Consider the following 57671-nt stretch of genomic DNA (forward strand, 5'->3'; position numbering starts at 1 on the left):
CTGCTGAAATCCTGCCAATATTGAATGGTTTCGCTGGTATCGGCCTGCTGACCAGGGCCATTTTCAATGGCATAGCGCACCGCATCTAACCGAAAACCGGCCACACCTTTATCCAGCCAGAATTTGGCCATTTTTTTCATTTCGTCAATAACATCAGGATGTTGCAGATTCAGATCAGGCTGCGAGGCACCAAAAGCGGCGTAATAATATTGTTTGCGCTCTGGGTGATAATGCCACACCACTTTAGGGTCTACTTTGCTGCTGTCCCAGGCGGGCCCCCAGCCATCGGCCGGTAAATCATTGCGCCAGATAAAATAATCTTTATATGGCGCTTCACCTTTGGCAGAACGCACAAACCAGTCATGCCGGTCGGAAATATGGTTGATCACTAAATCCAGAATAATACGGATATTGCGGCTTTTGGCGTCGGCCAGCATGGCTTCAAACTGTGCCATAGTGCCGTAATCCTGCTCAACCTGATAAAACTCGGTAAAGTCGTAACCATGATAAGAAGGGGCTTCAAACACCGGTGTTAACCAAATGGCATCAACACCAAGCTCTTGTAAATAAGGCAGTTTTGATTGAATACCGGCAAAGTCACCATGGCCGTCATTATTGCTGTCGGCAAAACTGCGTGGCCAGATCTGATAAACCACTGCATCTTGCCACCAGCTTCTACCACTGCTGTTTTGCGAAGCTTGTGCTGCCTGCTCTGCCACAGCAGGGGCGGCCGGCACTGGCGTGGTTTCGCTGGCTGGCTGACAAGCCGACACAGCGGCGACACAACACAACAACCAATTTGTTCTTAAATTCAATCGCATATCCTGGCCCTGTTATTTTTTAAGCTACAGCTTAGACCAAATAAAGCAGCCAGGAATAGCGGTTGCATACGATTGCAGCAAAGAACCGGCAAACAGCACTGATTCAGCCGTTATTGGCCGCTCAGCCTTTTGCCAAAAGAAATGGCATAAGCACCGGAGCGCATTTGTAAAATGGGATCTGCGCTGGGGCTGATGCCACTAGCCAGCACATTAGGGTCGAAGTTAATGTTTTTGCAGCTGTCGCCCCCTGCCGCTGTGATCTGCAGCTCACCACCATCCAGCACTGTACGCTCTGCCGGCCAGGCTATGGATGGGTCCAGTAAATTATCGCCGGCCTCAGCCAATTGAAATTGCAGCTTAAATTTCACCGACCCTTTGGCCAGCTGCGCCAGCAAACGCTGCTCAAGAAAATCTTTGGGTGCAGCGGTTATTTCGCTGTCGGTTAAACCTTTGACACCATCCAGCGGCTGCAGCTGCCAGCGCACCGCTTGTTGTTTACCTTCGGCATTGCTCAGATAAAAACTATGCAAACCAAAATAACGGGCGTTGGCATAACTGGCCGGTGGTGCGGTTTTGGCTAAATATTCCGCCTGCGCCAGCGTATCGGGGTGAGCTTTACGGTAAGCGGCAATTTTGGCCAGATCCGGTTTCCCCGTTGTTGCATCGGGAATAGACGCCTGTAATAAACCTAAAAAGCTGTCGGGGTCTTTGGCGCCAAAGATTGGCGTGGATAACAAGGCAAAATGCTGAATTTCACCGTTATTTAGCTTAATTTGTGCGGCAAAACCTCTGGGGCTTCTGCTGTTTTCTGCCGCTTTAGGGTTACCACCAGCCATCGAAAAACGCCCGGTCAGTGGATAACTTTCACCGGAAAACAAAGCCGAGTTGCTGTAAGGCTGCATTTTGGTGTTGCCGGTAAAACTGCCGCTGACACAAAAACCTTTAGCGTGGCCTTTACGCTCGCCTTTATGCTCACCAAAAATTTTGGCAAAAGTATCAATAAACTGCACCGGCGTGGCACTGCCATCGGCCAACACCGGGTTTGCTGCCGCCAATAAAGCTGCACCTAAAAACCATGTTTTCATTATTCACTCCATCAGGGATTGATCTGTACCTAAGCCAAGCTTAGCCGCTTTGACTAAAACCATGGCAACAGACCCGCCCTTCAGCTTTTTTCTGTGACAAAACAGGTTCAACGGCAGATAAGCCCGGCTGAATTGCAACAGAGCTTTAAACCGCGCGTTAAAAAGTGCAAAAAAACAGGGCGCTGTTACCAGCGCCCTGCGACAATTCGGCTGCTTAATCCCAAGCGGGCATCAAGGTTGTTTTTGGTAGCTGTAGGCGTAATACACCACAGGGATCACCACTAAGGTCAACAAAGTTGACACCAGAATACCAAAAATCAGTGCTACCGCCAGACCACCAAAAATAGGGTCATCCAGAATAAAAAACGCCCCCAACATAGCGGCCAGCGCTGTTAATACAATAGGCCGCGCCCGCACTGCCGAGGCATGCACCACGGCGGTTTCAAGTGCAACACCCTGCGCCAGTTGCTGCTGAATATAATCCACCAGCAAAATGGAGTTACGCACTATGATGCCAGCCAGCGCTATCATGCCGATCATCGAAGTAGCAGTGAACTGGGTGTTCAGCAGCCAGTGCCCCGGCATAATGCCAATCAGCGTCAGCGGGATAGGCGCCATAATAATCAGCGGTACACCATAAGATTTAAACTGCGCCACCACCAACAGATAAATCATGATCAGGCCCACACCATAAGCAATGCCCATATCGCGGAAGGTTTCATAGGTAATTTGCCATTCACCGTCCCACTTGATGCTGAACTCATCGGTATTGTCCGGTGCGCTGAACAGATTTTGTGGCAGTGGTGCTGGCGCCTGACTCAGCAGATGCTGAATTTCCAGCATGCCATAAAGCGGGCTGTCGATACCGCCGGCTAAGTCGGCCGTAACAAAAACCACCGGCCTTAAGTCTTTGCGATAGATGGTATTTTCCCGCTGCACCTGTTGTTTTTGCACCAGTTCAGACAGCGGGATCACCGCACCTGTATTGCTGTGCAGCGGCAGCTGCGACAACTGTTGCCAGTCGGCCAACTGAGCCTCGGCCAGCTTTAATACCACGGGCGTTAAGCTGCGCTGATGGGGCTGGCGTACAAAGCCAGCGTTACCACCGCTGCTTGCCAGCTGCACCGCCAAACTGACATCAGTCACACTAACCCCCAGCAAGGCGGCTTTTTGCTGATCCACCACCAGCTGCCACAAGGGTTGTGGCGCTTCCTCAGTGCTGTCGATATCAACAATATCCGCAACTTGCGCAAAGGTTTGTTGCAGTTGTTGCGCCTGCTTAAGCTGTAACTGGTAATCCGGGCCATAAACTTCTGCCACCAAAGGTGCCATCACAGGTGGGCCGGGCGGTACTTCCACCAGTTTGATACTGGCGCCCGTGCTTTTTTCAAGAGCGGCCAAAGCCGGACGCACTCTGAGCGCTATGGCGTGGCTTTGTTCATCACGCTCGAGCCGGCTTTTTAAGTTGACCTGCACATCACCCTGCCAGGCTTGCTGACGCAAATAATACTGCCGTACCAAACCGTTAAAATTAATAGGGGCGGCAGTACCGGCATAAGTTTGCAGATGGGTCACTTCCGGCAGTTCCAGCAAAGCCTGACTGACCTGATTTAACACCGCCTGGGTTTGTTCCAGCGTGCTGCCTTCAGCTAAATCCACCACCACCTGAAATTCGGATTTATTGTCAAAAGGCAGCATTTTCAGCGCCACTTGCTGAGTGGTGACCAACAGCACCGACAAACCGATAGCGGTGAGTAACCCCAGCAGCAGTTTAATCCGGTTAGTGCGGCCGGCTTTTTTCGAGAGAAATGGCCGCATCAGCCGGTTAAACAGCTGTTCCAGTTTGCTGTCTGCTTCGTCATGGTGTTGGCCGGCCGGGCTTTTGTTGCCAAATACCCGCAAAAACAGCCAGGGGGTAAAAATAAAAGCCACCAGCAAGCTAATTAACATGCCCATACTGGCGTTAATAGGGATAGGGCTCATATAAGGCCCCATCAGGCCACTGACAAAAGCCATGGGCAATAAGGCCGCTATCACGGTAAAGGTGGCGAGAATAGTAGGCGCGCCCACTTCTTCCACCGCCAGCGGAATGGCCTCGGCCAAGGATTTTTTACCCAATAACCAATGCCGGTGCAGGTTTTCCACCACCACTATGGCGTCGTCGACCAGAATGCCAATAGAAAAAATCAGCGCAAACAACGACACCCGGTTTAAGGTAAAACCATAAGCCCAGGATGCAAATAAAGTGATAGCCAGGGTGATCACCACCGCCATGCCCACCACAAAAGCTTCGCGCCAGCCCAGCGCAAAACCCACCAGCAGCACCACAGATAAGGTGGCAAACAACAGTTTATGAATCAGGGTATCGGCTTTGTCTTTGGCAGTTTCACCATAGTTACGGCTGACACTGACCTCAATATCCTGGCCGAGATAACCCTGTTGTAACTGATCCAGTTTGGCCAGCAGTGCGCTGGATACATCCACGGCGTTTTTGCCCGGTTGTTTGGCCACCACCACAGTGACAGCCGGGCTTTGTTGCAGTTGACCGGCGTCATCGCGCTGTAACTGCTGCACATAACTGACAGGTTCGCTGCTACCAAGGCTGACTTGTGCCACATCGCTTAAATACACAGGCAACTGCTGGCCATTTTCAGTTTTGACCGCAACCACCAAAGACGCCACTTCGTCGGCACTGCTTAAAAAGTTACCTGCCTGCAGCTGAATCAGCTGGTCCGGCGCCAGCATGGCCTGGCTCTGGCTTTGGCCATTGTTTTGCAACAGCGCCTGTTGCAGCGCCGGCAAACTCAGCTGATAAGCCGCCAATCTCGCCGGTTCAAGCCGCACCAGCACCTGCTGCGCCACACCACCAATACTGTAAATATCACGACTGCCCGGCACCTGCTGCAGCTGCTCTTCCAGCCCTTTAGCGGCCGAAGTTAAATCGGCGGCTGTGACTTGTGGGTTTTTGCTCCATAAAGTCACGGCAAAGACTGGCACATCATCGATGCCCTTGGGTTTAATCAGCACAGGGCCAATACCGCTGTTGGCTGGCTGCCAGTCGGCCTTGGCATAAAAAGCGTTATAGAGCCGCACTAAAGCATCGGTGCGGGCTTCTCCCACTTTAAACTGCACTGTAAGTACAGCGCGGCCAGGCTCAGACACCGAATACAGATGTTCAACACCAGCAATTTCGGCAATGATTTTTTCCGCCGGTATTGCCACCTGCTGTTCCACCATTTTGGCGGAAGCTCCGGCATAAGGAATAAATACATTGGCAAAGGTCACTTCAATTTGTGGCTCTTCTTCGCGTGGAGTCACCAGCACGGCAAAAAGCCCCAGTAAAAAGCCCACTAAGGCCAATAAAGGGGTAATTTGGTTTTGTTTAAACAGCGCCGCCAGACGGCCTGAAATGCCTAACCTGCTCATAGTTGACTCCGGCCTTGCTGTTTCGCCTGTTGTTTTGCCAATTCAGCCAGGGCGTCAGTGGCAATTTCAGCGCCTGACGTTAAGCCTGATAACACCTGATACAAGTCAGCGCTAAGTTGTTTCAGCCGCACCGGCTGCAACATCACCTGCTCCCCTTGTTTTAACCAGACAGCGCTGACTTCACCGCGCCACAACACAGCAGACACCGGGATTTGCAATTGACTGACTTCGCCGGTTTGTAACCGCAGCCGCTGCCAGCTGCCCGGCAATAACAAATGCGGGCTGTAGTCGGCAGCCGGTAATTGCAGGCGCAGCTGAAAACTGTGGCTTTGGCTATTGGCCTGCGGCGCTATGGTCATATTGGGTTGACCCAGCTGAATGACTGTGCCATTGGCAAGCTGCAGTTCAGCCGCCGGGCTTTGTTGTGCAGCCTGTAACTGACTTTGTGGCAACTGGCTGACCAGACGCAGATTTTCCAAAGATAAACCGCGCAGCAGCGCTTTGCCCGGCACCGCCAGTTCGCCAATTTCGACAAACCTTTGTTGCAAAATGCCGCTATAAGGCGCGCGCACTACTGTTTGTTCCAGCTGCTCATTCGCTTCACTCACTGCGGCTTTGGCCTGTTCCAGCCTTGCTTTGGCAGCGGCATAATTGGCTTGCGCCAGATCCAGTGCAGCCTTGGCCACCAAACCTTTGCTGTGAATGTCCTGCACCCGCGCCAGTTCTTTTTGCTGCTCATCAAAACGGCTTTGAGCTTCGGTCATGGCGCCCTGGGCTTTTTGCAGCCGCGCTTTTTGTTCGGTGTCGGTAAAACGCACCACCACAGCACCTTGCGGCACCAGGTCGTTGACATCATAAGGCAGCTCGACGATCCGACCCGAGGTTTGCGCCGACACTGTGGCTTGTGACACAGCTTCCACTACAGCAGGCAATTCCAGATATTGCGGAGCCTGCACTGCATTTAGCTGCATCCAGTCAGCAGCCATCACACTATGGCTAAGCATCAACGCCAGGCCAAAACTTAAAGGCAACTTCATCATGCTGAACTCCTGAAACCGGCACACCGGCTTACATTAGATTAAACTGATATAAGTATATATTAGAAAGTTCTAATTAGAAAGATAACCCGGCAAAAGGTTCAGCCTCGGCAGAAAAACAACAGCCTCACTTGGGTAACACCACAAACCCGACAGCTCTGCTTAAAAAACTAACAGAAGTGATTGATGATACAAGCTATTTAACCCTGACGATTCGTCAGCACCAGGCCAGAATGAAGGTCTGACGTCACCCCAAACAACACCAGCCGTCCGCCGCTCTTGTACAGAAAACCAGCAGATAATGCCGCTATATCGCAAAGTCGTACCGCTTAGTGCAAAGCGCAGGCATAATTTTGCTTTTTTGCAAAGCCCGCCGGGTTTTGTTGCTTACTGCTTTTGACACTCAGCTTGCTGGCTGATGTTTATCTCGGAACTGAATTGCTGTGGAATTATTAAAAATCGACTGTTTAGGCAAACAATTACGACTGGAAGGTTCGATGGCGGGCTGGCAACAGCTGTTCTGGGACAGGCAGCTGGTGTCACAACTCAGTGCCACGGCAGAAGATGCCAGTGTACGAGCGCATCAGTTTGAATTACTTGCTAAATCGCAAGCCGATGCCGTGACAGGCATGCCACTGCCTGATGAGGGTGCAGACGACAGCCAACTGCTGAATGTAACACTTGAAACCGAACTGCAGTGGCAGCCTTTTGTGCTGAAGTACCGGCTTTTTGTGAATAACGAACTGCACAGTGCCGGCGAGCGCAACACAAAAGATATTGAGCGGCAACAGCCTGAACTGGCTCCGGAAAAACCAACACAACAAAGTTGGCTGGGCTTGGCTTCTTTAGGTTTTAAGCTGTTTAAAAGCGCCAAAGTAATCAAAGTTGTAATGGCCGGTGCCAGTGTGGCCGCTTATTCCTGGTTGTTTTCATTACAGTTTGCGCTGGCGTTGTTGGCTTGTCTGGTATTTCACGAATATGGCCATATCCGCGCGATGAAATATTTTGGGATGAAAACCAAAGGCATTTACCTGATCCCGTTTTTGGGTGGTCTGGCGCTTTCCGACGAAAAAATTAACACCCGCTGGCAGGATGTAGTGATTTCCATTATGGGGCCAACCTTTGGTTTGCTGCTCTCCCTTGTTTGCCTGCTGGCCTATTGGCTGACCGGCAATATCTTTTTTGCAGGCCTCGCCACTTTTAACGCACTGCTGAACTTATTTAACCTGCTGCCGGTGTTGCCACTGGATGGTGGCCATATTTTAAAAAGCATCAGTTTTTCGATGAATAGCATCGCAGGGTTAGTGGGTACTGTGGCCGGTGCTTTGCTTGGCGTTTATGTCAGTTACAGCCTTGGCCTCGCGCTTTTTGGCTTTTTATTGTTGGTGGGCAGTTTAGAAATTGTCTTTGAATGGCGTGGCCGTCATCAAAGCCACCTGCTGCCACTGGACAGATACGGCCAGCTGTTTTCGGCAATCTGGTATCTGCTGACTGTCGGTTCCCTGATTGGCATTATCTGGTATTTTGCAAGTTCAGGTGACGACATACTGGCACTGCCACTGAAGATTTTACAAAGTTAAGCAGCACGCCGGGCGCAGCTTGCTGCTGCGCCGGCAAAACCATCAGCTGACAAAAGCCGCCACTTCGGCTTCGGTTAAAGCGCGGTATTCACCTTCAGCTAAAACATTGGCGTCTAACACAAAATCACCAATTTTTTCGCGGTGCAGTTTTTCCACTTTATTGCCAATAGCAGCAAACATACGTTTGACCTGATGGTAACGGCCTTCGTGAATGGTTAATAAACACTCATGCGGGCTGACAATTTCCAGCTGTGCCGCTTTGGTCGGGTGTTTTTCACCACGCAGCATCACACCTTCGGCAAACAACTGGATGGCCGACTCATCCACAGGATCAGCCAGCCAGGCGCGGTAAGTTTTGGCACATTCGTGTTTGGGTGAGCTGATTTTATGGGACCACTGGCCATCATCAGTGATCAACAATAAACCTGTGGTATCCAAATCCAGCCGGCCCACAGTGTGCAGTTTATCCAGCCTAGGCTCATCCATTAACACAAACACAGTGTTGTGATCAGGATCATCCGTTGAGCAGACATAACCGGCCGGTTTATGCATGACAAAATATCTGGGGCCGGTCAGAGCAAGCACTTCACCGTCCAGTTCCACTTGTTGTTCTGGTTTAAGCTGGTTGGCGGGTTGTTTACATAGTTGGCCGTCAATCAACACCAGACCCTGGCGGATCAGCTTGCCAGCCTGACTGCGAGTCAGGCCGGTACAATCACAAATAAACTTATCTAAACGCATCACAAGGCTCTGGCAAAAAGAGGCTAGTGTAACGGGCCGGCCACAGCCGCTCAACCTCGGGCTGGCATCAATGCCGTTATTGTGTTTTTAAACCGTAGAGTTCCAACCGGGCCGTCCAGTATTCCTGTTTGGGTAATTCGTTAATGGCTTTATCAAAGGCGCCCAGCAAATTCTGATAATGCTGGCTCAGCAGCAACTGTCTTTTGTAAGCTGGGTAGGGCTCACCCACAATGCGGAATTTTCCCAGATATTGTTGTTGCCGGCCGTAGTATAAAAAGCTCGATCTGGTGATCACCACATGGTCGACATTGCGCTCCTGCAATCTGGCCAGATTTTCTTTATCAGACTCCGCATCCAGCCGGGTGACACGCCGCTGCTCCACCAGCTCGTTGACACCTGGGTAACTGTAACCCCGAATAGCCCCCAAAGTACTGCCGGCCAGATTGTTCAGTTCGGTTAAATCACCGGCAAATTCGCGGTGGCTGACAAACACATCTCTGTCGGTAAAAATTTCTTCGGTCCAGCTGTATGGCTGCACTTTATTGCTGAACCAGGCCGGATTAGCCCATAACACTATGGTAGGCTCGCCTGACTGCAGCCGGGCATTGAGCTGTGGTCGCGGCAGATATTTATATTGCAACTGATACTTGTCGCCCAGCTGTTGTTGCAACGCCCGCACCAAATCGTAGTTTAAGCCGGTTTCGGCTTCGGCATTAATCACAAAAGGCGGAGAACTGTGGTAAGCATACAAAGTGAGTTGAGTAGCTGCCGATAACTGAGGAAAAAACAACCAACAACAAAGCAGTAGTAGTTTTTTGGCCATTTTTACCCCCGGACAATATTGTTATATAACCTTAGTTGGCGCTTTACTAAAAATGAAGGCGACTGCGCTGAAACTTATGCCACAACAATGCACTGAACTCCAGCGTTAACATACATTTAATTAACATTGACTCACCGATAATTCAGCATGATACAAAACTGTCGGCTAAGAGCTCCGGCCAGTGCTCCTTGCTGTTTAAATCGGGCTGTAGCCGCTTGTCGCGCTAAGCTGCTGTTGCTTACCGCGTTTTAACTTTTCTGCTGCTCCGGTCAACTATTTTGGTTGCAATAGACCCGCCATTTCCTCTACATTGCTGCAGCAAATAATTATTAGAACTATTAACTTCACCTCGGGACAATCATGAGCAATACCACTACAGCCCGCGGCAGCTGGGGCTCCCGCATCGGTTTTATTCTGGCGGCTGCAGGTTCAGCCGTTGGTCTTGGCGCCATCTGGAAATTCCCTTACGTCGCAGGCGCCAATGGCGGTGGTGTTTTCCTGCTGGTTTATCTGGCCTGTGTCTTCTCTGTGGGCGTTGTGATGATGCTGGCCGAAATGATGATTGGCCGCAGCGCAAAAAAATCTGCGACCTCTGCTTACCGCGTGTTAGGCAAAAGTAACTGGCATTTGGCTGGCTGGATCTCTGTGCTTTGTGTGTATTTAATTCTTGGTTTTTATTGTGTGGTCGGTGGCTGGACCATTGCTTATATAGTGGAAGCCGTTAAAGGTGACATTCTGACCACAGACGCCAAAGTGCTCAGTGACACTTTCACCCACTTTATTGCTGACCCAACAGCGGCGTTAATTTACACCGCGGGCTTTATGAGCATTACCGCTGCTATTGTCATCGCCGGTGTACAATCTGGCATTGAAAGAATTTGTAAAGTACTGATGCCGGTGCTGTTTGCACTGATGTTGTTTATGGTGTATCGCAGCCTGACTTTGCCTGGTGCCGTTGAAGGTGTGATGTATTTTATTACGCCGGACTGGAGCAAACTGTCAGTAAAAATGGTACTGGATGCTTTGGGCTTAGCGGTGTTTTCGCTGTCGGTGGGCGCAGGTTTAATGATTGCCTATGGCTCTTATTTAAGTGCTGAAACCAAGGTCGTGAATGCAGGTTTATGGATTGCCGGCCTGGCCACTATGGCAAGTGTATTAGCAGGTTTAATGATTCTGCCAGCGGTCTTTGCCTTCCACGTCGACCCGGCAGCGGGCCCTGGCCTGACCTTTATAACCATGCCTGCGTTGTTTGCCCAAATGGCCGGTGGCCAAATCCTGGCACTGGTATTCTTTTCACTGCTGTTATTTGCTGCTGTGACTTCTTCAATTTCAATTCTGGAACCAGCAGTGGCCTTCCTGATTGACGAATATGGCCTGGCCCGTAAAAGCGCGACCCTGATTGTCAGCATCAGTAACTACGTGGTGTTGGGTATTCCGGCGGCGTTATCTTTTGGTGTTATGTCTGAAGATATGAAAATCCTGGGTAAAACACCTTTTGATTTAATGGACTTTGTTGCATCCAATTTATTAATGCCACTGGGTGGCATGCTGGCAGCTGTTTTTGTTGGCTGGCGCATTTGGCCGGAAATCCGCGCTGTGCTGGCCGGAGAAATGAACAAAACGATGTTGCACTGGTACCGTTTAATGGCGGCTATTGTGGCACCATTATTGATCGCCATAGTGGCATATATGACCATTAAAGGTTAATCACAGCCCTGGTTGTCTCCGGCTGACAGCAATAAAAAAGCTGCCTTGAGGGCAGCTTTTTTATTGGGTCAAACCACAAGAACTTAACCTTGTTTCAGTGGCTTTTCCGCTTTTTTATTGCCGACAACGGCTCTTTGTTCTGGCTGCTTTGTTAAAACTTTGGCGGACTTTTTTGCCGAAGGCGCAAAAGCACTTGGCATCACTTCAATGCCCAGTTTACGGCCCAGTTTAACAATCAGCGGAATAGTGACAGGGGCAAAAGGCAAAATGGCAAATATACCCAGGCCTGTGGCACGCAGCACATCGGCCAGCTGAGCATTGGCTGCAGCTAAATCCGCTTTGCTGGCTTCACCGGATAAATAACGCTGATAAATACGCAACATCTGGCGGGTTTCCGCCTTTTCCTGCGACAACGCTGTTTTTAACCGGATCATACTAAAACGGATCCGGATCATACTTTTGCGCCGTTGTAACCGCAGCACCCTGATCGGTGCTTTGTGCAGATGACGTAGCAGCCCCATACCGATCCCCGTTGCTCAACCCAGCGCGCCGCCGATGCAGCCTGATACCCAAACTATAGCGCTATTATCCGTCGCCCGGCGGTGAAACAACAGCGCTATTTATCGAAGATGTACTAACAATTGGTCGAATAAAAGTACTTGATGGTATTTCCGTTCAATCACTTTTCCAACAAAACTTATAGGTTGAGTGAAATGACTATGGCCTGAACAAAAGATGGAACAACGGCCGTTACCAGGACTGCACGGTAAAATGACCGTTGCGTAATTCTTCCCGCTGATAAGCAGGCCCCCGGATGCCGTCATAACTGACACTGGCCCCTGCTGCCACTGCAATCACATGACCGGCGCCTGTGTCCCACAGCATGGTGGGGCCTAATCTTGGGTAAAGGTGTGCGCTGCCTTCGGCCACTAAACAGAATTTTAATGAACTGCCTACCGCCAGCAGCTGGTGTTTGGGGTAAAGCGCCAGAATGTCGTCCATCCCAGGCTGGGCATGACTGCGACTGCCGACAATTTTGACCGTCTCACCTTCTACTGGTTTTTTCGCCTGAATAACCCGGCTTTGTGTTTGCCCCTGGGCATCCACTTCTGCCACAAAAGCACCCAGTCCGAGCACTGCGCTGTAGGTTTTTTGCAGCACCGGGGCGTGGATCACCCCAAGCACTGGCTCACCGGCCACTATCAAAGCTATATTCACGGTAAATTCGCCGTTGCGTTTAATAAACTCTTTGGTGCCGTCCAAAGGATCCACCAGCCAATAACAAGGCCAGTGCTGACGTACAGTCCAGGGAATGTCGGCCGCTTCTTCAGACAACACCGGGATCTCGGGCGTGAGCAGCTGCAGCTCACGCATAATCAGCTGATGTGCGGCTAAATCGGCGGCGGTGAGCGGGCTGTCGTCGGCTTTGTGCTGCACTGCAACTGCCTGTGGCTGATGGTAAATCGCCAAAATAGCGTTGCCGGCGGCCACGGCAATCTGGCAAATCTGCGGTAACCACTGGCTTAATTGTTGCTGCGTCGGCGTGTAAGAAGTCATCAACATCAGGTCCTGCATTTAGCGTTGTGGCCCGATAATGCCACGTTGTTCCAGCAATAGCAGCAGCTGTTGTACACTTTGCTCCAGCGACAACAGCGCTGTATCCAATTGGATATCCGGCTGCTCCGGTGCTTCGTAAGGGTCGGAAATACCAGTGAAATTTTTAATTTCACCCAACCGGGCTTTTTGATACAGCCCCTTCACATCGCGCTTTTCGCACTCTTCCAGCGAAGTGGCAACATAAACCTCGATAAACTTGCCTTCAGGCAGCGCCTTGCGAATGGCGCCACGCTGGCTTTTTAGTGGGGAAATAAAAGCGCTGAGTACGATTAAACCGGCATCCAGCATCAGGCCGGCAACAGCCCCCACCCGGCGTAAGTTTTCACTGCGATCGGCTTCGGAAAAACCCAAATCGGCACATAAACCATGGCGTACATTGTCACCATCAAGCAAATACGTATGGGCCCCCCGAGCGAGCAACGCCTGTTCCAGCGCACCTGCCACAGTCGATTTGCCGGCACCGCTTAAACCGGTAAACCACAACACCACCGCTTGCTGTTGTTTCTGCGTTTCACGCTGCCTGCGATCAACCTGATGTTGTTGCCAGACAATATTGTTCATAACACCTCTGTAAAAACCCTGCACCAGCTGTAGTCAGCCCGGCAAGCCAATGGGTATTGCCGGGCGACGCTGTTAGCTCAGTTTAGAAATATCAACCGCCTGCCAGTGCGGGTAATGTTTACGCACAAAAGCATTCAGCTCCAGCTCGGCTGCGCTAAATCTGCTTTGTTGCTGCACTGCGGCCAGGTCGCTGTCGACCAAACCTGCACCCACAGTGATATTGCTTAAACGGTCGATAAAAATAAAACCACCGGTGTCGCGATTCTGCCGGTAAGGGTCAAACACAATAGCTTCGGTCAGCTCCAGCTCCACCAGCGCTATGCCATTTAATCCCAGGCTTTGCACTGCAGATTCTGCCAGCGTATTCACATCAATGGCATGGCGGATAGCCGTGACTTTGCCCGCCACTTTTTTGCTGGCCAGTTTAATGTTGTAACTTTTCCCAAGCTGCAGCTCATCCTCGTGCATCCACACCACTTTGGCCAGAATACGGTTGGACACTCTGGCCTGATGTTGTTTGGGCACTATCACGTCGCCGCGGCTGATATCAATTTCATCCTGTAGCGTCAGCGTCACTGCCTGACCGGCCACAGCAGAAGGCAGTTCGCCATCAAAGGTGACAATAGATTTGATCACTGAACTTTTACCCGAGGGCAACGCCATGATGGCGTCACCGACGTTAAACTGACCTGCGGCAATAGTGCCGGCAAAACCACGGAAGTCCAGATTCGGTCTGTTGACATACTGCACAGGTAAGCGCGCTTCACCTGCAAAGTTAAAACCTGTGACCGGAGCGTTTTCCAGTTTTTGCAACAAGGTTGGGCCAGCATACCAGGGGCTTTGGCTTGAGCGGTTCACCACGTTATCGCCGTTCAGCGCTGACAGCGGCACAAAATCAATGTCCGGCCCCTGCTCTGTGCCAAGCTGCTGCTTTAACTGCTCGGCAAAGGCCAGATAATCCTGCTGAATTTGTTCAAAACGGTCTTCGGCAAAACCCACTAAATCCATTTTATTAATGGCAACCACAAACTGTTTGATGCCAAGCAAAGCACAGATAAAACTGTGGCGGCGGGTTTGGGTTTGCACACCATAACGGGCGTCGATCAGAATAATGGCCAGGTCACAGTTAGACGCACCAGTGGCCATATTGCGGGTGTACTGCTCATGGCCCGGCGTGTCGGCAATAATAAATTTGCGTTTGGCGGTGGAAAAATAACGGTAGGCCACGTCAATAGTGATGCCTTGTTCACGCTCCGCCTGCAGACCGTCCACCAACAACGCCAAGTCGATTTGTTCGCCTGTGGTGCCATGGGTTTTGCTGTCTTTATGCAAAGCCGCCAGCTGATCTTCATAAATCTGCGCACTGTCATGCAACAAACGGCCAATCAGCGTGCTTTTGCCGTCGTCCACTGAACCACAGGTTAAAAATTTCAGCAAAGACTTGTGCTGTTGTTGTCTGAGGTATTCTTCAATCCCCAGTTGTTCCAATTCAATAGCGACTGACATCAGAAGTAGCCCTCACGTTTTTTCTTTTCCATCGAACCACTGGAATCGTGGTCAATCACCCGGCCTTGCCGCTCGCTGGAGCGCGACAACAACATTTCTTCGATAATGGCAGTTAAACTGTCGGCGTCCGACTCAATGGCGCCGGTCAGCGGATAACAGCCCAGGGTTCTGAAACGTACCAGCTTTTGCTGTGGCTGTTCGCCAGGCTCTAACGGCATACGATCATCATCCACCATGATCAGGGTGCCGTTGCGCTCTACTACAGGGCGGTAAGCCGCCAGATAAAGGGGCACAATTTCAATATTTTCCTGATAGATGTATTGCCAGATATCCAGTTCAGTCCAGTTCGACAGTGGGAACACCCTGATACTTTCACCTTTATTTACCTGACCGTTGTAGGTGTGCCACAGCTCTGGCCGCTGGTTTTTTGGATCCCAGCGATGGTATTGGTCACGGAACGAATAAATGCGTTCTTTAGCGCGGGATTTTTCCTCGTCACGACGGGCACCACCAAAAGCGGCGTCAAAACCATATTTGTTCAGTGCCTGCTTTAAACCTTCGGTTTTCATCACATCGGTATGTTTGGCGCTGCCAAAAGTAAAGGGGTTCATGCCCATCGCCAGACCTTCCGGGTTTTTATGCACCAGCAGGTCAAAGCCATACTCTTTGGCCAGCCGGTCACGAAACTCTATCATTTCGCGGAATTTCCAGTCGGTGTCGACATGCAGCAACGGAAACGGAATTTTGCCCGGATAAAAAGCTTTGCGTGCCAGATGCAGCAGCACCGACGAGTCTTTGCCAATCGAATACAGCATCACCGGGTTATCAAACTCGGCCGCCACTTCACGGAAAATCTGGATGCTTTCTGCTTCCAGCTGTTGTAAATGCGTTAAGGTTTGCACCAGGATGTCCCTCAAGTTAAAACATTTAAAGTTGTGCCAGTCTTCAGGCCAAAGCGGCCAAAGGTTGGGCAAATACTGCGGCCTGTGTTCTGTTGCCATACCAGGCCAGCTTGTGCTGCAGCGCCGCTACTTCGCCAATCACCAATAAGGCTGGCGACTGCACCTGCTGTTGTTCAATTAAATCTGCCAGTTGTGCCAGGGTACCGGTGATCACCCTTTGCTCAGGCCTGGTGCCATTTTCTAAAATGGCGATGGGGGTATCGGCCGCCCGGCCAGCGGCTAACAACTGCGCCTGTATATAAGCCGATTTCATCAGCCCCATATAAATCACTAAGGTTTGATTGGGGCGGCTTAAGCTGTGCCAATCCGGCTCTTTGCCGTCTTTCTGGCAATGGCCTGTGACAAACTGCACTGCCTGCGCATAATCTCTGTGTGTCAGCGGAATACCGGCATAAGCGGCACAACCAGCAGCGGCTGTAATACCGGGCACCACCTGAAACGGAATTTGATGTGGCAATAACACTTCAATTTCTTCAGCGCCACGGCCAAAGATAAAGGGGTCGCCACCTTTTAAGCGGCAGACTTTTTTACCGGCAAGGGCTAAATCTATCAGTAACTGATTGGTGTGCTCCTGCGCCACTGAATGAGCGCCGGCTTTTTTGCCGACACAAATCAGTTCGGCGTCGCGGCGTACCAACTGCATAATGGGTTCGGACACCAGATAGTCGTACACCACCACATCGGCTTGTTGCATCAGCTGCAAAGCTTTCAGAGTGAGAAGCTCAGGGTCACCCGGGCCTGCACCCACCACATAGACTTCGCCTTTGTTGCTTTGCTGGTCTTGTAGTGCTTGCTGTAATTCGGCTTCGGCGGCGCCCAGCTGCTGTGTTTGCACCAGGCTGACGATATTGGAATTAAACACTTTTTCCCAAAATTGCCGCCGCTCGGCAAAACCCTGCAGTTTTTGCTGCACTTTGGTGCGAAAACGGCCGACCAGTTCAGCCAGGGGCCCTAAATGCTGAGGTAACAAAGTTTCTAGTTTTTCGCGTAACCGCCGCACCAGCACAGGCGCAGTGCCGCCGCTGGAAATAGCCACCAGAATAGGCGAGCGGTCGATAATCGAAGGGAAAATAAACTCACATTTGTCCTGGTCGTCGACAGTATTGACCCAGATTTGTCTGGCAGTGGCGGCCTGATGTACAGCGGCATTCACCCCGTCATCGTCGGTAGCGGCCAGCACCAGCCAATGACCGGCTAACTGTGCAGCGTCGAAATCCCCCTGAATTAAATGGGCTTTTTGCTGTTGCTGCCAGGCATAAAATTCAGCTTCAAACTGATGAGACACCACAGTTAACACCGCACCGGCGCTTAACAAAGTGCGCGCTTTTCGCAGCGCCACATGGCCGCCGCCAACCAGCAACACGGCCTTGCCGGTTAAATCGGTGAAGATAGGTAAATACTGCACTGCTTGCTCCCGCTACCAAGTAGCTATTTTCTTGCCTGCAGCGGGATTGGACAGAGTGGTACCCTCATCGCCGCCGGATCATCAACGATGCGATATTAGACGTCTAAACGTCCTGAATCCAAGAAGGGATTGCGCTCAGTTATAACCAAATGGAATTAGCAAAAGGGGAATTCAGAAATTAAAGCGTCATGACAACTCAGCAAGGGGTGTTGCTGCTGTTACTCACCGAAGCAACAGCAGCAGAACAATATTTAAACCTGACGCTGACAAACAGCTGCAGTAAAGACCACATCGGTTGAGCTGTTTAATGCTGTTTCACAGGAGTCCTGCACCACACCAATAATAAAACCTATAGCCACCACCTGCATGGCAACATCACTGGAAATACCAAAAAGACCACAAGCCAGCGGGATCAGCAATAAAGAACCACCGGCAACACCAGATGCACCACAGGCAGATATAGCGGCCACCACACTCAATAACATCGCAGTGGCAAAATCCACCTGAATGCCCAGGGTGTGTACTGTTGCCAGCGTCAACACTGTGATGGTAATGGCAGCACCAGCCATATTAATAGTGGCGCCCAGCGGAATAGAGACTGAATAGGTGTCTTCGTCTAATTTGAGTTTTTCCGCCAGCATCATATTGACCGGAATATTGGCGGCTGAGCTGCGGGTAAAAAAGGCCGGAATACCACTTTCTCTTAAGCAGGTGAGCACCAACGGATAAGGGTTTTTGCGGGTGGTAATAAACACCAGCAATGGGTTGACCAACAGCGCGATAAACAACATAGATCCCACTAATACCAGCAACAACTGGCCGTAACTGGCTAAACCGGCAAAACCTGTGGTGGCCACTGTTTCGGCAACCAGGCCAAAAATACCAATAGGGGCCAGTTTAATGATAAAAGTAACCAGCATCGAAATACCATGCGACACATCGGTAAACACCTGTTTGGTGGTTTTATTGGCATGATGTAACCCCAAACCTAAACCTATAGCCCAGGCTAAAACACCAATAAAATTACCGGTCAGCAGGGCATTGATCGGGTTATCCACCACCTGGAATAACACTGTTTTTAATACCTGAGCAATGCCTTCAGGCGGTGTCACAGCTTCAGCAGCTGCGGCCAGGTTTAATGCGGTTGGAAATAAAAAACTTGCCACTACAGCGGTTAAGGCCGCTAAAAAAGTGCCGGTTAAATACAGCACCAACACGGGTTTCATTTTGGCCTGACTGTCGATTTTGCGGTTGGCAATAGATGAGGCCACCAGAATAAACACCAGAATTGGTGCTATGGCTTTGAGCGCTTTGACAAACAGCGCCCCCAAAATGGCAACCGCCTGCCCGGCTTCAGCCGACCAGCTGGCGAGCACAATACCACAAAGAATACCCAGCATAATTTGCGGCACCAGGCCCAGCTTAAAGCCCGGTGTTGAAGTTGTAGAAGTCATCAGCGCATTGTTCCTGTTGTTTTATTTTGTCGCCGATTGTGCCGTTAAAGCGCTGCCGCAGCAAGTTGTGTGCTGCAACAAGCGGCAAAAGTACGGCGGCGATGTTGTTTAACTGCAGGGGCAGGCGGATTTTGGCTTTTGCCTGCTCTTGGATTTTGACGAACACCGTGATATCAATGTGAGATAGTTGTAAATGGATGTGCCTGAAATGAAATTCACTTTGCCTTTACTTTTACTCGTCAGTTTATTGCAGGCCTGCAGTCAGACTTCTGCGCCACCGCCAGCCATTGCGCCACAGACGCCCCAACATTATTTTGCCAAAGTTGACGCCGATGCCATTCCACAAGTTGCTGCTTTTTATCAGTTGAGCGAAGCACAACAACAACAGTTTTTACAGTTTTATCACCAGACAAAGCTACAACAGCTGCCCGGCAATAAAAGGCTGGAAATGTTCCTGCATCAGCAACTGTCGAATTTTCATTATGAAGGTAAAAACTACAGCGCCAGCCAAACCATGCAGCTGATGTCAGGCAATTGTATGTCATTGGCGGTGCTTACCACGGCTTTGGCAAAGCTGGTGAATATTGAGGTAGGTTATCGCGCCACTTATGGCGAACCCATGCTGAATTTTTCCGGTGATTTATTTATCAGCTCAGACCATGTACGCACTTATTTATTTTCGCAGGACGAGCCAGACCCTGACCGGCTGATCACACAAAAAGCCGCTGTGGCTATCGACTATTTCCCGGATCGGTTAGACAGACTGGGCGCTATGTTTGATCATCGCCGCTTTGCCGCCATGATGTACAACAATCTGGCGGCGGATGCGCTGCTCGCCGATGATCAAAATAAAGCATTCTGGCTGACCCAAGCTGCGCTGCAGCAAGACCCCACCTACAGCGCCAGCATTAATTTGCTGGGTATTTTGTACCGCCGCGCCGGAGATTTAGCCTCGGCGCAACAATGGTATGAATTTGGTCTGAAACACAGCATCAATCCGGCAGCTATCGCCGGCAACTATCTGCAGGTGGCGCAGGAGCTGAACGACAATGCCGCAATCCATCGTTTGGAAGCGCTGCTACAGCAAAGCAATGACGACAACCCTTATAACTGGTTTTATCTGGCTTATCAGGCCGAACAACAGCAACAACAAGACAAAGCCATCCTTTATTACCAGAAACTACTGGAGCAGGCGCCTTACCTGCATAGAGCCAACCTGGCGCTGGCCAGGCTGTATTTGCAACAAAACAACAACACCGCAGCCCGGACAGTGTTACGCCAGGCACTGCGTTACAGTTATGAGCAAGGTCAGGTAGCTATGTATAAGGCAAAATTGCAGGCGGTTAACGAGCGCCAGAGCGGACAAGCACAGCCTGAATAAGAGCGTTTGGTGCCGTCACATCATCCGGCAATAACAGATCCAGTGCCAGCAGCTGTTCGGTAAAACCACCTTGTGGCCAGAACAGGACAGCATAACCAATAGCTTTCTACACATCATCGCATTAAGTGTGCAAACCACATTCGCGGCCCATGCCGTTAAAGCGGGTGTCTTCTTCGCTCATCCCGGCTTCCAATGGGCGGCTGGAATGGGTGTCGCCGACGGACACATATCCCTGCTCCCACAGCGGGTGATAAGGTAAGTTATTGTCTTTTAAGTAATAGTGAATGTCTTTATTGCTCCACTCGACAATAGGGCAAATTTTTACCACGCCACGTTGCACACTCACAATGGGTGTATCGGCGCGGGTGGAACTTTGGCTACGGCGCAGGCCGCTGAACCAGCTTTGTACCGCAAGTTCCTGCTGCGCCCGTTGCATCGGCTCGACTTTATTCAGCTGATTATATTGTTTCAGGCCTTCAGGACTGGTCCAAAGCTGGCCAAAGCGGGCTTCCTGCCAGGCCGGGCTTAAATGGCTGCGATACACTTGTAAATTCAGCTGCAGCCGCTCTGTCAGCTCGTCAATAAAACGATAAGTTTCGGGAAATAAATAACCTGTGTCGGTGAGTACCACCGGCAGATCGGCTTTGATGCTGGAGCAAAGGTGCAACATCACGGCAGCCTGAATCCCAAAGCTGGAGCTGAGCATATGAGTACCGGGCAGTTCTTTCAGTGCAAATTCAACCCGCTGCTGCGCCGTGAAAGGCGCCAGCCGTTGGTTAATTTCCAGCAGCGCTTGTTGCTGCGCCGCCTCGTCTAACTGTAATAACTGCTGATAACTCATAATGTTCGAAACTCCAAAACTTTTGCCGGATCAGGCGTGAAAATCGGTTTTGCTGACTTTCACCTCTGCCACTACGCCAATCCGAATAACAAAATCACCAAAACATTCACCGGCCTGACGCTCAACCGCCCAACGACCAATCAGCGTATCGAGCGCAGCCAGAATGTCAGCTTCGGCCACATTATCTAAATACAGTTTTGGAATACGGGTACCTGCTGTGTTGCCACCTAAATACAAATTGTATTTGCCAGGGCCACGACCCACTAAACCCGCTTCGGCCAGCATGGCGCGGCCACAACCGTTAGGGCAGCCCACCACCCGCAGAATAATATGGTCATCCGCCACATTGTGTTTGGCTAAAATGCCTTCCACATGAGTGACTAAAGTGGGTAAATAACGTTCGGCTTCCGCCATCGCCAATGGGCAAGTGGGTAAAGACACACAGGCCATCGAATTTTTGCGTTGTGCTGTCACGCTGTCTTCAATTAAACCATGAGCCCGGGCAATAGCCTCAATCTGTGTTTTATCTTCAGCGGCCACACCGGCAATGATCAGGTTTTGATTTGCCGTCATGCGAAAATCACCTTTGTGAATTTTGGCAATTTCCGACACCCCGGTTTTCAGCGGTTTGCCCGGGTAATCCAGCAAACGGCCGTTTTCGATAAACAGCGTTAAATGGTGTTTACCATCAATGCCTTCCACCCAGCCAAAACGGTCGCCCCTGTGGGTAAATTCATAAGGCCGGCTTGGCTGAAACTTTACACCAACCCGTTTTTCCACTTCCTGTTTAAAGGTTTCCACGCCAATACGGTCGATGGTGTATTTGGTTTTGGCGTTTTTGCGGTTCACCCTGTCGCCATAATCACGTTGTACTGTCACCACGTGTTCAGCCACTTTCAGCACATGCTCCAGGCCAATAAAGCCAAAATCTTCGGCACGGCGTGGGTAAGTGCCTTTGTCACCGTGGGTCATGGCAAGACCACCACCCACCAACACGTTAAAACCAACCAGCTGGCCATTTTCGGCAATAGCCACAAAGTTTAAATCGTTGGCATGCACATCCACGTCATTATGTGGTGGGATCACCACTGTGGTTTTAAACTTACGCGGTAAATAGGTATCACCCAGCACAGGTTCGGTTTCTGTGGTTTCCACCTTTTCTTCATCCAGCCAGATCTCGGCATAAGCGCGGGTTTTTGGCAGCAGATGTTCAGAAATTTTGGCAGCCCATTGATAGGCTTGCTGATGTAACACCGACTCCACCGGATTTGAGGTGCAAAGCACGTTACGGTTGACATCACCAGCTGTGGCTATTGAATCTATACCAATGCTGTTGAGCATCTGATGCATAGGTTTAATGTTGGGTTTAAACACACCATGGAACTGAAAGGTCTGGCGGGTGGTTAAACGAATGCTGCCGTACAGGGTTTTTTCACTGGCAAACTTATCAATAGCCAGCCACTGCTCAGGTTTGATAATGCCACCCGGCATCCGGGCGCGTAACATCACATTATGCAGTGGTTCCAGTTTTTGTTCGGCCCGTTCAGCCCGCAAATCGCGATCATCTTGCTGATACATGCCGTGAAAACGCACCAATAAGAAGTTATCACCGGTAAAACCACCGGTAATTTCATCTTTTAAGTCAGTGGTAATAGTGCCGCGTAAATGATGACTTTCCGCCTTTAAGCGTTCGTTATCAGACAGCGCGCCCTGCACCTGCAGCTTTGGATCTATCGGGTATTGTGGCGTTGTCATTAATAAACATCCTTCTGATAACGTTTTTGTTCACGCAGTTGTTCTAAATAATCGGCGGCCGCTTCTTCGCTTAACCCCCCAAACTGTTGTGCAATTTGCAGCAACGCCTGATGCACGTCTTTGGCCATTTTGCTGCCATCACCGCAGATATAAAGATGGGCACCTTGCGCTAACCAACTCCAGACTTCAGCCCCTTTGGCCAGTAGCTTGTGCTGCACATAAACTTTTTCCGCCTGGTCGCGGCTAAAAGCCACGTCCAGCTTGCTGAGCACACCACGTTTTAAATAATCTTGCAGTTCTACCTGGTATAAAAAATCCTGGGTGAAATGGGGGTTACCAAAAAACAACCAGTTCTGGCCAGTGGAGCCAGCGTTGTCACGCTCCTGCAAAAATGCCCGGAAAGGTGCAATGCCGGTACCTGGGCCAATCATAATCACTGGTGTGTCGTGGCCTGGCAGACGGAAATTGTCATTGTGCTCGACAAAAACTTTTACCTGCTGGCCTTCGGCTAAACGTTCGGCCAAAAAGCCGGAAGCACCGCCTAAGTGGGTTTGACCAAAAGCGTCATAACGCACCACAGCCACTGTTAAATGCACTTCTTCACCCACTTCCGCCTGGCTGGAAGCGATGGAATATAACCGCGGTTGCTGCTTACGCAGGCTGTCGGCGAGCTGCTGCGCACTTAACGCACCCGGGAATTGCAGCACTATATCGGCGGTTTGATGTTGCGCTAAAAATTCGCGCAGCGCTGTTTTGTCTGCCGCCAGTTGCTGCAACACTGTATTGCCGGTGGCCGCTGCGTATTTTTCGACAAAAGAAGGATAAGACTGCGTCAGCTCCAGCTGTTCAGTGAGGGCTTGTTCAATGGTGATTTGGGCACCATCGAGCGTCACTTCAGTTTCAGCAGCAATGCCGGTGGCGGCCAGAATAGCGCTCACCAACGCCGGATCATTCTGGAAATACACCCCAAGCGCATCACCCGGCTGATAAGTCAGGCCTGAACCTGCCAGCGAAATTTCAATATGACGCACGTCCTTGCTGGAACTGCGGCCGGTAATTTTCTGATTGACGGACAACTCAGCAAGCAAAGGATTTTGTTTGCTGTACAAACTGTGATGGCTGTCAGTAGCACCTGGCCAGGCAATGACTTGTGCCGAAGGTGTGGTATTAGCGGCTGTTAATAAAGGCGCAAACTGCAACAGCGCCTGCTGTTGCCACTCAGAGGCTTTTGCTTCGTAATCCACATCCAATAAGGCCACAGGCTGCAGCCTTTTTGCGCCAGATGCCGCCAGCTTATTGTCAAAATCTAAAGCTGTCTGGCAGAAATATTCATAAGAGCTGTCCCCCAAACCCAGCACTGCGTAATGTAACTGCGGCAGCTGAGGCGCTTTTTTGCCAAACAAAAACTTATGAAAACTCACCGCAGACTCAGGCGGTTCACCTTCACCATAAGTGGAAGTGACAATAATCAAAAACTTCTCTTTGGCCAGTGCATTGGTTTTATAACTGGCAATATCCAGCAACTGCACCGCAAAACCCTGCTGCTCAGCGGCAGCTTTCATTTTGCCGGCCACTCCTTTGGCATTGCCGGTTTGGGACGCATATAAAATAGTCAGAGTTGCAGCTTCAGCCACCTGAGCAGCAGCCACAGGCCCCGCCTGCTGGCCGGAGAGTTGTGCAGCTGCGGCCAGATAACCGCTGACCCAGGCTTGCTGGATCGGATTGAGCTGGCTAACCAGCGCCTGTAAATTTTTAACTTGCTCGGCACTTAGCGGGCTTGCTTGTGCACTCAGTGAAGCCAAAAGCATAACAACACCTGTTTTTATTCAACTGCCCGCATTTTAGCCGTCTATACGGATATTTCTGAAAGAATCGATCCTTCCGCTTTATGCGATTTGGTTATATAGCAGTAATAACATCAACACTGCTCTGTTTTGACTAAAAGTTAGTCATTTTGACGACACCTTGTGAGGCCAACTTTGATAACTCAATAAATAAATCAACAACTACAACAACTTAATATCTGGCACAGCCCTTGCGATGTGTTGTTATCAACCGACACAAGGGGTCTACTATGAAAACATTAATTGCCACCGCTATTGCTGCCAGCCTGTCTTTTTCTGCTTTTGCCACTGAATCACAAAACTGTGCTTTGCAATTTAAAGACGATTTAGTGATTAACCCAACGTCAGTTCAGTTACAACGCGCCGACCAGTCGTTATGGCTGATCAATAGCGAAGGCCAGTTATTTTTAGATGGCAAAGCCGTCAGCACAGACGCCAACACCCAACTGGCACTGCAACAATATCAGCAGGGTTTACGCGGTCAGGCACAGGAAACTGTGTTGCTGGTTGCCGATGCTTTGCAAATGGCATCTGAAGCCATTGGCCGGGTGGTGACCCAGTTTGGCGGCGACAACAGCGACGTGCAGCTGGGTATAGATAAATCGTTAGCCAAATTGCGTGGCAATATTGACCAACTGGTGATTAAAAACGGTGATGAGATCCGAATCAACGGCAGCAAATTACATAATGCCGATGAGGAATTTTCCAAAGAGTTTGAACAAGCCATCGAAAGCTCAATGACTGAAATGACAGGCTCTATGCTGGTGATGGTGGGTCAGGCCATGTCGCGCGGTGAAGGCAACTTTGAACAACGGATGGAACAGTTTGGCCAGGAAATGGAAAAGTTTGGTGCAGAGCTGGAAGCTGACATGGAAAGTCGTGGTGCTCAGTTAGAAAAACGTGGCAACAGCATTTGTCAGAACCTGCAGCAGCTTGACCAGCTGGAGCAACAAATCCAGCAGCAGGTGCCTGCCATGACAGCTTTTGATCTGATCAACACCAGTGAAAAAGGGTTACAGCTGAGCTTTAAATCAGCAGATGGTCAGACCGAATAGTCAGCCCGCTTTAAACAAGTTATGCTTATCTCCTGAATTCGCCGCGCAACCTGCGCGGCATTTTTTTGGAGTTAAGCCAATGAGTATTCAACGCATTTTACCAGCAAGCCGCTATTCAGAAGCCGTGATTGCCGGCAACTTTATCTTTTGTGCCGGCATGGTGCCGGAGCGTACCGACGGGGACATTGTGGCTCAGACCAAAGACGTGCTGGCACAGATCGACGCTTTGCTGGCCAGATGTGGCTGCGACAAAACCGCTATTGTGGATACCGTGATTTATCTTGCGGATATGGCCGACTATAACGGTATGAATCAGGCATGGGACAGCTGGGTTGCACCTGGTCAGGCTCCAGCACGCGCTACTGTTGAAGCCCGCTTGGCCAATCCGGCCTGGCTGATTGAAATTAAAGTAACAGCATATCAGGGCTGATGTGTTGCTGTTAAGCCATGCGCTGAGACGCTGCTCCCGGGCTTAGCCGCCCCCTGACCCAGCCCGTAGCGGCTTTTTAGCTGCTCCAGCAAGGACTGCTGCGGATAAGTCTGGTTTTTATCAAAACCATGCTGGCGCAGCATTTCGTTATACAAATGCACAGTGTAACTGCCGGTTAAGTCACTCAGCGCAATACCGCCCTGATAAATGCGCTGCCAGTTGGCAAAATGCACCGGATAAAACATTTGTTCCGGCTGGATATAAGACTGTAAAGCAAAATAACTGACAGCGCGGGTCAGCCCTTTAGGCCCACCAATTTCGCCCCAGCCAACATTGCCTCTGTGATTGCCAAGCAGGTAACGGCGCAGCAACTTTTTCAACTTGAGCCGCAGATCATCATAAGGTAACCAGTGGTTTGGATTGGCGCAGCTGTCCGCCATAAATCGACAAAACGGATGGGCCGGCGGAAAACATAATAAACCTGAACCAACCAGCTCACTTTCCCAGCCAAAAACGATATCGGGTTGTGCCGGCAGCGGTTGCAAACACACCATGTCCATATCCACCCAATAACCCCCATGCCGATACAACATTTCCCAGCGAAACCAGTCGGAAAACAGCGCCAGACTGCCTTTTTGATTCACAAAAATATGTTGTTTATCAAGGATGGTATTGGCATCGCGGATTTCGGCCCCCGCCGGTACCTGCTGCACACCGTCGTAGGTATAAAGCACAAAGTGATGGCCGTGCTGCAGATAAGACTGCACCACCAATTGTTCGACGGCGCTCAGGCTGCCGCCGATCCATAATCCATACACTGTTTGCATCTGCACTCCGGCTCAGGGTTTCGAGCGGGGTATTATACCCAAGCGCTAGGGCGCTGCAGAGCGGGTCAACACACAAATTTAGTCAATTCGGATATAACGCTGCTTTTATCAGCAGCGTCCCAGCTTAGATTTTACAGGCTCCACCGGCACAATCATCTTCATCCGGTAAAGCGGCAGCATCAGCAGCAGCCTGATCAGCCAGTTCCAGTTGTCTGGCATTTTTTTCCGCTGCAGCATCAAAGTCCAGGTGGTCTAAATCAAAATCAAATTCGCTCATTTTTGCGTCCTTATTAAAGCTGTTATTCCAGCTGTTGTTCACCGGTACTGACCAGTTGCCCACCTTTAACCACCAGTGGCGCCTGTTCTAATACCTTGATATTGGTTAACGGGTCCTGCGGTACTGCAATCAAATCAGCATAAGCGCCGGCCTTTAATTGCCCGACCAGCAAAGTGCCGTTGTGATCACGCCAATTTAATAAAGTGGCCGCATGAAGAGTGGCACTTTGCAGCGCCTGCAGTGGCGTCATGCCCCACTGCACCATATAAGACAGTTGCCGGGCATTCAAACCATGGGTATACACACCGGCATCAGTGCCATAAGCCATTTTAACCCCGGCATGCACCGCCTTTTTAAAGTTCTGCCTTTGTACCTGACCTACGGCGCGTTCTTTTTCCAGTGATTCCGGCAAAATACCAGCGGCCTCACCTTCTGCCAGAATATAGTCGCTGACATAAACATCCATCACCAGATAAGTGCCTTGTTGTTTTGCCAGTGCAATGGCTTCATCGTCAACAAAACTAGCATGTTCTATTGAATCCACCCCGGCGCGGATCGCCCTTTTAATGCCAATTAAACCATGGGCATGGGCGGCCACAATACGGCCTCTGTCATGGGCTTCTTCTACCAGCGCCTGCATTTCCGCCTGACTATATTGCGCCGCATTCACGTCGGTGTTTTTTGACATCACACCGCCTGTTGCGGTGAATTTAATCACATCAGCGCCATATTTAATGTTTTCGCGCACCTTGCTGCGGATTTCATCACTGCCGTTGGCCACACCACCGCTTTGGGCACGGTAAATATGCGGCAACAGATTGTTGTCACAATGGCCGCCGGTCATACAAATCGTTGGGCCGGACACCCGCATCCTTGGCCCCGGGGTTTCACCATCGTTAATGGCATCACGCAGCGCCACATCGGCAAAACCGCCAGCGCCTAAATTGCGCACTGTGGTAAAACCGGCTTTTAATGTCACCTCAGCCGCTTTGACACCAAAAATGGCTTCACGCTGTGGTGTTTCAGCAAGTGCTCTATAACCATGTTTAGTAGGGTCGGACGTCAGATGCACATGCATATCGATTAAACCAGGCAACACATAAGCATTCGATAAATCGATGGTATTTGGCAGTTTTGGCGCCTGGGTTGCCGGCACTATGCTGACAATGCGCTCACCGTCGAGCAACAACGCCTGATCGCGCTGATAGTTACCGGTACTGACATCCAGCAGATAACCAGCCAGCACCACGCCATCAACTGCAGCAAAAGCTGGTGCTGTGCTCAGGCTACATAAAAGTAAGGTACCAGGCAGCCGCATCAGGACGGATCCTTGCCCTGGTTTTGTTCCTGCAACAGTTGCTCTACCTGTGCTTCTAATGCTTCTAACCTGGCGCGGGTGCGCTGTAACACCTGAGTTTGTACGTCAAACTCTTCCCGCGACACAAAATCCAGCTGGCTCAGTTTTGCCTGCAGCACCGCCTTAATTTTGGCTTCCACATCGTCTGCCACTTCGCGGAATTTCGGTGGAATAGCAGCACCAATCTGTCGTGCCATATCTTCAATTTTTTTTGGATCTATCATCTGGGTTGCCTCGGATTCTGCTGGGTCGGAACAATTTATTCTACGAGCCTTGATGGTGACAGGCGACAACTATTTCAAGCAAATTTCAGGCAAAGTACCGCTTTTGCGACAAAAGCGCCGGCAGAGTTTGCTGTTGCGCCAAAGTGCTTTTTGCTAAACTTGCGCCCTCGCAATACAGGGTGACCGATGAAACTTAATCCACAACAAAATGAAGCAGTCAAATATATCTCCGGACCTTGTCTGGTGCTGGCTGGCGCTGGCTCAGGCAAAACCAGAGTGATCACCAATAAAATTGCTTATCTGATTGAAGAATGTGGCATGTCGGCGCGGCATATTGCCGCTGTGACCTTTACCAATAAAGCAGCGCGCGAGATGAAAGAGCGGATTGCCCATCAGCTTGATCGCAGCAAATTACGCGGTTTAACTGTTTCTACCTTCCACACGCTGGGCCTTGAGATCATCAAAAAAGAACACAAAGCCATTGGTTATAAAGCCAATTTTACGTTGTTTGATGATCAGGACAGCATGGCTTTACTGAAAGAGCTGACCGAAACCGATTTGCAGGGTGATAAAGATTTATTGCGGGCGCTGCAAAGCAAAATCTCAAACTGGAAAAACGATTTATTATTGCCGCAACAGGCCATGGCCCAGGCGATGGACGCACAAAGCATCAGTTTTGCCAATTATTACGCCCAATACGCCCTGCAGCTGCGTGCTTATAACGCTTTGGACTTTGACGATTTAATTATGGTGCCCACTCTGTTGTTTGCCGCCAATGCGGAGGTGCGTCAGCGCTGGCAACAAAAGCTGCAATATCTGCTGGTGGATGAATATCAGGATACCAACACCAGCCAATACGAACTGGTGAAATGGCTGGTGGGTGAACGGCAGCGTTTTACCGTGGTAGGCGACGACGACCAGTCGATTTATTCCTGGCGCGGTGCCAAACCACAAAATCTGGTGTTGCTTGGCAAAGATTTTCCGAATTTAAAAGTAATTAAACTGGAGCAAAACTACCGCTCCTGCGAACGCATTCTCAAGGCCGCCAATATTCTCATTGCCAACAACCCGCACGAATACGACAAAGCGCTGTTCAGTACTTTAGGTTATGGTGTGCCGCTGAAAGTACTGCCAACCAAACACGAAGAAGATGAAGCAGAAAAAGTGGTGGCGGAAATTATTTCCCACCGTTTTTTAAACCGCAGCAATTACAAAGACTACGCCATTTTATACCGCGGTAACCATCAGGCCCGTGTGTTTGAAAAAGCGCTGATGACCAACCGTATTCCTTACAAAATTTCCGGTGGTACCTCGTTTTTCTCCAGGCCGGAAATTAAAGATGTGATGGCTTATTTGCGGCTGTTGGTGAATCAGGACGATGACAATGCGCTGCTGCGTATTATCAACACGCCAAAACGCGAAATTGGCGCAGCCACTTTAGAGCGCATCGGCAGCCTGGCCAATTCATTACATATCAGCCTGTTTGAAGCTTGTTGTGCACCGGAATTATCTGACGAATTATCGGCCCGAAGCCTGGCGGCTGTGCGTGATTTTTCCCGCTGGATGGTAGAGCTGGCCGACAATGCAGTGCGGGCTGAGCCGTCCGAAGCGGTTCGGGATCTGCTGCGCCAGAGCAAATACGAAGCTTATTTGTTTGAAAGCTGCGCCAGCCCCAAAGCGGCCGAAATGGCACTAAAAAACGTGAATGAGCTGTATCGCTGGGTGAGTGAAATGCTCAAAGGCGACGAAGAGCACGAGCCAATGACGCTGTCAGAAGTGGTCACCAAACTGACACTGCGCGACATGATGGAGCGCAATGACAAAGACGATGATGCCGATCAGGTGCAGCTTTTGACATTACATGCTTCCAAAGGCCTTGAATTCCCTTATGTTTTTATGGTCGGCATGGAAGAAGGCATACTGCCGCACCAAAGCTGTATTGATGAAGACAACGTGGAAGAAGAAAGACGCCTGGCTTATGTGGGTATTACCCGCGCCCAGCGTGAGCTGACTTTTACCTACGCCCGCGAAAGAAGACAATTTGGTGAAGTGGTGAAACCCGAGCCCAGCCGGTTTTTGCAGGAACTACCGGCGGATGATTTAGAATGGGCGCAACACACGGCGCCGGTGAAAACCGAAGCGCAGCGCCAGCAAACCGGCCTGGCGCACTTGGAACGGCTACGCCAGTTGTTGAAGAAAGACTGACGTCTGCGCCTGCTGCAGGTTGCGCACCAGCTGGCCCTGCAAATAACAACAACCCAGTTCTAGTAATTGTTGCCGTAATTCAGCATCGTCCACGCCGGCTGCAATGACTCTGAATTTGTAGTTTTGTGACAAGTTCAGCAGCAACTCCAGCAGCTGTTTTTTATGCGGATGGCGCAGCACGCTGCGGCTAAATGAAGGGTCCAGTTTGACAAAATCAAATGGATATTGGGCTAACAGGCCAAAAGGCATCATCTCTACACCAAACTGCTCCATCGACAAACGTACACCCAGCCGTTTCAGCTGTTGTAGATAATTCAGGTTACTGCTGCCAAGCCGGATCAGGTCGGTTTCGGCAAAACCCAATGCCAACCTGTGCAACAACGACTGATAAGGCAACAACACTTTATGCAGACGGTCAAAATGCACCGGGTTGATTAAATGTTGCTGGCATAATTTCAGGCTGAACAAGGCCGGTTGTGGCTGTTGCTGCAGCTGCTGCAATAACTGCTGCAAAATCTGCAATTCAATTTGCGCCAGTACACCGGCCTGTTCTGCCTGATGGCTGAAGTTTTGTTGTAAACCAAGGTCCGGATGTACCCACTGGATATTGCTTTCAAAACCCAATAAATGTTGTTTTTCAGCGCAGACGATAGGGTCAAAGGCAATTTCAAATTGTTTATCGGCCAACGCCTGATGCAGCGCCTGCTCCATACTGAGCTCCTGCAACAGTTGCATCCGCATCGTGCTGGTAAAGATCACAAACCTGTTGCGCCCCATAGCTTTGGCTTGATACATAGCGGCGTCGGCATCGCGTAATAAAGCGTCGGCATTTTTGTAATCCGGTTTATAACAGGCAATACCAATACTGGCGCCTGAGTGCACTTGTTGCTCCTGCAGCAGCATCGGCGCGCGCACAGCCTCAATAATGCGGTCTGCCACTTCTTCGGCATCAGTGTCGCAGGTTAACTGGGTTAACAGCACCACAAATTCATCACCACCCAACCTCGCCACCAAATCGTGTTCGCGCACAGTACGTAATAACCGCTGACTGACTTCCACTAAAAAACAATCTCCGGCATGGTGGCCCATAGTGTCGTTGATCAGTTTAAAACGGTCTAAATCAATAAATAACAGTGCAAAACGTAACTCAGGTTCCCGGCCGCGCAAGGTAAACTGCTGCTTTAAGTGCTGCATAAATAGCTGGCGATTCGCCAGGCCGGTCAGAGTGTCGTGATTGGCTTCGTGAAACAGTTTTTCTTCAATTTTTTTCCGCTCTTCCACCTGCAGGCGTAAAAACAGATTGGTTTGGCGCAACTCGCGGGTGCGCTCAAAAATTTTCCGCTCCAGCTCTTCCTGATGTTGTTTTTGTTGTTCGGCGTTGAGTTTACGTTGAATGGCCACCGCAATATGCTGGGACACAAAACGCAGAATATTCAGTTCGTTTTCGCTATACAGATAAGCTTCATCATAAGACTGTACTGCAATCACCCCCAGTGCCTGCTGGTCAATCAATAATGGAGCACCCAACCAACTGGTCGATAACGGCACCTGCTGATCCGGATCAGACACCAGCCGCAGCACTTCGCCTTGTGCCACCAGCAATTCCGACAGTTCACGGTTGATCAGCCGCGCCTCTCCCACTCTGAGCACATATTCAGTAAAACCTTTGCGCAGCGGTCTTTCCTGCGCCGGTGGTGAATATTGGTCCAGATAAAACGGAAAACTCAGGGTTTTGCCGCTTTCATCCAGCAAGGCGATATAACAGTTATCCACCTTCATTAAACCCGACAGGATTTTATGCACTTCACGGTAAAAACCCTGCATGTCGGCGTTGGTGGCCGTCAGCTCGGAAATTTTATATAAAGCCGCCTGCAGCTTTTCGGCATTACTGCGCTCGCGGATCTCCCGCTGCAAAGACTGATTGATATTTTGTAACTGCTTAGTGCGCTCCCGTACTGTCAGCTCCAGCAGCTCACGGCTTTTTACTCTGTCGATGGCGGTTACCGTATGGCCGGCTATCGCTTCCAGCAAATCGACATCCCGCTGCTGATAGTTGTAGGAGTTGTCATATACCTGCACAGCCATCACACCAATCAGTTGCTGACCACGGCACAAAGGAACCCCAAGCCAATGGTGACTTGGTGTGCCCTGCGACTGAATTTCTCCCTGAGCTATTAACTCTGCAAAACGCTGTTCATCACACAACAAAGGTTGACGGCTACGCACCACATAACCAGTGAGGCCAGTGGCAAAATCGGCCGGACTCAGATCGGCAACATTCAGCTGGTCTTTTTCATCGGCAAAATATTCCAGACTGATCTCACCCGAGTCGTGGTCAGTCAGCACCACATAAAAGTTATCGGCTGGCAGGTAATCATTGAGCAAAGAATGGATGGCCGGATAAAACTCCGACATATCAGACAAAGTACTGGCAAGTTCAGATAAATTTAATAACGCACGCTGCACAGCACAGGCCAGCCGGTAGCGTTCCAGCAATACTTTGAGTCGGCGCTGCGATACAGTGCGCCCGGCAGCCTGGCCAGCAGTTTTTGTTAATCCCTTCAACTGATGCTCTTTTTATAGTTAGCGGCCCGGAGGTTGGACCTTTTTTTGCAGAACCGCCCCTATTATGCACAAAGATTAACCAGATAAAAGAGGTGTACGCCAGACAAAAGCGGAGTTTTTCGTCAATTTTGCCGTTGGTACAGCAGCGACACAGTTTTGGATTATAAAAAACTTAACAACAAAGCAGAAAATATCAAAGCGCAAATAAAAAAAGCCGCCTGCACAGCAGACGGCCTGGTCACAGCTTGATGAGGCTTAAACGCCTTCAGTCATAAATTTAATAGCGTCCAGAATTTCGTCATCTGAACAATCACCACAGGTACCACGTGGCGGCATATTACGAATACCGTCAATTGCGTGCTTGTGCAGTACGTCCATACCCTGAGCTAAACGCGGTTTCCAGGCAGCATCACCTTTTTTCGGTGCATCCATAGCACCAGTACCGTGACAGGCAAAGCACGAAGCCTGATAAACCTGTTCGCCAGTGCGTGGGCCTGTAGGCGCAGCCACAACAGGCTCAGAACCTGCGAGATAAACCTGGCCCACCGGAGCTATCCGCGCTTTTAATTCATCAATTTTTTTGTCGTCGGTGCTGGCCTGGGCAACCAGAGCACAGCTTAATAAAGCTAGAACAACAGTGATTTTTTTCATAAATCGGGATCCCCGGAAAATTAAGCCGCACAAATTCTGGGGCATTATAGCGCTGCCAACACAAAGAGGGAAAGCCCCAACAAGAAGCACTGACCGGCCTTCTGGGGTTAAGGCAGGCAAAACTTAAAAACCTGAACACATTCAGATGGTTTTTTCATCGAATTACTAACTGAAAGCTTGTGTTATTCAACAAATTTTTTTTCATTTTTCTGCTTTGCAAATGATGTCTTTGTGGTAGTCTACTTAGCCATTCGCCCTTACTGCTCTCGTCTTTTGCATGCGGTCGGCGGATGGTTAAAAAGATTTTCCACAACAGGATGTAAAGAATAATAACAAGGGTTCATGTTGTTCTCCCCTTCGTTTTTAGTTTTATTCTCAACAACTTAGCTTAACTTTGATGCCTGAAAGATCTTGGTAGTCGCACTGCTGCCTGTTATTTTTTGCACAAACTTATCCACAACATATCCACTTTTTCCGAGCAAAAGCATTCTGGCCGATCAAGGCCGGATGTGGCATGCTTAATAAAAAATTCGGAGCTCAGCTCATGGTACAAATTCCTGCCGATCCACTGATCCTGGTTGATGGTTCTTCTTATTTATTCCGTGCTTATCACTCACCACCACATTTAACCAATTCCAGAGGCGAAGCCACTGGCGCTATTTATGGTGTGGTGAACATGCTGAAGAGTTTACTCAGGCAATATAATCCCAGTCAGATGGCAGTGGTGTTTGATGCCAAGGGGCCAACCTTTCGCAACGAACTTTATACCGAGTACAAAGCCCACCGCCCGCCGATGCCGGACGATTTACGCAGCCAGATTGAACCCTTACATCAGATTATTCATGCTTTGGGTTTACCGCTGTTGTGTATTTCCGGTGTTGAAGCTGATGATGTGATTGGCACCATCGCAATGCAGGCAACTGCTGTAGGTCGTCACGTGCTGATTTCGACCGGTGATAAAGATATGGCGCAGCTGGTCAATCCGCATGTGACCCTGATTAATACCATGACCAATACCATCCTCGACCCTGATGGGGTCCGGGAAAAGTTTGGTGTAGGGCCTGAGCTGATTATCGATTTCCTGGCACTGATGGGCGACAAAGCCGATAACATTCCTGGTTTGCCCGGTGTCGGTGAAAAAACAGCGCAGGCATTACTGCAGGGACTTGGCTCTATTGCCACTTTATATCAGCGACTGGATGACATTGCAGCTTTAGGTTTTCGCGGCAGCAAAACCATTGCTGATAAAATGCTTGAGTATAAAGATCAGCTGGAATTGTCTTATCAGCTTGCCACTATTAAAACCGACGTGGAGCTGCCAAAACAGCTGATTGATTTGCATATCCAGACACCTGACTACACCAAACTGGCAGAGCTTTACCAGCAGTGTGAGTTTCGTCGCTGGCTGGCTGAAGTACAAAGTACAGACAAAATTAATACAGTGCGCACTGAAGCTGCCATCGAACAACAAACAACCACAGCTGTCGCCCCCCAAACCCCGGCTGAAAATGCCGCACAGCTTGATCGCAGCGGCTATCAGACTATTCTGACAACCCAGGCTTTTGACGAGCTGTTATTGTTATTACAACAAACTGAGTTGGTTGCTTTTGATACTGAAACCACCAGCCTGGATTATATGCAGGCTGAACTGGTAGGCATGTCTTTTGCCGTTGCACCGGGCCAGGCTTATTATCTGCCGCTGGGTCATGACTATATTGGCGCCCCTTTGCAGCTGCCACGCACAGAAGTGCTGCAAAAACTTAAAGGCTGGCTGGAAAACCCGGACAAAGCCAAAGTCGGTCAGAATCTGAAATACGATATGAGTGTGCTGGCCCGCTACAATATCAGCCTGCGTGGTGTAGCTTTTGACACTATGCTGGAATCTTATGTGCTGAACAGCGTGGCATCGCGCCATGATATGGACAGCCTGGCGCAAAAATATCTGAATCATCAGACCATCAGTTTTGAAGATATTGCCGGCAAAGGCGCCAAACAACTGACTTTTAATCAGATCGAACTGGAAAAGGCCGCTGAATATGCCGCTGAAGATGCAGACGTCACTCTGCAGCTGCACCAGCAGTTATGGCCACAATTACAAGCCGAAGGGCGCCTGGCTCAGGTGTTACAACAGATTGAAATTCCTCTGCTTTCAGTGTTATCGCGGATGGAACGCACCGGCGTGCTGATTGATGCAGCTCTGTTGCAACAACAAAGCGAATTTCTGGCCAACCGGATTGGTGAGCTGGAACAACAGGCGCACAACCTGGCCGGCAAAACCTTTAACCTGTCATCACCAAAACAATTACAGGAAATTCTGTTTACTGAGCAGGGTTTGCCGGTGCTGAAAAAAACACCAACGGGTATACCTTCCACGGCCGAGGAAGTGCTGACTGAACTGGCGCATGACTATGAATTGCCAAGAGTTATTATTGAACACCGCACTCTGGCTAAACTGAAATCCACTTACACTGACAAACTGCCGCAGAGTGTAAACCCGGTTACAGGACGGGTGCATACCTCTTATCATCAGGCGGTGGCGGCCACTGGTCGTTTGAGTTCCACCGAACCCAACCTGCAGAATATACCGATCCGCACCGAAGAAGGCCGCCGTATTCGTCAGGCTTTTATTGCTGCGCCCGGCAAACGTATTTTGGCAGTGGACTATTCGCAGATAGAGCTGCGCATTATGGCGCATTTATCTCAGGATAAAGCTTTGCTGGACGCTTTTGCCCAAGGTCTGGATATTCACCGCGCTACAGCTGCCGAAGTATTCGCGGTGCCGCTGAATGAAGTAACCACAGAACAACGCCGCCGTGCCAAGGCAGTAAACTTTGGTTTAATTTATGGCATGTCGGCTTTTGGTCTGGCGAGACAGCTCGATATCAGCCGCAGTGAAGCCCAGCATTATGTCGACACTTATTTTGCCCGTTTCCCTGGTGTACTGGCTTATATGGAAAACACCAGAGCTCAGGCACATCAAGCTGGTTATGTCGAAACTTTGTTTGGCCGCCGACTGTATTTGCCGGAAATTAACAGCAAAAACATGGCACGCAAAAAAGGCGCTGAGCGCGCGGCCATTAACGCACCGATGCAGGGCACAGCTGCTGACATTATTAAAAATGCGATGTTGGCCGTTGATCATTGGTTGCAGCAGCAGGATCAAAGCAAAATCAGCATGATCATGCAGGTGCACGATGAACTGGTGTTTGAAGTGGATGCCGGCCTGCTACCGGAATTCCAACAGCAAATTGTCAGCCTGATGCAACAAGCCGCCAAACTTGATGTACCTTTGCTGGCAGAGGCAGGTTCTGGCCTGAATTGGGATGAAGCACACTAGAAGCATGTTAAGTATAGAAACTGATTGAACTTATTTTATCAGGCTCAGTCTGTTTAGCCGTGAGCATACCCATTCCTGGTAATTCACCTTTCAGCCCCGCTATGACATGAGCGGGGCTTTTTTCTACCCGCCATACAACAACCATTCATCTGACGATCCCCACAACATCTGAAGTTTAGGGCATTTAAGCTCGTAACTTAATTACGAATCAGCGTAAAAAGAAAAACAAAATCAAGTTTATGTAGTTTTATTACAAAATGCGCTTGCTTTTTGAACTCGTCGCAGTAAAATCAAAAACTGTAGGGTACAGAGGTAAGATGTTCTATCTTTCGGCAGTTTTAGGAGTTAAATCCTGAATCCGCATAGAAAGTAGGCTTATTTAGCCGCCCCACTGCTTGCAGTGGGGCGTTTTTTTTTATCCAAAATTTGAAACTTAATTAGATTTTTTAGAGCAAATACTTTAAATAAACAAAAAGCTATGTATAATGGCAGCGTCTTCTCTGAAGACACCCTGTTGATTTGAAATTATTGATAGCTTCTCCCCGTTTGCTATACCGGCCTCTCTCTGAGACGCCGGTTTTTCTTTTTTAACGGGATAACATCTGGTTTTAAGCAGTGCAGTGAATAAAGCGGATTTTGCGGACTGTCATGGGATAGCTGCTAAATAAGGCGATCTTGTATAACGATCGCCAATTGCGCTACAGAATTATTCAGCCGAAAGCTGGCTTTCATCATCGCGACTGTACCAGTCGTCAAGCACCTGTTCTAACTCAGTTAAACCTTGTTTACTGAGCGAGCTGAACGTATGCACAGTGATATCCCCCATAAAAGCCAATGAAGCTTCACGTACTTCCAATAAGGTTTTTTTCCGCGGACCTGGGCTTAGTTTGTCTGCTTTGGTCAAAAGTAATAACACCGACAAATCACTTTCTACCGCCCAGTGGATCAGTTGTTGATCTAAATCTTTTAACGGATGACGAATATCCATTAATACCACCAGGCCTTTCAGACTCTGACGTTTCATCAGATATTCACCCAGCGATTTTTGCCATTTTTCTTTCACCGTCAGCGGCACTTTGGCAAAACCATAACCCGGTAAATCGATCAGGCGTTTATTGTCGGCCAGGCGGAAAGTATTGATCAGCTGAGTGCGCCCCGGTGTTTTACTGGTACGGGCTAAATTGTTTTGCCGGGTTAAGGTATTCAAAGCGCTGGATTTACCTGCATTTGACCGGCCAGCAAATGCAACTTCAATGCCGGTATCTGGCGGCAGAGCGGTAATATCTGGGGCGCTGGTTAAAAAACTGGTCTGCTGATAATTAAATTTTGCTTTGTACACAACTTACTCCGACATCAAATTTGGCTATAGTGTAGCGGATCTGATTGATCTGAAGAAGCATTAGCCGCATGAATGGGATTTTATCTGGCTTAGATTCGTGTAAAATAGACATAATTATTAGGGTTATTATTTTTTATTCCTGCTTTTTGAGCAGGTTCACGCTGAACAGAGACGGATAAACATGAAAAAATTCGCACTTCCAGTCATGCTTTTTTTAGGGTTGGCCGGTCAGGCTGTTGCTGCAGAAACAACAGCTCCGGTTGGTAATGCAGAAGCAGGTAAAGCTAAATCTGCCACTTGTGCCGCCTGTCATGGTCCAGACGGTAACAGCCCTACTGATATGTATCCAAAAATCGCCGGTCAACATGCTGGTTATCTGTATAAACAATTAAAAGAATTCAAACTTGGCATGAGCAGCGGTGGTAAAGAAGGCCGTAATAACGCCGTAATGGCCGGTATGGTTGCCGCTCTGTCAGAGCAGGATATGCTGGACCTGGCTGCTTTTTATGCCAGTCAGACAATGAAATCTGGCACAACACCGGAAGACGTGGTTGAAGCAGGTCAGAAATTATTCCGTGCCGGGGATATGAATCGTGGTATCGCCGCCTGTATCGCTTGTCACGGCCCTCGTGGTGTAGGTCACAGCCTGGCAAACTTCCCGAAAATTTCTTTCCAGCATGCTGCATATATTAAAACTCAGCTGGAAGCCTTCCGTGCCGGCACTCGCGCCAATGACATGAATGGTATGATGCGCGATGTTGCGAAAAAACTGACCGACGAAGACATTGAAATCATCTCTAAATACCTCGGCGGTTTACATTAATCCGTTCGTTTTTCTGAAAAAGCCGGTGCCTGTCGCCGGCTTTTTTATTGGGTGAGTCAGGACTTACAGCTATAGTCTCTTTGTCATTTGTGAGATATGTCTCACATCTACTGTGAGATAAAAACCCAAAAAGACTTCCAAATATCGCAAACTCATCTGATTAATTATGCTAACTATCTGATTTAATTTGACTGCTGAAAATAGTTCACTTTTTTTATGATTTTTTTTTGATCACAGTATTGCCATTCCGTCAGATCGGAGTAAATTAAACCCCGTTACAGATTGTAACAACTCAACAAAATGGACAATGTGCACGGATAGCAATAGTGCTAGCTACATTAAAAAAGCATCATGACTGATGCAGCGTTTTTAACGCGATCCATGGAAGAATTAAAAAGTATTAGGACGATCGCGAATAATTATTTAAATAGGGAAATGACCTAACAATATAGGGAAACTGTCCAGACAGGGTGTCTCACGTAAGTCAGGACGATATGCAAAAATTCAGCACCTTTGAGTGCAACACTTTGACGGCAGTAGGCAACCCTTACTGCCGTTTTGTTTTATGGCGTCTTTCATCTTGTTTTTCAGCATGGGCGCCTGGCAATCCATAACATCAGCCAAAACCTGCACCTCAAACACAGCCAATAACGCCAGATCTGGCATCAACGCTAAAATACATAGGCAGCACCGGCAAAACTGGTTAAAATACGCGCCCTTTTCTACAGGTAGACATTATGACTCGCAAAAAAAAATCACGGACCTCAGGCCAGATAGGTATCAGGCATAAACCGGCTGCAGAAGCCCGCCAGGAACGTGACCGTCCGGTAGAAACCAAGAAAAAAGGTGCAGGCTTAAAATCCGGTAGCCGTAACGCTTTAGTGCAGGCTGATAAAACCGAAAGCAGCGGCAGCAAAAACAAAGATCCACGCATCGGCAGTAAAAAGCCTATTCCATTGGTTGTGACTGTTGCCGAGCAAAAATTGCTGGCACCTGCCACCCAACCCAAAGCTGTACTGGCAAAAGCTAAACCAGTGGAAATTGCCCCTGAAGTTGAGCTGGCGCAAATTGAGCAGGATGAACGCTTGGCGGAATTATTAGAGCGCACCGAGCAGGGTGAGATTCTGACCGGCAAAGACGCCAAATACTTTAACGCCAAAACCGCCCGCCATGCTGAGCTGCTGACGTTGTTAGGTTTAGATCTGGACGAAGATGAAGACGACGAAGATTTAGATCCACTGGCCAAACTGGAACAGACTGATTGGCGTAAAGACTTACTCGGAGAGTAACAACAGGTGAATGTGATGTGGATGACGTTGTTTGTTGTCGGTTTGTTGATTATCGCGGGTCTGGCTTTTTATCTTGGCAAGTTGCTGTTTCAGTTAAAAGCACAACAGCAAAAACAACAGCAGGCGTTGCAGGCGCATCAGCAAAAACTGGCGGAAAGGCAGCAATATTTGCTCGACAGTATCACTTTGATTGGCAAAGCCACGCTGGAACAACAATGTGAACCGTCAGAAGCGGCACTGCGCATCTGGGTATTGCTGGAAAATATGCAGCCAGAACTGGCGCAGGCTTGTCGCTGGCCGGCGCTGTTTGAGATGTATGATTTGATCAAAGACATGCCAACCCATGATGCCCGCAAGGCACTGGAGAAAAAGGAATTACGCCGGCAGGATCATCTGCGTCAGCAAAAAGAAATTGAACTCAAATCCGCCATTGAAAAAGATATTGAGGGTTTATTGGCCTTATTGCAGCAGCGGCATTAACAACAACGCCGCTTTGCAATTGTCACCTCAGGCCAAGGCTGTTCATGGCAGGAAATTACAGTGTGTAAAGCACACTGCAATTTTGAGCGAGTTAGTTTTTGTAAACCACACCAGCTTTCATCACAAAGTTCACTTTGCCCATCAACTGAATATCGGCCAGTGGGTCACCAGGCACTGCAATAATATCGGCGATTTTCCCTACCTTCAGGCTGCCCATATTTTGCTCAACCCCCAATAAACGGGCACCTTCAATAGTGGCACTTTGGATGGCAGCCAGCGCCGGCATACCGGCTTCTGTCATAAATACAAATTCCTGCCAGTTATCACCATGCATGCCGACACCGGCATCAGTGCCAAACGCAATTTTCACCCCGGCTTTATAAGCTCTGGCAAAAGTTTGCTGAATTAAAGGTCCGATAGCCGCAGCTTTTAACCGCACCATCTCAGGAAAAAATCCCGGCACCTTGGCTTTTTCGGCCACATATTTGCCTGCGCTGATGGTCGGCACAAAATAGGTGCCGTATTGTTTCATCAGCTTCATGGTGTTGTCGTCCATAAAGGTGCCGTGTTCAATTGAATGAACACCGGCTTTAATGGCCCGCTCCATGCCTTCTTTTCCATGAGCATGCACGGCCACGGTAAAACCATAATCCTTGGCGGTATCGACAATAGCTTTGAGCTCATCGTCTTTAAACTGGGCATTCATGCCACTTTTGGCCACGCTGAGCACGCCACCTGTTGCTGTGATTTTAATTAAATCGGCGCCTTCTTTATAACGCTGCCGCACTGCTTTACGCGCATCATCGACGCCGTTAATCACACCATCGGCCGGTGTCGGGTCGCCCATACGCTGGTAAGCCACACCATTGGTTGGATCGGCATGGCCGCCTGTGGTTGCAATAGATTTACCAGCGGTAAAAATACGCGGCCCTTTGACATAACCGGCGTCAATGGCTTTACGCAGCGCAGTGCTGATATGGTGACTGTCTCCAAGTTCCCGCACCGTAGTAAAGCCTGACATCAGGGTTTTTTCGGCATAAGTGGCACCACGCAGCGCCACATCAGCCTCATTCATGGTAAAGCCTTCGCTGTAGGCTGTCGGGCTGCTTTGGTAAGAAAAGTGTGTGTGCATATCCATCAGACCCGGCATCACAGTGTGATTTTTCAGATCAATCAGCACATCACCGCTGGCCGGGCTGCGAAATCCGGCTTCAATGCCACTGATTTTGTCGCCTTCAACCACCAGCGTCTGGTTTTTTAACACCTGTGAGCCTTCAGCGGTAATAACAGTGCCGGCATGAATAAGGGTGGCCGCCTGCGCCAGAGCCGGCATCAGCAGCGCACTGCATATTAAACTGTATGTTGTTTTCATCGATGTTCCCGGATTAATGCCAGCGTGCTGCACTGGCTTATTGTTTTCAGCAATCTGTGCTGTTGTTGTGTTGGATCAAAACCTACTACATCACAGCAGCTATGATGTCGCCAGCACCACAGAAGCGAATGCGATATGAACACGATGATTTGGGACGAAGCTCTGGTACAAAAATACAACGTGAAAGGGCCACGTTATACCTCTTACCCAACAGCCTTGTTGTTGCGCAGTGGCTATAGCAGCCAGAAAGCCTTACAAGCGCTGCGTCAGAGTGGTCCGGCGCTGAGTTTATATCTGCATTTACCGTTTTGCCGGCAGCTTTGTTATTACTGTGGCTGTAACAAAGTGATTAGCCGCGACCAGAGTAAAGCCGACCGTTATCTGCAATATTTACAACAGGAAATGGCGTTTTATCAACAGGCCACTCAACATCAGCAGGTGACACAGCTGCATCTGGGCGGCGGCACTCCGACATTTCTGGATGAATCCCAGCTGCGCTTGATGATGCAGAACCTCCGTCAGTATTTTCACTTTAGCCCAGACGCTGTGCTCAGTATTGAAATTGACCCACGCAGCTGCGATTTAAAAAAGCTGGCCCTGTTGCGCGAACTGGGATTTAGCCGGGTGAGTTTTGGTGTGCAGGACTTTGACGCCAAAGTGCAGCAAAGTATTCACCGCGAGCAAAGTTTCGAGCTGGTGCAGGAACTGGTGCTTGGCGCCAAAATTCTTGGTTATCAGTCGATCAACCTAGATTTAGTCTACGGCCTGCCTTATCAGCATACCGACAGTTTTGCTGACACGCTTGAACAAGTGATTAGGCTGAATCCGGACCGCATTTCACTGTTCAGTTATGCCCATTTACCTGACCGGTTTGCCGCCCAGCGTAAAATTCCAACTGAAGCTTTACCTGATGGCCACGAGAAACTGGCGTTATTGGCGTTATCGGTGGACACATTACAACAGGCCGGTTATCTGGCGATTGGCATGGACCACTTTGCCAAAGCAGACGACAGCCTGGCGATAGCACAGCAACAAGGCGTGTTACAACGTAATTTCCAGGGTTACACCACAGACAATGCCGATGCCTTGCTGGGACTTGGGGTGTCGGCTATCAGTCAGGTAGGTACTGAAATCTGGCAACACCAAAAAGATTTAAATCAGTATTACCGCGATCTTGATGATAAAGGGAACAGCATAGACAAAGGCATGAGCCTGAGCCGGGACGACCTGATCCGCGCCGATTTGATTGCCAGTCTGATGTGTAATTTCCGCCTCGATACCGCTGCTTTTGCCAACAGCTGGCAGCTGGATTTTCAGCAGTATTTTGCCAGCAGCCTGCAACAACTGGCTGAATGTGAAAAAGATCAATTGCTGCGCTGGCAAGAAGATGTGCTCACCGTCACCGAACTGGGCCGGCCCTGGGTCAGGGTGATTGCCGCTTGTTTTGATGCTTATCTGCTCAGTGGCGCCGAACGTTATTCCAAAGTGATTTAACTGCAGCGCCGTTGGTGACTTCTTCCTTGTTAATCTGCAGCTATGCCAAGGCTACAGCGATACTCGCCACTTGTCAGCACTAACTGCGGCTGACCATTGAGTTCAGCCAGCTCTGCCTGTTCCGCCAGCTGGTAAAACACAGCCCGGCTGAATTTGGCGCTCAGGCCCCGGCCAAGCTGCAAATAAGGCAATAACAGCCCTGAACCCGGTTCGGGCTGCAGCAACACCGGAAATTCAGCACTCACCAGATACTGATAATCCAGATTGTCGGTCAGTTGCAGCAACTGTTGTTGTTCCAGCTGTTGCCAGCACCAATCAATAATCACAAAAGGCGCATCCGCCACCTGAATCCGTACTTCTTCCACTGGTGTTGTCAGCACATAATCGCCGTTTTTCCGTTGCAGTACAGAGGCAAATAACTTCACCAGCTCCATCCGGCCAATCGGACTTTGCTGATAATGCCACTGTCCGTCGCGGTTGATCTGGATTGGCATATCCCCACAAAAGGGTGGATGCCATTGTTCCAGCGGTGCCTGCCGGCCGCTTTTCAGCTGTTGTTGTAATCTGGCCAGGTCCACAAAAATTACTCCATTCAGAGGGCTTCACCTGAGGTTCATAAGACAAAGCTAGACTGCCGTTCGGGCAAAAACACCAGAACGGGTTATGATATTTGAGTTTAGATCAATGGCATAGCTGCGGCTGTGTTGTCTTTATGCATTATTCAGAAGGAGTGTTCCGTTGTTGGACCAAATGATGAGTTATCTCAGCAAAAACCAGGACTTTTTGCTAAATTCCGCCGTTAATTTATTGATTGCTCTCGTTATTTTTTATATAGGCCGCTGGTTAGCGCTGGGTGCCGCCCGGTTGGTGAGTAAAGCTTTGTTATTACGTAAAGTGGACCGTGCTGTGGTGTCTTTTTTATCCAGCATCGTTTATGCCGGCGCTCTGATTGCCGTGGCGTTAATCGCTTTGTCGCATTTAGGTATTCAAACCACCTCTTTTATTGCCATTTTAGGTGCCGCTGGTTTAGCTATTGCACTGGCGCTGCAGGGATCCTTGTCTAACTTTGCTTCGGGTGTACTGATCATTATTTTCCGGCCTTTTAAAGCCGGTGACATGGTGGACGTGGCTGGCATCAGCGGCGTGGTAGAGCGCATCGATATTTTCCAGACCATTTTTAAAACCGGCGACAATAAAAAAATTATTGTGCCCAACTCCCAGATCACAGGCGGGCCTATCATCAATTATTCAGCAGAACCACGCCGTCGGATCGACTTGGTGATTGGTATCAGCTACGACTCAGACCTGCGCCGGGCCAAACAAATTCTGCACGATATTTTAAGCAATGACCCCAGGGTACTAAAAGACCCGGCCCCTGTGATTGCTGTCAGCGCCTTGGCCGACTCAGCAGTACAGCTGGTGGTGCGCCCCTGGGTGCAGGCAGCGGATTACTGGCCTGTGTACTGGAACATTCTGGAAAAAGTAAAACTGGATTTTGACCAACAGGGGATTGAAATCCCCTTCCCGCAGATGAGTTTACATATGAAAAAAGAGGTTAAGGAATGACAATCCGCATCACATCCGCACTGACCCTTATGCTGTTTGGCGCTCTGGCACAGGCCGCAGAAACACCCAAAGTCTGGACCACTCAGGCTGAACTGGGCGCTATTATGACGTCGGGTAATACCAAAGGCACCTCAGTCACAGGTAAAATTGACAGCAAACAGGAACTGACACACTGGAGCAATGAATATAGTCTGGGCGGTTATTTTAAAGAAGACGAAATTACCGACGCCGACGGCAATACCAGTACGGAAAAATCTGCAGAACGTTTTTTTGTGTCGGCCAAAGGTGGTTATAAACTGGACGATGATTTTGCCAAGTTATACATCCTGGGCTCTTACACCGATGACTCTTTTGGTGCTTATCAAAAATACAGCCTGGTTTCTGTGGGTTATGGTGATCGTTTATATCAGGATGACAATAAAACCCTGGATGCGGAAATTGGTCCGGGTTATTTCTCTGGCCGCACCGCCGACGATGTCACTGAAAACGGACTGATACTACGTACAGCCGCCAGTTTTAACTGGGCATTTTCTAACACAGCCTCATTTAAACAAACGCTCAGTGTGGAATACGGCGAAGAAAACACCAGAACAGTCGCTGAATCCTCCATCAGTGCCAGTCTGATTGGCAAAATGCAGATGAAAGCGGCTTTTTTAGTGCAAAACGACACTGAGGTGCCACTGGGCAAGAAAAAAACCGACACCCAAACTTCCTTAACTTTTGTCTACGCTTTTTGACTTTGTATCGGGAATGGCGACTGCCATTCCCGATTTTATTGGTCATTCCAATAGCTTGAACTACGCTTAACCAGAAAATAACACCAATTTTGTTTCCACAGTTGCGGTTGCAAACCAAGCCTTTTTGTCGGAGCCCGCCAGGCAAGGTTGCACCACAGCAAGCGAACAAGGCATCAGGACGATGTGGCATCAAAGCGCAGATCCAACTCAGCAACAACAATATGTCTACCCGCAACTGGCCGTGGTGGTATTTGTGCTGTTGGCTGTCTGCTGGCTAACCGAACTGGACTTGTGGTTGCTATCCGGCATGATGACAGCACAACAAGCCAGTCAACTGCATCAGGTAAATGGCTGGTTATTATTTTTACTCTGCATCGGACTGTTATTGTGGCTGCTGCGCCTGCAGCAGTATCAAAGTCACAGGGCTGCGCTGGCCAGTCAGCATTTTCACAGCACCTTTGGCCAGGCTGCGGTTGGCATGGCCCATGTGTCGTTAACCGGTCACTTTATCACGCTCAATCAACGGTTTGCCGATATGCTGCAATACCCCATAACCGAGTTGACCGGTCGCAGTTTCCATGACATTACCCATCCAGAAGATTTAGCGGCTGATCTGACGCTGCTGGCTGCGCTCACCCGTGGTGCTATCGAACATTACGACATGGAAAAACGCTATCGCCGCGCCGATGGTGCGTTTTTCTGGGCTAATTTATCGGTGTCGATGCACAGAGCCGAAGAAGCTGAGCAGAGTTATTATGTGGCCGTGGTTGAAGATATAGACGCCAAAAAACAGGCGGTGCTGGCGCTGGAATCCAGCATGGCACAGGTGCAGCTGCTATTGGATGCCACAGGCGACGCTATTATTGGCCTGACCCAAAGCGGTGACATCACTTTTGTGAATCATGCTGCCTTAACCCAACTGGGTTACCAACAACCACAACAATTACTTGGTCTGCCGATGCTGACCATTGTTGCCAAACAAAAATCAGCACTGTCGGTATGGCGCGACATTGCCGCCACACTGCAAAAACCCAAACCCCAGAACGGGGAGGCCGACTTATTACTGAATACCAGCGGCGAAGTGATCCCCTGTGCTTACCGCGCTATCCCAGTGCCACCATCCCATGATGGCACTGTGCTGGTGCTGTGTTTTCAAAACATCCGCGAAAAACGTAAACAACTGTCCAAACAACAGGCGCAGAGCCATTTGTTACACCGTTTGCTGGACAATATTCCGCTAACGCAGCTGCTGACCGAACTGGTGAATTTTGTGGAACAGCAGCAACCCAGCCTGCGCTGCTCTATTTTGCTGGCCGACTTACAACGCCAATGTCTGAGAGTGGCCGCAGGCCCCAGCCTGCCAGCAGACTACAACGCTAAAGTGGATGGACTGCCGATCCGTTATGGCAATGGCAGCTGCGGCACTGCAGCGGCCACAGGCCAGCCGGTGATAGTGACAGATGTTTATCAGGATATGTTGTGGCAACAATTTCACGAACTGATTGCCCCTTATCCCTGGTTACGGGCTTGTTGGTCCACGCCCTTTTTTAACAGCCAGAAAACCTTACTCGGCACCTTTGCCATTTATCTGGCCGAAACCAGAGCACCAAACCCAGAAGAGATTGATTTAATTCAGTTTACCGTTAGCCTGGCGGCATTTTTGGTGGAGCGCAGCGATGCCAAAGCCATGCTGGATTTATTATCCAAAGCGGTCGAACAAAGCCCGGTTGCTGTGGTGATTTGTGATCCCGACGGCACCATCAGTTATCTGAATCAACAAGTGGAACCCGTGACCGGCATTGCAGAAGCCCAGCTGCTGGGCGCAGCACTGCCCAGCCTGTATCCGCCTGAGTTACGCCCGGATATCCTCAATGCCATGGCACAACTTAAAACCACCGAAGAGCCGGTGCGCGGCCAGTGTCAGTTGCAAAGACCCGACGACAGCAGTTACTGGCAAGCTTATTCGCTGCGCCGCATTCTTGATAGCCAGCAGCAACTGAGCCACTTTTTGCTGGAAATTGAAGATATCAGCCGGCAAAAACAAGCAGAACAACAGTGGCAGGACAGTGAACTGCGTTTTCGCACCTTACTGGACAACACTCCGGAAATTGCAGTGCAGGGTTATGAAGCCGATGGCACCACTTTTTACTGGAACAAAGCAAGCGAACGTATTTATGGTTACAGCAAAGAAGAGGCTATTGGTCAGAATCTGCTGCAACTGATTATTCCGGCAGCAATGCAGCATGATGTGCGCTGCGCCGTGGCTCAGATGGCCGAAACCGGCGAACCTATTCCCTCGGCTGAACTGTTGTTAAAACATAAAGACGGCCATCTGGTGCCGGTGTATTCCGGCCATGCCGTTGTCAAACTTCACGACAAAGCGGCGCAGATTTTTTGTATGGATCTGGATTTAACTGAACGTAAACAACAGGATGAAAAACTCAGACTGTCAGCCGCCGTGTTTAACAGCAGCAGGGAAGGCATACTGATCACCGACACGCAAAAACGTATTATTTCCGTCAACCCGGCGCTGCAACAGTTATTTGGCTACAGCGAAAGCGAACTGATTGGCCAGACTCCGGCTATTTTCCGCTCCGGCCGCCATCCGGCCGAATTTTATCAGCAGCTGTGGCAGATGCTGCAGGAGCAAAATTACTGGCAAGGCGAAATTCTGAATAAACGCAAAGATGGTGAGTTGTTGCAGCTGCAGCTCAGTATCAGTGCTGTGTTTGATGAGCAGCAACACATCAGCCATTATGCCGCCATCTTTACCGATCTGTCGCAAATCCGGGCCACCGAAGCTGAAATGGAGTTTTTGTCGGATCATGACGAGCTGACCCATTTACCCAACCGGCATTTATTTTTGCAGCTGCTGGAACAAAGTTTAACTCTGGCCCGCACTGCACAGCACAAAGGCGCTGTGTTAATTCTCGATCTGGACCACTTTAAACATGTGAACGACAGTTATGGCCATCAGCTTGGTGACCAACTGCTGCAACAGGTGGCTCGCCGGCTGAAAAAACAAAGCAGAACCGGTGATTTACTGGCACGCCTCGGTGGGGACGAATTTGCCATACTGCTGCCGCAACTGGCCAAGCCGGAAGACGCCGCAGCCTTGGCTGCTCAGCTGATTCAGACATTCACTCAACCCTTTGTACTGGATGGTCAGTTTGAGGTCACGCTGGGCGCCAGCATTGGCATTTGTCTGTTCCCGGAACATGCCGACAATACCGCAGCACTGATGCAGGGTGCCGACTCGGCACTTTATAAAGCCAAAGCAGCAGGGCGTAGCACCTTTACTTTTTATGCGGATGCTTTTACCCAGGCGGCGCGCGACAGGCTGACGATGGAGTCAAACCTGCGTAAAGCCATCCGGCAGGGTCATCTGCAAGTGTATTATCAGCCGCAGCTCGACATTTGTTCCGGCCGAATTATTGGTGCTGAAGCACTGGTACGTTGGTTTGACCCGCAACAAGGCATGATATCCCCGGCGCGTTTTATTCCGGTCGCTGAAAGTTGTGGTTTGATCAACGACATCGGCAGTTTTGTACTGCAACAAAGTTGTGCCCAGGGGCAGCGCTGGCGTGAGCTGGGCTGGTGTGATCTGACACTGGCAGTCAATGTGTCGCCCAGTCAGTTTAAACGTTTTGATATGAAAGCCCTGGTACGCGAAACCCTGGCCAGCACAGGTTTTCCGGCGGCAGCACTGGAGCTGGAACTGACCGAAAGTGCGCTGATGGAAAACGAAGAAGCGGTGATAGACACCTTGAATCAGCTGCGCGGTTTGGGGATCCGGCTGGCCATTGACGACTTTGGCACCGGCTATTCGTCGCTGGCCTATTTAAAACGTTTCCCGTTGGATGTGCTGAAAATCGACAAAAAATTTATTGATGATATTCCCACCAGCAAAGACGATATGGCCATTGCCACCGCCATTATCGGCATTGCCCACACCTTGGGATTTAAAGTGCTGGCCGAAGGGGTGGAAACCACCACCCAGCTCGAGTTTTTGCGCCAGCAACACTGTGACCATTATCAGGGTTATCTGTGCAGCCCACCGCTCTGTGCGGAAAAGTTCGAACAATTGCTGCGCCAGCAACAACCTGCCACCAGTGCGCTGTTAACGCCGGATCTAACGAGCTGACACCGAGCTGCTGACGCAACAGCCATACTCCAACAAGATCGGCCGCGCCCGGCGTTTTTAGCCTGGCAGTAGCAGCTGGCTCCAGCCGGAACCTGCTTGTTTTTGCACCCTGATTTGCACCGGGATCCGCTCTTTCAACGCTTCAACGTGGCTGATCACACCAATCATTTTGCCGCTGCTTTGCAGACTATCCAGCGCGGCCAACGCGGTTTCCAGCGTATCTGGGTCTAAGGTGCCAAAACCTTCGTCCAGGAATAACGATTCAATCCGGGTTTTATGGCTGACCAAATCGGACAAGGCCAAAGCCAGCGCCAGACTGACCAGAAAACTTTCACCACCGGATAAAGTTTTGGTGTCGCGCACTGCATCGGCCTGCCAGCTGTCCAGCACCTGTAATTCCAGTTCACTGTCGGCTTTGCGGCACAACTGATAACGGCTGTGCAATTTGTCCAGCTGGCGGTTGGCCAGTTTTAACAATTGCTGCAGTGTTAAACCCTGGGCAAAACGGCGGTACTTGGCACCATCGGCCGAGCCTATCAGGCTGTTCAGCTTTTGCCAGTCCTGATAGGTATCCTGCTGCTGTTGCAACTGCTGATACAAGGCCTGTTGTTGTTGCGCCAGCTGCTGTTGTTGTTTTTGCTGCTGGCGGATTTCACCCAGCTGCTCACTGAGCTGTTGCTGCTGTTGTTGCAACTGGTGCTGCTGTTGCTCCAGCACCGCCAGCTCCGGCAAGGCGTCAGCTTTGCTGGCTTCCAGTGCAGCCAGCTGCTCAGTGGCCTGTGCCAGCAAAGCTTTGGCTGAGGTTTCGGCGTCCTGTAATTGCTGTTTTTGTTGTTGCAACTGCACCAGCTGCACTTCGCTGAGCTGGGCGGTAATAAAAGCAATTTCAGTGGCAAAAGGGCTGGCCGCCAGCGCCTGCTGCCATTGTTGCTGCGCCGCCAGAAGCTGCGCTTCTTGCTGCTGTTGTTGTAATAACAAACTGTGCTGCTGGCCCAACAGCTGCGCCAGCTGCTGCTGTTGTTGCTGCCACAGGCTGATTTGCTGTTGCAGCAGCTGCTGCAAGGTTTCGGCGGATGCAGCCGGCTCAGGCTGCGATAATTGCTGCTGTAGATGCACACCCTGCTCTGTGCTGATGGCCTGCCAGTGCACCAATTCGGCCTGCGCCTGAGCCTGCAGCGGCATCAGTTGCAACAACTGCTGCTCCAGTTGTGTGCGCTGTTGCTCCTGTTGTTGCCAGAGTTTCAGCTGCGCCTGCCAATGCTGCTGACGCTGTTGTAGCTCTGCCAGCCAAAGTGCGGCGGGCTTGTGCACAACAGGCGCATCACCGAGCTTTTGCAGCTCGGCACTCAGTGCCTGCAACTGAGCTTCCAGTTCAACACCAAGCCGCTGCTGTTCATCCTGATGTTGTTTTTGCTCTTTTTGCAGCTGCAGATAGTGCTGGCGATCCAGCGCCAGCTGCTGACCCAGCTGCTGCACATTCAGTTGTGCCTGCTGCAATTGTTGCTGCGCCGCCAGAAGCTGCTGCTGACTGTGCTGATATTGCTGCAGTTGCTGCTGTATTTGGGTTAACGTCCGGCTCAGCTGTTGTTGCCGTTCTTCCAAAGGCGCCAGTGTCAGACTCTGGGTACTTTGTTGCACCAGCATCAACAGCTCAGCGGGCAGCGCCAGGGCCTGCAGCTGATGGCGGATATTCCCTTGCTGCTGTTGCAGCTCCTGCTGTTGCTGTTGCCAGAGTGCAAGTTCGGTCTGTAACCGGGTTTGTTGTTGCTGCGCCACTGTGCCCTGCTGTAAATATTGCTCCAGCAGCTGTTTGGCCTGCTGCAGCGCCAGTTCAGCGGCATTGGGGCTGAGCTGCTGATAAGTCTCGACAGCCGGATGTTCGGCGCTGCCGCATAACGGGCAAGCTTCCCCTGGCTGCAAATTGGCCCGCAGTGCCGATAATTCGGTAATTTTCAGCTGCTGCTGAAAAATAACCTCTTTGTCTTTGACCACTGCTTCCTGCTGTTTGTAGGCCTGACGCAGCTGTGTCACCTGCTGCTCCAGCTGCTGTGAGCGCTGTTGTTGCTCACTGCTTTGTTGTTGCAACTGCTGCACTTTGGTCTGTAGCTGGCAAAGTTGCTGCAGCTGCTGCAGCACCTCGGCCAGTACAAAATGCTGTTGTTGCAGTTGCTGCTGTTGTTGCTGCAAAGCGTCGGCATCCAGCAGTTGCTGCGCCGCGAGCAACTGCTTTAGCTGTTGTTCAGCTTTGGCTTGTTCAGTCGCAAACTGTTGTTCCTGCGCCTTTTTCTGTTGACCTGCCAGCGACAGCTGCTGCAGCTCAGCCTCAAGTTTTTGCTGTTGCTGCGCTAAATGGGCCAATTGCTGCACCCGCTGCTCAGCCTGCTGCCAGGCCGGTTGAAAAGCGGCCAGTAATTCGGCCAGCATGCCGGCAGAAAGGCGGCCGGACAGCTGCTGCTCTAAAGTGGCCAGCTCAGCTTTGTATTGCTGGTGCTGCTGCTGTAACACTGTGTAACGCTCTGCACTCAGCTCTGCGATCTGTGCCAGACTTTGCTGCTGCGCCTGTGCCAGCGGCTGATAAAGTTGCTGCCACTGCTGTAACTGCAGCTGCGCCTGTTCTTGTTGCTGTCTGGCCTGCAGCAGCGCCTGATACAAAGGTTGCAGCCGCGTGACTTCAGGATAAGTTTCCAGCTTGGCCAGGCCCACTTTGGCCTGCGCCATCGCATCCTGCGCCTGCTGCAGTTTTTGCCCGGCCTGCTGCTGTTGCAACAAGGCCTGCTGCTGTTGCTGCCACCAGTTTAACTGCGGCACCAACCTTTGTAGTTGCTGTTGCAACTCTTGCTGCGCCGCGCTCAGTTGTTGTTCCCGAGTTGCCAGCGCCGCTAATTCTTCAGCGCCAAGCAATTGCATGCCCTGCAATCTCGCCTGGGTAAGTTTTTGTTCGGTTTCCAGCTCACGGCATTGGGCAAATACCTGCATCGACAGCTGACCATAAATTTCGGTGCCGGTCAGCTCTTCCAAAAGCTCAGCCCTTTCATTGGCGCTGGCATTTAAAAAAGCGGCAAAGTTGCCCTGCGACAACAACATAGAGCGGGTAAAACGGGCAAAATCCAGCCCGGTTAATTGCTCGGTCAGTTTTAGCTTTTCCGAACTTTTGTCGGTTAAAATCTCACCATCCAGTTTGGCCAGCTCTACTTTGGCGGCCTGTAGATTACCGTCCAGCGCACCACGGGAGCGGCGCTGACTCCAGAATGCACGGTAACCCTGGCCCTGCACCGAAAATTCCACTTCGGCCAGACATTCAGCACTGTGCCGGCTCATCAGCTCGTTGCTGCTCTGACTGAGCAGCTTTAATCTGGGTGTTTGGTGATAAAGCGCCAGGCAAATGGCATCCAGCAGGGTACTTTTGCCAGCGCCTGTCGGGCCGGTAATGGCAAATAAGTTCGAAGTAGCAAAAGCCGGGTCGCGAAAATCAATTTTCCATTCACCACGCAAGGAGTTCAGGTTTAACAGCCGCAGCGATAGAATTTTCATCCGGCCACCTCAGTTTGTTTTAGCAAGATGGCGGGATCGGTTGTTTGAACCACAGATTGTTGTTCGGCCAGCTGCTCTAACGCCAGCTGATGCAACTGGGTTAAACGCTGATTCAGCTCAGGTGTCAGCTCTTCCTGCAACAATCTGGCGCTAAACACATCGGCGACTGTCAGCTCCTGCAACGAAGGGTCGGCCTGCAACAAAGGAGTGGTGCCGCTGCGTCTTTCCCGGCGCAGTTTTAATAGCTCAACCGGTAAATCCGCCAGCTGCTGCTGTAATTGCAGCTGAATGTCCGACAACAGCACATCTTCACCACAAAGCACCAGCTCCAGCCACAAAGTTTGCCCGGGCGCGAGCTGCAACAGCGCCGGCTGGAGTTTAGTGGCTAAAGAAGCCAGGTCAGAAGTCAGGCTGAGCAAAGGCTGAAAACAGGGCACCTGAATACTGCGAACCTCAGGCTTGGTGTTCTCTGCGCTGAACTCAACCAGCAGCAACTGTTTTTGCTGGCTGGCTTCATCAAAACTTAGTGGAATTGGCGAGCCGCAATAACGGATAAATTCAGAACCCGCCACTTTTTGCGCCTGATGAATATGGCCCAACGCTATATAGGCAAAAGGGGGCAAGGCGCTGGCCGGTAAAGCTTCCAGCGTACCTATATAAATTTCCCGCACCGACTCTGTGCTGCTGGCCCCCACAGTGGTCAGATGGCCGGTGGCAATCAGCGGCAGCTGGCTGTTACCAAGGGCAGTAGCATAGTCTGCTGCAGCCTGATACAACTCCTGATAAAAACTGCCAATTTGTTGTTGCAGCTGCTGACTTTTATCACTGGCACTCTGGCCGGCCTGACTTTTGCCGTCCTGACGCTGCGACAAATCCCTTGGCCTTAGAAACGGCACAGCTGCCAGCACGGCGCCGACTTCACCGTTTTTGTGTTTTAACGCAATCAGGTGTTGCTGAATATCGGTTTGATAACCCGGCACCACATGGGTGTGCAGATATGTTAATAAAGTGGCGCTTTCCTGCAGCACTGCTACAGAGTCGTGGTTGCCGCCCAGCAGCACCAGCTGCACCCCTGTTGGCTGTAAATCCACAATCAGCTGATGGTAAAGTTCGCGGGCATAACTGGGTGGGGTGGCGCTGTCAAAAATATCCCCAGCCACCAGCAACACATCAATATCGAGCTGGATAATTTGTTGTTTTAACCAGCGAAAAAACGCCTGATGTTCAGCCTGACGGCTTTTGCCGATAAAAAACTGGCCAAGATGCCAGTCGGAGCTATGCAGGATCCGCATAAAAACCAAGCCCTGAAGGAAAATCAGGGCTTATCATAACCGTAAAAATGGTAAAAATGCAGAAAGCTGAACCTATGGCCTGAAGCCGCGGCCAGCACATCAGGCCAAAGTAGCTGCGTCTGCTGCGTCTTTGGCACGTGCCTTCACAACCGCAGGACGCTGCTGAAAACGTTCAATATAAGCAGCTACTTCCGGTGTTTTTGCCAATAAACCAAACTGGGTGATCCAGCTTAATGCAGAACCCCAGAGCACATCGGCGGCGGTAAAACGCTCGCCCAGCCACCAGGGGCCTTTACTGAGTTGAGTACGAACCAAAGCTTCCACTGCTTCAACACTGCCATAAGGGCTCATGCCGGGTGAACCACTGTCGCGTTTTTGTGCTTTATCTATCATGGCAGGTTCAAAACTGCTGCCATAAAGCGCCAGCGCCCGTAAATAAGGACCACGCAAGGGGTCACCCAGGGCCGGGCTTAGGTTTTTGCCTGGCGCCAGTTCAGCCAAAAACTGCACTATGGCAATTTGTTCACTGACCACTGCATCGTCTGCCAACAGGGTGGGCACTTTACCCAGCGGGTTCGCTGCCAATAAGGCTTCAGGTTTGTTTTTAAAATCAACCAATTCAATAGCGCATGGTAATTCAAGCTCTTCCAGCAGAATACGGATACAGGAAGAGCGGCTTTGTGGATTGTGAAATAACTTCAGTTGCGGGCAGCTTGTCATTTGCGTTTCCTTTGACAGTAAAAGACCTGCATTACCGTAACCGCAGCACATGACAACAACCAGCGTGAAAACAGCCATTTTTTAAAGTTGGCTGGCAATTTTCGCCTTTTTGCCATCCGATTTCAGGATGAACAGAGCAGCGGTCTTTTTGCTTTGGGCAAAGTGTTTACCACCAGCTGATAAGACTGTTCAATCATACGTTTGACTTCATTGTCCGGCACCGACTTATCCAGCAACACTGTATTCCAGTGTTGTTTATTCATATGGTAACCCGGTGTGATGGCCGGAAAAATTTGCCGCAGCATTAGTGCTTCAGTCGGGTTGCATTTTAAATTAATACTGGCCACTTTCTCCGGCGCGCCCGGCAGCAGGTTTTCACTTAAAATGGCAAATATTTTCCCAGCCACTTTGTACACATAAATGTCCGGGCCAAAAGGGAAATCTTCACTACTTTGCAATTGCATCAGGCAATAATCACGGCATTGCTGAAAATCCATCTGCTGCGCCTCCTTTCGGTTCTGCTGTATTGCTGGCCTATCTCAACCGCCCAAAATGCAGTGTAACACTGCCCTGGTCTGATGGGATCAGGGGGCAGGCATTGCAGCAGCTATCCGCTGAATACAAGGTTGTTGCCAGCAAAGAGGCTCTGCAGGCACAATCACAGAACCTGGCCGGAACTGTCTGGCATGGTCTGCCAACAAGGAGTCAGTTTAATTGGCCAATCTATTGTTATTGATAGCGGCCGGCGCCAGCACTGTAGCGGCGCTGTTACATCTGGCTTGTATTGTATTGGGTGAACGCTGGTACCTGTTTATGGGTGCCGGCTCCCACATGGCTGCACTGGCAAAAGCCGGTCATCCTTATCCAAGCCTGGTCACGCTGGCCATTAGCCTGATACTGCTGATCTGGGCTTGTTATGCGTTGTCAGCAGCAGGCCTGATCCGGACCTTGCCCTTGCGCAAAACAGCCTTAATACTGATTAGCCTGCTGCTCATAGCACGGGGCCTGCTGTTTCCGTTATTGATGCCGTTTTTCCCGGGCAACAGTATGACATTCTGGTATCTGAGCTCCGCCATTTGCCTGTTGCTCGGCAGTTGTTTTGCTATCGGCGGCTGGCTCAAGCGGCACCAGCTCTGAACACTACATTTCAGCACAATTTTGTCCGCAAACGCCTCTTGAGCCTGATGTGCTGAGGGCGTACTGTAACCACTTCATTAGCAAGGAGGTGTTTGTGTATCAGCTTTATATCGCCAACAAAAACTATTCGTCCTGGTCATTACGGCCCTGGTTATTGATGACCGAACTGAACATTCCCTTTACTGAACAACTGCAACAGTTTCTGCCGGATAACTTTGCCAACTTCAGTCGTTTTTCGCCCACCGCCAAAGTGCCTTGTTTGCACGACGGCAG

The 57671-nt window shown here is 50.1% G+C and carries 45 protein-coding genes (2 of these 45 running past the window's edge); 16 read left to right on the forward strand and 29 right to left on the reverse strand.

Going from position 1 to position 57671, the window contains the following annotated elements; all coding sequences use genetic code 11:
- The 4 genes from V7P87_RS06600 to V7P87_RS06615 form a co-directional block, all read right to left on the reverse strand.
- Nucleotides 1-815 carry the 5' end (the start) of an alpha-amylase family glycosyl hydrolase gene (locus V7P87_RS06600; protein ID WP_333796728.1) on the reverse strand. Its footprint begins 928 nt before the window's first position, so 815 of the gene's 1743 nt are visible here — the first part of the coding sequence; it begins with the start codon at nt 813-815; its stop codon lies beyond the left edge, outside the window.
- Nucleotides 816-931: 116 nt separating this feature from the next.
- Nucleotides 932-1906: a catalase family peroxidase gene (locus tag V7P87_RS06605; protein ID WP_333796729.1), complete on the reverse strand. Its 975-nt coding sequence runs from the start codon at nt 1904-1906 to the stop codon at nt 932-934.
- A 231-nt stretch (nt 1907-2137) separates the two neighbouring features.
- Complete coding sequence (locus V7P87_RS06610; protein ID WP_333796730.1) at nt 2138-5332, reverse strand: efflux RND transporter permease subunit; 3195 nt, start codon at nt 5330-5332, stop codon at nt 2138-2140.
- Complete coding sequence (locus V7P87_RS06615) at nt 5329-6372, reverse strand: efflux RND transporter periplasmic adaptor subunit (protein WP_333796731.1); 1044 nt, start codon at nt 6370-6372, stop codon at nt 5329-5331. Before V7P87_RS06615 ends, V7P87_RS06610 begins: the two co-directional genes overlap by 4 nt.
- Nucleotides 6373-6812: 440 nt before the next feature.
- Between V7P87_RS06615 and V7P87_RS06620 the strand changes: the two genes are divergently transcribed.
- Entirely contained in the window at nt 6813-7949 is a 1137-nt protein-coding gene (locus V7P87_RS06620) for a site-2 protease family protein (protein WP_333796732.1), read from the forward strand.
- A 42-nt stretch (nt 7950-7991) separates the two neighbouring features.
- On the opposite strand, the gene rsuA is transcribed toward V7P87_RS06620, so the two are convergent.
- Nucleotides 7992-8690: a 16S rRNA pseudouridine(516) synthase RsuA gene (rsuA, locus tag V7P87_RS06625; protein ID WP_333796733.1), complete on the reverse strand. Its 699-nt coding sequence runs from the start codon at nt 8688-8690 to the stop codon at nt 7992-7994.
- A 76-nt stretch (nt 8691-8766) separates the two neighbouring features.
- On the reverse strand, nt 8767-9513 hold the full coding sequence (locus V7P87_RS06630; protein ID WP_333796734.1) for a substrate-binding periplasmic protein: 747 nt from the start codon (nt 9511-9513) through the stop codon (nt 8767-8769).
- A gap of 360 nt (nt 9514-9873) precedes the next feature.
- Here V7P87_RS06630 and V7P87_RS06635 point away from each other — a divergent pair, with 360 nt between their 5' ends.
- Nucleotides 9874-11220: a sodium-dependent transporter gene (locus V7P87_RS06635; RefSeq protein WP_333796735.1), complete on the forward strand. Its 1347-nt coding sequence runs from the start codon at nt 9874-9876 to the stop codon at nt 11218-11220.
- Between the two features lie 83 nt (nt 11221-11303).
- On the opposite strand, the gene V7P87_RS06640 is transcribed toward V7P87_RS06635, so the two are convergent.
- The 7 genes from V7P87_RS06640 to sstT all read right to left on the reverse strand — a co-directional run bounded on the left by V7P87_RS06640 (nt 11304) and on the right by sstT (nt 18725).
- A complete protein-coding gene (locus V7P87_RS06640) occupies nt 11304-11741 on the reverse strand; it encodes a hypothetical protein (RefSeq protein ID WP_333796736.1) in 438 nt (145 codons plus the stop codon).
- Nucleotides 11742-11970: 229 nt separating this feature from the next.
- Nucleotides 11971-12777: a 3'(2'),5'-bisphosphate nucleotidase CysQ gene (gene cysQ / locus V7P87_RS06645; protein WP_333796737.1), complete on the reverse strand. Its 807-nt coding sequence runs from the start codon at nt 12775-12777 to the stop codon at nt 11971-11973.
- Between the two features lie 18 nt (nt 12778-12795).
- On the reverse strand, nt 12796-13398 hold the full coding sequence (gene cysC / locus V7P87_RS06650; protein ID WP_333796738.1) for an adenylyl-sulfate kinase: 603 nt from the start codon (nt 13396-13398) through the stop codon (nt 12796-12798).
- 72 nt (nt 13399-13470) lie between these two features.
- Entirely contained in the window at nt 13471-14904 is a 1434-nt protein-coding gene (gene cysN, locus V7P87_RS06655; protein ID WP_333796739.1) for a sulfate adenylyltransferase subunit CysN, read from the reverse strand.
- A complete protein-coding gene (cysD, locus tag V7P87_RS06660; protein ID WP_442967939.1) occupies nt 14904-15806 on the reverse strand; it encodes a sulfate adenylyltransferase subunit CysD in 903 nt (300 codons plus the stop codon). The genes cysN and cysD overlap by 1 nt, the downstream gene beginning before the upstream one ends.
- A gap of 43 nt (nt 15807-15849) precedes the next feature.
- Entirely contained in the window at nt 15850-17271 is a 1422-nt protein-coding gene (cysG, locus tag V7P87_RS06665) for a siroheme synthase CysG (protein ID WP_333796740.1), read from the reverse strand.
- 251 nt (nt 17272-17522) lie between these two features.
- Nucleotides 17523-18725, reverse strand: a complete 1203-nt coding sequence (gene sstT / locus V7P87_RS06670) for a serine/threonine transporter SstT (protein WP_333796741.1) — start codon at nt 18723-18725, stop codon at nt 17523-17525.
- A gap of 208 nt (nt 18726-18933) precedes the next feature.
- On the opposite strand from sstT, the gene V7P87_RS06675 reads away from it, so the two are divergent.
- Complete coding sequence (locus V7P87_RS06675; RefSeq protein WP_333796742.1) at nt 18934-20106, forward strand: tetratricopeptide repeat protein; 1173 nt, start codon at nt 18934-18936, stop codon at nt 20104-20106.
- A 121-nt stretch (nt 20107-20227) separates the two neighbouring features.
- On the opposite strand, the gene V7P87_RS06680 is transcribed toward V7P87_RS06675, so the two are convergent.
- From V7P87_RS06680 to V7P87_RS06690, 3 genes are read right to left on the reverse strand one after another with little or no spacing between them, the layout of a single operon-like run.
- Complete coding sequence (locus V7P87_RS06680; RefSeq protein ID WP_333796743.1) at nt 20228-20947, reverse strand: phosphoadenylyl-sulfate reductase; 720 nt, start codon at nt 20945-20947, stop codon at nt 20228-20230.
- Nucleotides 20948-20977: 30 nt separating this feature from the next.
- Nucleotides 20978-22702: an assimilatory sulfite reductase (NADPH) hemoprotein subunit gene (gene cysI, locus V7P87_RS06685; protein ID WP_333796744.1), complete on the reverse strand. Its 1725-nt coding sequence runs from the start codon at nt 22700-22702 to the stop codon at nt 20978-20980.
- Nucleotides 22702-24510, reverse strand: a complete 1809-nt coding sequence (locus tag V7P87_RS06690) for an assimilatory sulfite reductase (NADPH) flavoprotein subunit (protein ID WP_333796745.1) — start codon at nt 24508-24510, stop codon at nt 22702-22704. The genes cysI and V7P87_RS06690 overlap by 1 nt, the downstream gene beginning before the upstream one ends.
- A gap of 266 nt (nt 24511-24776) precedes the next feature.
- On the opposite strand from V7P87_RS06690, the gene V7P87_RS06695 reads away from it, so the two are divergent.
- Both V7P87_RS06695 and V7P87_RS06700 read left to right on the forward strand, forming a co-directional pair.
- Nucleotides 24777-25601: a DUF2884 family protein gene (locus tag V7P87_RS06695; RefSeq protein WP_333796746.1), complete on the forward strand. Its 825-nt coding sequence runs from the start codon at nt 24777-24779 to the stop codon at nt 25599-25601.
- A 79-nt stretch (nt 25602-25680) separates the two neighbouring features.
- Nucleotides 25681-26031, forward strand: coding sequence for a RidA family protein (locus V7P87_RS06700; protein ID WP_260655123.1), 351 nt, complete (start codon nt 25681-25683; stop codon nt 26029-26031).
- Here the strand turns inward: V7P87_RS06700 and V7P87_RS06705 are convergent.
- From V7P87_RS06705 to ubiK, 4 genes are all read right to left on the reverse strand, one after another.
- The gene (locus V7P87_RS06705) at nt 26022-26858 is read right to left on the reverse strand and encodes a glycosyltransferase (protein ID WP_333796747.1); all 837 of its coding nucleotides are present in this window, start codon (nt 26856-26858) and stop codon (nt 26022-26024) included. The two genes, V7P87_RS06700 and V7P87_RS06705, sit on opposite strands and share 10 nt — an antisense overlap.
- A gap of 124 nt (nt 26859-26982) precedes the next feature.
- Nucleotides 26983-27135: a hypothetical protein gene (locus V7P87_RS06710; RefSeq protein ID WP_296297508.1), complete on the reverse strand. Its 153-nt coding sequence runs from the start codon at nt 27133-27135 to the stop codon at nt 26983-26985.
- Between the two features lie 22 nt (nt 27136-27157).
- Nucleotides 27158-28453, reverse strand: coding sequence for a Xaa-Pro dipeptidase (locus tag V7P87_RS06715; protein ID WP_333796748.1), 1296 nt, complete (start codon nt 28451-28453; stop codon nt 27158-27160).
- Nucleotides 28453-28716: a ubiquinone biosynthesis accessory factor UbiK gene (gene ubiK, locus V7P87_RS06720; RefSeq protein ID WP_296297502.1), complete on the reverse strand. Its 264-nt coding sequence runs from the start codon at nt 28714-28716 to the stop codon at nt 28453-28455. Before ubiK ends, V7P87_RS06715 begins: the two co-directional genes overlap by 1 nt.
- Nucleotides 28717-28902: 186 nt before the next feature.
- Between ubiK and rep the strand changes: the two genes are divergently transcribed.
- On the forward strand, nt 28903-30921 hold the full coding sequence (gene rep, locus V7P87_RS06725) for a DNA helicase Rep (protein ID WP_333796749.1): 2019 nt from the start codon (nt 28903-28905) through the stop codon (nt 30919-30921).
- Here rep and V7P87_RS06730 read toward each other — a convergent pair.
- Both V7P87_RS06730 and V7P87_RS06735 read right to left on the reverse strand, forming a co-directional pair.
- Nucleotides 30895-33486 carry a sensor domain-containing phosphodiesterase gene (locus V7P87_RS06730; RefSeq protein WP_333796750.1) on the reverse strand — a complete coding sequence of 864 codons (2592 nt, stop codon included), beginning with the start codon at nt 33484-33486 and terminating at the stop codon, nt 30895-30897. The genes rep and V7P87_RS06730 overlap by 27 nt on opposite strands.
- 255 nt (nt 33487-33741) lie before the next feature.
- The gene (locus V7P87_RS06735) at nt 33742-34137 is read right to left on the reverse strand and encodes a c-type cytochrome (RefSeq protein ID WP_333796751.1); all 396 of its coding nucleotides are present in this window, start codon (nt 34135-34137) and stop codon (nt 33742-33744) included.
- Nucleotides 34138-34681: 544 nt separating this feature from the next.
- Here V7P87_RS06735 and polA point away from each other — a divergent pair.
- Nucleotides 34682-37474, forward strand: a complete 2793-nt coding sequence (gene polA / locus V7P87_RS06740; protein ID WP_333796752.1) for a DNA polymerase I — start codon at nt 34682-34684, stop codon at nt 37472-37474.
- Nucleotides 37475-38180: 706 nt separating this feature from the next.
- Here polA and yihA read toward each other — a convergent pair.
- Nucleotides 38181-38813 (reverse strand): ribosome biogenesis GTP-binding protein YihA/YsxC, encoded by a 633-nt coding sequence (gene yihA, locus V7P87_RS06745; RefSeq protein ID WP_296297492.1) that lies wholly within the window; start codon nt 38811-38813, stop codon nt 38181-38183.
- Between the two features lie 181 nt (nt 38814-38994).
- On the opposite strand from yihA, the gene V7P87_RS06750 reads away from it, so the two are divergent.
- From V7P87_RS06750 to V7P87_RS06760, 3 genes are all read left to right on the forward strand, one after another.
- Complete coding sequence (locus tag V7P87_RS06750; protein WP_333796753.1) at nt 38995-39636, forward strand: c-type cytochrome; 642 nt, start codon at nt 38995-38997, stop codon at nt 39634-39636.
- A gap of 737 nt (nt 39637-40373) precedes the next feature.
- The gene (gene yihI / locus V7P87_RS06755) at nt 40374-40925 is read left to right on the forward strand and encodes a Der GTPase-activating protein YihI (protein ID WP_296297489.1); all 552 of its coding nucleotides are present in this window, start codon (nt 40374-40376) and stop codon (nt 40923-40925) included.
- A 15-nt stretch (nt 40926-40940) separates the two neighbouring features.
- Nucleotides 40941-41405: a DUF2489 domain-containing protein gene (locus V7P87_RS06760; RefSeq protein ID WP_333796754.1), complete on the forward strand. Its 465-nt coding sequence runs from the start codon at nt 40941-40943 to the stop codon at nt 41403-41405.
- 91 nt (nt 41406-41496) lie between these two features.
- Here V7P87_RS06760 and V7P87_RS06765 read toward each other — a convergent pair whose 3' ends face one another.
- Nucleotides 41497-42777, reverse strand: a complete 1281-nt coding sequence (locus V7P87_RS06765) for a metal-dependent hydrolase family protein (RefSeq protein WP_296297485.1) — start codon at nt 42775-42777, stop codon at nt 41497-41499.
- A 135-nt stretch (nt 42778-42912) separates the two neighbouring features.
- Here V7P87_RS06765 and hemN point away from each other — a divergent pair, with 135 nt between their 5' ends.
- On the forward strand, nt 42913-44271 hold the full coding sequence (gene hemN / locus V7P87_RS06770; RefSeq protein ID WP_333796755.1) for an oxygen-independent coproporphyrinogen III oxidase: 1359 nt from the start codon (nt 42913-42915) through the stop codon (nt 44269-44271).
- A 29-nt stretch (nt 44272-44300) separates the two neighbouring features.
- On the opposite strand, the gene V7P87_RS06775 is transcribed toward hemN, so the two are convergent.
- Nucleotides 44301-44849 (reverse strand): DUF1285 domain-containing protein, encoded by a 549-nt coding sequence (locus V7P87_RS06775; protein WP_333796756.1) that lies wholly within the window; start codon nt 44847-44849, stop codon nt 44301-44303.
- Between the two features lie 160 nt (nt 44850-45009).
- Here V7P87_RS06775 and V7P87_RS06780 point away from each other — a divergent pair, with 160 nt between their 5' ends.
- The 3 genes from V7P87_RS06780 (at nt 45010) to V7P87_RS06790 (ending at nt 50718) form a co-directional block, all read left to right on the forward strand.
- Nucleotides 45010-45837, forward strand: a complete 828-nt coding sequence (locus V7P87_RS06780) for a mechanosensitive ion channel family protein (protein WP_333796757.1) — start codon at nt 45010-45012, stop codon at nt 45835-45837.
- Nucleotides 45834-46574, forward strand: coding sequence for a DUF481 domain-containing protein (locus tag V7P87_RS06785; protein WP_333796758.1), 741 nt, complete (start codon nt 45834-45836; stop codon nt 46572-46574). Before V7P87_RS06780 ends, V7P87_RS06785 begins: the two co-directional genes overlap by 4 nt.
- Nucleotides 46575-46755: 181 nt before the next feature.
- The gene (locus V7P87_RS06790) at nt 46756-50718 is read left to right on the forward strand and encodes a PAS domain S-box protein (RefSeq protein ID WP_333796759.1); all 3963 of its coding nucleotides are present in this window, start codon (nt 46756-46758) and stop codon (nt 50716-50718) included.
- A gap of 57 nt (nt 50719-50775) precedes the next feature.
- Here the strand turns inward: V7P87_RS06790 and V7P87_RS06795 are convergent, their stop codons facing one another.
- The 4 genes from V7P87_RS06795 to V7P87_RS06810 form a co-directional block, all read right to left on the reverse strand.
- Nucleotides 50776-54249 (reverse strand): AAA family ATPase, encoded by a 3474-nt coding sequence (locus V7P87_RS06795; protein WP_333796760.1) that lies wholly within the window; start codon nt 54247-54249, stop codon nt 50776-50778.
- On the reverse strand, nt 54246-55541 hold the full coding sequence (sbcD, locus tag V7P87_RS06800) for an exonuclease subunit SbcD (RefSeq protein WP_333796761.1): 1296 nt from the start codon (nt 55539-55541) through the stop codon (nt 54246-54248). The genes V7P87_RS06795 and sbcD overlap by 4 nt, the downstream gene beginning before the upstream one ends.
- A gap of 99 nt (nt 55542-55640) precedes the next feature.
- The gene (locus V7P87_RS06805; RefSeq protein WP_333796762.1) at nt 55641-56261 is read right to left on the reverse strand and encodes a glutathione S-transferase family protein; all 621 of its coding nucleotides are present in this window, start codon (nt 56259-56261) and stop codon (nt 55641-55643) included.
- 122 nt (nt 56262-56383) lie between these two features.
- Nucleotides 56384-56758, reverse strand: a complete 375-nt coding sequence (locus tag V7P87_RS06810) for an MmcQ/YjbR family DNA-binding protein (protein WP_333796763.1) — start codon at nt 56756-56758, stop codon at nt 56384-56386.
- Nucleotides 56759-56975: 217 nt separating this feature from the next.
- Here V7P87_RS06810 and V7P87_RS06815 point away from each other — a divergent pair, with 217 nt between their 5' ends.
- Together V7P87_RS06815 and V7P87_RS06820 are read left to right on the forward strand one after the other, a co-directional pair.
- On the forward strand, nt 56976-57398 hold the full coding sequence (locus V7P87_RS06815; RefSeq protein ID WP_333796764.1) for a hypothetical protein: 423 nt from the start codon (nt 56976-56978) through the stop codon (nt 57396-57398).
- 94 nt (nt 57399-57492) lie between these two features.
- A protein-coding gene (locus V7P87_RS06820) for a glutathione S-transferase family protein (RefSeq protein WP_333796765.1) crosses the window boundary here: on the forward strand, nt 57493-57671 show its 5' end (the start). 502 nt of this gene lie beyond the right edge of the window; only the first 179 of its 681 coding nucleotides appear in the window; its start codon is at nt 57493-57495; the stop codon falls past the right edge of the window.

Source organism: Rheinheimera sp. (assembly GCF_036782235.1).
In the GTDB taxonomy this organism is placed as follows: Bacteria; Pseudomonadota; Gammaproteobacteria; order Enterobacterales; family Alteromonadaceae; genus Pararheinheimera.

What these genes read in the sequence shown, in the direction of transcription:
- V7P87_RS06605 (WP_333796729.1), bottom strand. Translation starts at nt 1,906, where the DNA reads ATGAAAACATGGTTTTTAGGTGCAGCTTTATTGGCGGCAGCAAACCCG.
- V7P87_RS06610 (WP_333796730.1), bottom strand. Translation starts at nt 5,332, where the DNA reads ATGAGCAGGTTAGGCATTTCAGGCCGTCTGGCGGCGCTGTTTAAACAA.
- V7P87_RS06615 (WP_333796731.1), bottom strand. Translation starts at nt 6,372, where the DNA reads ATGATGAAGTTGCCTTTAAGTTTTGGCCTGGCGTTGATGCTTAGCCAT.
- rsuA (WP_333796733.1), bottom strand. Translation starts at nt 8,690, where the DNA reads ATGCGTTTAGATAAGTTTATTTGTGATTGTACCGGCCTGACTCGCAGT.
- V7P87_RS06630 (WP_333796734.1), bottom strand. Translation starts at nt 9,513, where the DNA reads ATGGCCAAAAAACTACTACTGCTTTGTTGTTGGTTGTTTTTTCCTCAG.
- V7P87_RS06635 (WP_333796735.1), top strand. Translation starts at nt 9,874, where the DNA reads ATGAGCAATACCACTACAGCCCGCGGCAGCTGGGGCTCCCGCATCGGT.
- V7P87_RS06640 (WP_333796736.1), bottom strand. Translation starts at nt 11,741, where the DNA reads ATGGGGCTGCTACGTCATCTGCACAAAGCACCGATCAGGGTGCTGCGG.
- cysQ (WP_333796737.1), bottom strand. Translation starts at nt 12,777, where the DNA reads ATGACTTCTTACACGCCGACGCAGCAACAATTAAGCCAGTGGTTACCG.
- cysC (WP_333796738.1), bottom strand. Translation starts at nt 13,398, where the DNA reads ATGAACAATATTGTCTGGCAACAACATCAGGTTGATCGCAGGCAGCGT.
- cysN (WP_333796739.1), bottom strand. Translation starts at nt 14,904, where the DNA reads ATGTCAGTCGCTATTGAATTGGAACAACTGGGGATTGAAGAATACCTC.
- sstT (WP_333796741.1), bottom strand. Translation starts at nt 18,725, where the DNA reads ATGACTTCTACAACTTCAACACCGGGCTTTAAGCTGGGCCTGGTGCCG.
- V7P87_RS06675 (WP_333796742.1), top strand. Translation starts at nt 18,934, where the DNA reads ATGAAATTCACTTTGCCTTTACTTTTACTCGTCAGTTTATTGCAGGCC.
- V7P87_RS06680 (WP_333796743.1), bottom strand. Translation starts at nt 20,947, where the DNA reads ATGAGTTATCAGCAGTTATTACAGTTAGACGAGGCGGCGCAGCAACAA.
- cysI (WP_333796744.1), bottom strand. Translation starts at nt 22,702, where the DNA reads ATGACAACGCCACAATACCCGATAGATCCAAAGCTGCAGGTGCAGGGC.
- V7P87_RS06690 (WP_333796745.1), bottom strand. Translation starts at nt 24,510, where the DNA reads ATGCTTTTGGCTTCACTGAGTGCACAAGCAAGCCCGCTAAGTGCCGAG.
- V7P87_RS06695 (WP_333796746.1), top strand. Translation starts at nt 24,777, where the DNA reads ATGAAAACATTAATTGCCACCGCTATTGCTGCCAGCCTGTCTTTTTCT.
- V7P87_RS06700 (WP_260655123.1), top strand. Translation starts at nt 25,681, where the DNA reads ATGAGTATTCAACGCATTTTACCAGCAAGCCGCTATTCAGAAGCCGTG.
- V7P87_RS06705 (WP_333796747.1), bottom strand. Translation starts at nt 26,858, where the DNA reads ATGCAAACAGTGTATGGATTATGGATCGGCGGCAGCCTGAGCGCCGTC.
- V7P87_RS06710 (WP_296297508.1), bottom strand. Translation starts at nt 27,135, where the DNA reads ATGAGCGAATTTGATTTTGATTTAGACCACCTGGACTTTGATGCTGCA.
- V7P87_RS06715 (WP_333796748.1), bottom strand. Translation starts at nt 28,453, where the DNA reads ATGCGGCTGCCTGGTACCTTACTTTTATGTAGCCTGAGCACAGCACCA.
- ubiK (WP_296297502.1), bottom strand. Translation starts at nt 28,716, where the DNA reads ATGATAGATCCAAAAAAAATTGAAGATATGGCACGACAGATTGGTGCT.
- rep (WP_333796749.1), top strand. Translation starts at nt 28,903, where the DNA reads ATGAAACTTAATCCACAACAAAATGAAGCAGTCAAATATATCTCCGGA.
- V7P87_RS06735 (WP_333796751.1), bottom strand. Translation starts at nt 34,137, where the DNA reads ATGAAAAAAATCACTGTTGTTCTAGCTTTATTAAGCTGTGCTCTGGTT.
- polA (WP_333796752.1), top strand. Translation starts at nt 34,682, where the DNA reads ATGGTACAAATTCCTGCCGATCCACTGATCCTGGTTGATGGTTCTTCT.
- V7P87_RS06750 (WP_333796753.1), top strand. Translation starts at nt 38,995, where the DNA reads ATGAAAAAATTCGCACTTCCAGTCATGCTTTTTTTAGGGTTGGCCGGT.
- yihI (WP_296297489.1), top strand. Translation starts at nt 40,374, where the DNA reads ATGACTCGCAAAAAAAAATCACGGACCTCAGGCCAGATAGGTATCAGG.
- V7P87_RS06760 (WP_333796754.1), top strand. Translation starts at nt 40,941, where the DNA reads ATGTGGATGACGTTGTTTGTTGTCGGTTTGTTGATTATCGCGGGTCTG.
- V7P87_RS06765 (WP_296297485.1), bottom strand. Translation starts at nt 42,777, where the DNA reads ATGAAAACAACATACAGTTTAATATGCAGTGCGCTGCTGATGCCGGCT.
- hemN (WP_333796755.1), top strand. Translation starts at nt 42,913, where the DNA reads ATGAACACGATGATTTGGGACGAAGCTCTGGTACAAAAATACAACGTG.
- V7P87_RS06785 (WP_333796758.1), top strand. Translation starts at nt 45,834, where the DNA reads ATGACAATCCGCATCACATCCGCACTGACCCTTATGCTGTTTGGCGCT.
- V7P87_RS06790 (WP_333796759.1), top strand. Translation starts at nt 46,756, where the DNA reads ATGTGGCATCAAAGCGCAGATCCAACTCAGCAACAACAATATGTCTAC.
- V7P87_RS06795 (WP_333796760.1), bottom strand. Translation starts at nt 54,249, where the DNA reads ATGAAAATTCTATCGCTGCGGCTGTTAAACCTGAACTCCTTGCGTGGT.
- sbcD (WP_333796761.1), bottom strand. Translation starts at nt 55,541, where the DNA reads ATGCGGATCCTGCATAGCTCCGACTGGCATCTTGGCCAGTTTTTTATC.
- V7P87_RS06805 (WP_333796762.1), bottom strand. Translation starts at nt 56,261, where the DNA reads ATGACAAGCTGCCCGCAACTGAAGTTATTTCACAATCCACAAAGCCGC.
- V7P87_RS06810 (WP_333796763.1), bottom strand. Translation starts at nt 56,758, where the DNA reads ATGGATTTTCAGCAATGCCGTGATTATTGCCTGATGCAATTGCAAAGT.